A 56,226-nucleotide genomic window follows, 5' to 3' on the forward strand; every position below is an offset into this window, starting at 1 on the left:
GGTGAGTTCCTAGACAGCTCCCACCACACCGGAGGTCTTCGCCATGTTCAAGACCAGCCGAGTGTCAACAACGCTCGTGATCAATACACCTAGCCGCCTGGCCGCGCGTGCGGCCGCCTACCGTGGTCGCCCTGACCGGAGCGGTTGCCCCGGCGCACGACCGCCCGGGTCTCATCGGCGTCCGTCGGGACGGGCGTACGGCGAGACGTCACGCGTAGCCGGCGGGGTGGTCGAGGACCTCGTTCCATACGTCGCCGCCTTCGGCCCAGATCCAGAGCCAACGTCGCAGTGATGACGAATGCCGCAGGCCCTCATGCGGGTCTTCGCCCCGCGCGGGCTCCCAGCCGTCAGCGTCGTAGAGGAGCACCGGGTTGTCGATCGCGGTCAACGAGAGGTGCCACTCCATCGTGCAGCCGCCGTACGCGAGGTGGAGCCACGACGCCGGCACACCCTGTGTCCGGTTCCGTTCGTGGACGCTGACCGCGCACGGCCAGTCGTGGAGGTGCCCGGGTGGACGGTTGCCCTCGGTCAGGGAGGCGAGCCCGCTGTCGGGGCCGAAGCCGCCGTCGGCGACTTCGGTGTAGACGCGCCGCAGCAGTTCGGGGAGAGGGCGTCCGATGCGTCGCTCCGCCTGCTCCACCTCGGCCAGGGTGATCGGCGGGAACAGCGGTCCACGGGACGCGTCGGCGTAGTAGGCGGCCACCTCCTCGGCTTCCGCCTTGAGCTGGACCGTTCCGTCGCTGCCGTACGACACGATGTCGTCCCGCTCCTGGTCCAACCGCTCCCTGCCGTAGCGCTCGGTGATCCAGGCGGCAGGGACGTCTGCGGCGTCGAAGCGCCGGCCCGGGTCCCACGCGCGCGCCCGCAGCCTCTCGATCAGCAGGGTGTCGTCCCCCTCCCCAGCGCTGGGCTCGGGGAGGGGCTCGCGGCAACGCGTCACGGGGGTGTCGTGCGGGGGGTGGGTCATGCGCCTGAGCTTATGACTGGACTCTGACCGCCTGCCGGAGCCGCCGGAGGCGGATGACGCCGCGGGCGGGGGCGGGCGGACGTGCCGGCAGACCGGTGGCAGTCGCCCGGGGAGGACGATGACGCCGTCCAGGCCGCGCCGGCAGCGGCCCGGCGGCGTTCCCAGGGACCGTCAGCGTGCGCAACGGGACCCTAAGGGCGCAGGGAGCGCAGCAGGAGGTCGGCGAGGTGGTCGGCTACCTGGTGGGGGGTCAGCGGGCCGTCCGTGCGGTACCAGGTGGACAGGTGGTGGACGGAGCCGAAGTAGTAGTCCACCACCAGGTCGGCCGGCGTGGCCGTGGAGAACACCCCGGTGCGCTGCCCCTCCTCGACCAGCGCGCGGAAGCGTTCGTGGTAGCGCCGGCGCTCCGCCCGTACCTGCTTGTACTTCTCCGGGCTGAGCTGGTGCATCGACCGGAAGAAGATCATCGCGTCGTCGAGGTTCTCGATCGTGGTGACCACGACGTCGGCGGCGGCGGCCCGCAGCCGCTCGGCGACGGGGGCGTCGGATCCGGCCACGGCGTCGAGCCGCTGCTGCTGGAGGCGCAGCATGCGCGCGTACACCTCGTGCAGCAGGTCGTCCTTGGAGCCGAAGTAGTGGTACAGCGCGCCCTTGGTCACCCCGGCCGCCTCGACGATCTCCTGGACGGAGGTGCGGTCGTAGCCGCGTTCGGCGAAGAGCCTGGTGGCGACGGCCAGCAGCCGCTGCGGCACCGGGGTCTCCCGGTGTCCGTCCTCGGGGCCCTCGGTGGTCCTGGCGGCCATGGTGCTCGCCTTCCTCTCCTGATCCTGACCTGTTCCGCGCCGTACGACCGTCCGACGATTTTCAGCCGCGCTCGCGCAGTTCTCGTCGCAGGATCTTGCCACTGGTGGTCTGCGGAAGAACAGGCAGGATCTCGACCTCGCGCGGGTACTTGTACGCGGCCAGGCGCTCGGCGCAGTACGCGGCGAGTTCCGCCGGCCCGGCCGAGGCCCCCGGGCGCAGGGTCACGTACGCCTTGACGCTCTCCCCCCGGTAGGCGTCGGGGACGCCTACCACGGCCGCCTCCCGTACGGCGGGGTGGGTGTGGAGGACGTCCTCCACCTCCCGCGGCCAGACCTTGAACCCGGAGGCGATGATCACGTCCTTCTTCCGGTCGACCACGTAGAGCCAGCCGTCCTGGTCCATGAACCCGACGTCCCCGGTCCGCAGTTCGCCGTCCGGGAAGGTTTCGGCGGTGGCTTCGGGCAGTCCCCAGTAACCGGGCACGACCTGCGGCCCGCGTACGGCGATCTCCCCCGTCCGGCCGAGGGGCACCTCGCGGCCCCGCTCGTCGAGGATCCGTACGAGGGTCTGCGCGCCGGGGACCCCGACGGAGAGGGTGCCGGTGGCGGGGTCGACGGGCGCTTCGAGGTGCGCGGGGACCGAGGCGCAGGGGGCGGTGCACTCGGTGAGGCCGTAGCCGTTGCGCAGATAGAACCCGAAGGAGGCGCGGAGGCGCTCGACGAGGGCGGGCGGGAGCGGGGCGCCGCCGGAGGAGATCACCTGGAAGGAGGCGAAGTGGTCCCGGGTGGCGTCGGGGTGGGCGGCGAGGGCCGTGAAGGCGGTGGCCGGGCCGATGGTGTAGGCGGGGCGGTGTTCGAGGAAGGCGTCGAGGACGGCCCCGGGGTGGAAGCGGTGCGCGAGGACGAGGGTGCCGGCGTTGACGAAGCAGGCGGCGAGTTCGCAGACCATGCCGGTGATGTGGAAGAGCGGGGCGAGGGCGAAGTAGCCGGCGCCCTCGGCGAGGGGGTGGCCGGTGACCTGCCGGGTGGCGTTGTAGGTCACCGCGCCGTGCGGGTTCACGGCGCCCTTGGGGGTGCCGGAGGTGCCGGAGGTGTAGCTGATGAGGGCGGCGTCGGCGGTGCCGAGGCCGGGATCGGGCGGCGCGGGGAGGCCCTGCCGGGCGACGGCGAGCAGATCGGCGGGAGCGTCGGGGTCACCGGCGGGGGCTCCGGGGGCGGCGAACGCGTCGGGGGCGGCGAACGCGTCGGGGGCGGCGGCCGCGTCGGGGGCGGCGGCCGCGTCGGACGGCGGGAAGACCCGGGGGTCGTCGCGGGTCTGGAAGTCCGTGTCCCGCGCGGTCAGGACGACCCGTACCCGGCTGCCCGGCACCGCCGCGCGCAGGTGCGCCCGCCACGTGCCGCCCCCGCACACCAGAGCCGCGGCACCGGAGTCCCGCAGGACGTGCCCGGCCTCCGCGGCCTTGTACATCGGGTTGAGCGGGACGACCACCGCCCCGGCCTTCCACGCGGCGAGCACCGCGAGCACGAAGTGCGGGGTGTTCTGCAGCATGACCGCCACCCGGTCGCCCCGCCCGATCCCCCGCCCGGCCAGGTGTCCGGCGAGGGAGTCGGACAGCGCGTCGGCCTCGGCGTAGGAGATCCGGCCGTCGAAGTACGCGAGGGCCGTGCGCCCGGGGGCGCGGGCCGCGGCGGCGCGGAACGCGTGCAGGACGCTCGGCGGCGGTGCCACGGGGGCCAGCTGGGCGGGACTGAGCCGGCGCAGCCAGGGCCGGGCGGCGTAGGGGGACCCGGCGACGGGGGGCGTCACGCGCCCTCCCACTTCTGCTGGAGGCGGTTCATGGAGTGCAGCCACCGGTCGGGGCCGGTCGCGCGGGCGGCGTAGAAGTCCGCCACCTCGGGGTGCGGGAGGATCAAGAACCGGCCCTTCTCCATGCCGTCGAACAGTGCGTCGGCGACCGTCTCCGGCTCGATGGCGGTCGGTGCCAGGACGAGCTCCCCCGCCGAACCGGAGGCGGTCAGCATGTCGGTGCGCACCCCCTGCGGGCAGATGGCGTGGACCTGGACGCCGCGGTGGCGGTAGGTCAGCGAGAGCCATTCCGCGAAGGCGAGGGCACCGTGTTTGGTGACACTGTACGGGGCCGCTCCGATCATGGTCAGCAGTCCGGCGGCGGAGACGGTGGACACGAAGCGGCCGCCGCCCCGCTCCAGCCAGTCGGGCAGCAGGGTCCGGGCGGCGCGCACGTGCGCCATCACGTTGGTGTCCCAGGCCGCCTCCCAGACGGCCTCGTCGGCGAAGGCGTCGCCGCCGGAGGCGAGTCCGGCGTTGGCGCAGTACACGTCCACCGTGCCGCCGAGGGCATCCCGGGCCCGGTCGGCGACCGTGGAGGCGTCGCCGGGGACGGCGACCGCCCGGGGGCCGATGGCGTCCGCCACGGCGGCGGCCTTGGCGGGGTCGAGGTCGTTGACGGCCACGATGGCCCCTTCGGCGGCGAAGCGGTGGGCGAGTGCCGCGCCGATGCCGCCGCCGGCGCCGGTGACGACGACTCGCTGGTCCTGGTACGCGCTCACGGGGATCACCTTTCGTCGCTGCCTGCCGGACCGGCCGGATCCCGGCAGACTAACCAGTCGGTATGTGAGGGCGGAAGGGGTGCGGGGCCTAGCGTGGCGGGATGACTCTGTCGCGACGCGGGGTACTGGGACTGGCGGGGGCCGTGGGGGCGGCGGGGGCGCTCGCCCCCGCGGGCGCGGCCTCGGGAGCCGCCGCCGGGCGGGTCCGGACCGGTTTCGAGCGGCTCGCCGCCGACGGGTACGCGGAACTCGCCGGGCAGCGGATCGGGGTGGTCACCAACCCCACCGGGATCACCGCCGACGCCCGCCACCTGGTCGACGTACTGCACGCCGACGAGCGGGTGGACCTGGTCGCGGTGTTCGGGCCGGAGCACGGCTTCCGGGGGACGGCGCAGGCGGGCGGGTCCGAGGCGGCCACCCGGGACCCGGCCACCGGGCTGCCGGTGTATGACACGTACGGCAAGAGCGGGCAGGGGCTCGCGGACGTGTTCACGGCGGCGGGGATCGACACGGTCGTGTTCGACATCCAGGACGTCGGGGCGCGCTTCTACACCTACATCTGGACCCTGTACGACTGCATGCGCGCGGCCGCGCTGGCGGGGAAGGCGGTGGTGGTGCTGGACCGGCCCAATCCGGTGGGCGGCCGGCGGGCGGCCGGGCCGGTGCTCGAGCGGGCGTACGCGAGTTTCGTGGGCCGGGAGCCGATCGCGCTGGCGCACGGGATGACGGTGGCGGAGCTGGCCCTGCTGTTCGACGGCGCGTTCCCGGGCGTCGGACGGGTGCGGCTGCGGACGGTGCCGATGTCGGGGTGGCGGCGGGAGTCGTTCTTCGGGGAGACGGGGCTGCCGTGGGTGCCGCCGAGCCCGAACATGCCGACGCCGGACACGGCGCTCGTGTACGCGGGGACGTGCCTCTTCGAGGGGACCAACCTGTCCGAGGGCCGGGGTACGACCACGCCCTTCGAGGTGGTCGGCGCGGAGGGCGTGGACCGGCGGTGGGCGGAGGCCGCGAACGGCCTGGGGCTGCCCGGGGTGTGGTTCCGGGAGACCTGGTTCACGCCCGCGTTCTCGAAGCACGCCGGACGGCCCTGCGGCGGGGTCCGGCTGGTGGTGCACGACCGGGAGGCCTTCGACCCGGTGCGGGCGGGGATCGGGCTGCTGGTGACGGCGCGGCGGGTGTGGAGCGGGTTCGGCTGGCGGGCGGACCACTGGATCGACCGGCTGACCGGCTCGGACCGGGTGCGGACGATGGTGGACGCGGGCGCCGGGGTGGAGGAGGTCGCGGGCGCCTGGGAGGCCGGGCTGGCGCGGTTCTCGGCGGTGCGGGAGCGGTACCTGCTCTACCCCTGACGCGGCGGGGCGCGTCCGGGCGCACCGGTGACGTCACGGGTCTGGCCGACTCGGCCCCGCGGCGGGATGCTGCGAGCACCGGAGGCTGCGCGCGTGAGGGGGAGGCCATGGTGGACAGCGGTGGTGCGGCCGGAACGGCGATCGGGGTGGACCCGTACCGGGAGCTGACCTTCGACGCCCAGGGCGACGTGGATCCGGCCGCGAGGGCGGCGGTGGCCCGGATCGAGGCGACGGACCTGCTGGTCTTCGCCCACGGCTGGAACAGTGACCGGTCCACCTCGACCAGGCTCTTCGACCGCTTCTTCGCCCCCTTCCCGGGGCTGGTGGGAACGGGGGTGCGGCTGGGGTACGTGGGGGTGGTGTGGCCCTCGATCCGCTTCCCCGACGAGCCGATACCGGACTTCGAACCGCACGGCGCCCCGCCGGGGCCCGAGTCCGGTACGGCCCTGGACGCTGCCGCGCGCGCGGCCCTCGCGGCGTTCTGGCCGGGACGGGAGGCGGAGCTGGACCGGGTCGCCGCGCTGCTCGCGGAGCGGCCGCAGTCACCGGCGGCGTTCGCCGAGTTCGGTTCGCTGGTACGGCAGCTGGTGCACGCCGACCTGGCGGTCCCGGCGGCCGACCCCGCGCGGCCGGCCGCCGCGCCGGGGGTTCCGGCCGCCGCGCCGGGGGTTCCCGCCGTTTTCGTACGGGACACCGTGGAGGTGTGCGGGAGGCTGGCCGAGGCGCTGGCCGAGGCGGAATCCGTACCCGGATCCGCCGTCGGCGGCGGGCCGCCTTCCCTGTGGCGCGGGGCCAAGGAGTTGCTGCGCCAGGCCACGTACTACGAGATGAAGAAGCGGGCCGGGGTGGTCGGCGAACACGGGCTCGGACCGGTCCTCACCGACCTCGCGGGACGCCGGCCGGCCCTGCGCGTCCATCTGATCGGCCACAGCTTCGGCGCCCGGGTGGTGTCCTTCTCCCTGCGGGCCGTACCGGACGGCGCCCGGCACGTGAAGTCGCTGACGCTGCTCCAGGGGGCTTTTTCCCACTACGCGTTCAGCGAGCGCCTGCCCCACGACCGGGATCGCGGCGGCGCCCTGGGCGGACTCCAGCGCAGGGTGGACGGGCCCGTGGTGGCCTGCCACTCCGTCCACGACTCGGCGCTGCGGGTGTTCTATCCGCTGGCCTCGCGGATGGCGGGCGATTCGGCCGGTCTGCTCGGTCTCGACGAGCGGTGGGGCGCGGTCGGGCACGACGGGGTGCGGGCGGTGCCGGGCGCGCGGCGGCTGAGCCTGGAGGCCGCCCTGCGCGACGGGCTGCCGGAGGCCGGTTGCGTCAGTGTGGACGCGGGCGCCGTGGTCCGGCGGGGCGGGGCTCCGTCGGGGGCGCACAGCGACATCTGCCATGCGGAACTGGCCCGGATCGTGGTCGCCGCGGGACGCATGGGGCGATGATTTCCGGCCATGTGCCACCCGTACGCCTCGACCGCCCCCGCATGCGCCCACATGTCGCCGGGCATGTTGGGCACGTCGCGGGGGGTCGCTTCGTTCGACGGAGTGGCGCGGTCACGGGTATGGGCATGGCACGGCGGAGGTGAAGGTACGTTGGCAGGTTTTCGGAGTCTGGCCTATCAGGTGCGCGACGCGCGCAACGACCGGGCCCTGCGGCGCCACTCGCTGCGGCGCTGTCTGGAGCGGTTCGCGCCCTACGGGCACCGGGCGACGTGGTGGCACCTGTGCGACCGGCACGGGATAGCCCCGGAGGACCGCGGCGCGGATCCCCTGCGGCTCGTCGCGGCGCTGGAGGAGCTGGAGGAGGCGCGGGCGGTCTGGCTGGAGTACGAGCGGCAGTTCGCGGAGCGGCGCAGACGCGAGAAGCACGACGGGGTGCGGCGGCCGGAGTGGGCCTGGGGCGGCAGCGGGGACGCCGTGGTGCGCTGCGCCGATCCCGGAGTGCGGCCGGAGGGGACGCTGGGCGAGGTGCTGCGGCGGCTGGTCTCGGCGCTGGAGTCGGAGCCGGGGACGGGGTGCCCGGTCTGCGGCGAGGAGGAGTTGTTCTGGCCCGCCGGGACGGCGGGGCCGGGGTCGTGGGCCGGCGCGTGGGCGTGGGACGGGCCGGTGTGCGGGGGCTGCGGCATCGTGGTGCCCCGGCCGGCGCTGGCGGGCCCGGCCGTGGTGCACCAGGTGGCGGACGCGGCGTGAGCGGGCCGCGCGGCGCCGGTGCGGCGGTGCTCCAGGCCGCGTTGAACGGCTCGCGGGACGCGTCCGACGGGGCGGCGGTGCCGCTGTCCCCGGCGGACCTGGCCCGGTCCGCGCGGGAGGCGGTAGCCGCCGGGGCCGGCGAGGTGCTGGTGCACCCGAGGACCCCGTGCGGGCGGGAGAGCCTCTCGCCCCGGGTGGTCGGGCCCCTGCTGGAGGAGGTGCGCGGCGCGGGGGTCCGCGTACCCCTGACGGTTCCGGCGGCGGTCGCGGCCGAGCCGGACGCCGCGGGGCGGCTGGAGCGGGTGCGGTCCTGGACGGTGCTGCCGGACCGGGCGGCGGTGCCGTTCGCGGAGCCCGGGGCGCGGGAGCTGGCGGGGGCCCTGCTGGAGCGGGGGGTGGCGGTGGACGCGGTGGTTCCGCTCGGGGGCGGGGCCGGGCCGGAGCCGCTGGCCCGGTTCCTGGAGTGGGCCGCGCCGGAGCCGGGGCGGGTCCGGCTGGTGGCGGAGCTGGCGGAGGCCGACCCGGCGCTGGTGGCGGGGCTGCGCTGGCTGCCGCCGGTGCCGGTGGTGCTGTACGGGCGGGAGGCCGCCGCCTGGCCCGTGCTGCGGCTGGCCGCGCGGTGCGGCGCGGGGGCGCGGATCGGCGTGGCGCAGGTGCTGCACCTGCCGGACGGGCGGCCGGCGCGCTCGAACGCCGAACTGGTGGCGGCCGCCCTGGAGTTCCGGGGCCGGGCCGCTACTGGGACAGCCGGGAGCCGGTGAGGCGCCCGCCGAAGACGTCGTCCGGGTTGGACAGGGCGCAGTTCTTCAGCGAGAGGCAGCCGCAGCCGATGCAGTCGGACAAGTGGTCGCGCAGGCGGCTGAGTTGTTCGATCCGCTGGTCCAGCTCCGTGCGCCAGTTCTCGGACAGCCGCGCCCAGTCCGCCGGCGTGGGCGTGCGCTCCTCCGGCAGTTCGGCGAGGGCCTCGCGGATGCTGGCGAGCGGTATGCCGACGCGCTGGGCGGCGCGTACGAAGGCGACCCGGCGCAGCGCCTCACGGCTGTAGCGGCGCTGGTTGCCGGCCGTGCGGCGGCTGCTGATCAGGCCCTTGGTCTCGTAGAAGTGCAGGGCGGAGACGGCCGCCCCGCTGCGCGCGGACAGCTGGCCGACGGTCAGTTCGTGGACTTTCTCGGGAATCTGCGGCACGCGCCCGAGCCTAGCCGGAGGTCCGTTGACAGACGCACCAGGCCCCAGCATGCTGAGCAAGCGCTTGTTCGCCTGAGCGCGCGGAAGCGGAAGACAGGGGCAGGGCATGGCCGGACCGAGGATCTTCACATCCGCCGAGGAGCTGCGCGCCGGCATCGGCGAACCGCTCGGCCCGAGCGGCTGGCTGGAGGTGGACCAGAAGCGGATCGACCTCTTCGCGGACGCGACCGGGGACCACCAGTGGATCCACGTGGACCCGGAGCGCGCCGCCACCGGCCCCTTCGGTTCCACCATCGCTCACGGCTATCTGACGCTGTCGCTGCTGCCGAGCCTGGTGCCGCAGGTCATGCGGGTCGAGGGCATGCGGATGGGCATCAACTACGGCACGGACAAGGTGCGTTTCCCGGCCCCGGTGCCGGTCGGCTCGCGGCTGCGCGCCACCGCCGTCATCACGGCGGTCACCGAGGCGGGCGAGGGCGTACAGGTCGCGGCGACCGTGACCGTCGAGCGCGAGGGCGGCGAGAAGCCGGTGTGCGTCGCGGAATCGGTGTCCCGCTACTACTTCTGAGCGGCCTGAGCGGCCCCGGCGGCCGGCCGGGCACCCACCATCCGGAGCACGAGGTCGGCGTACAGCGCGCCGACCTCGTCGGGCGTGCGCGCTCCGGCGGTGCTGAACCAGCGGGCCACGTCGATGCACAGCGACAGCACGGCGAGCGTGGTGCCCGGGACGTCGGGGACGTCGAACTCCCCCGCCCGCACGCCGTCCGCCAGGATCCGGCGCACGGCCGCGTCGCTCAGCCGGCGCAGGGCGACGATCTCGGAACGGTGCTCCGGGGCGAGCGCGTCGAGCTCGTACTGGACCACGCGGGCGGTGGTGTGGTGGGCGGCGTGCCAGCGCACGAAGGACCGTACGGCCGCGTCCAGCCGGTCGGCGGCCGACCCGGGACCGGAGGCGGCGGTCTCCAGGATCTCCAGGGCCTTGTCATGGCCTATCCGGCTGATCCGGTGGAGCAGCTCTTCCTTGGTCTTGTAGTGGATGTAGAGGGCTGCGGGGCTCATGCCGGCGCGGCCGGCGATGTCGCGGGTGGTCGTCGCGTGGTACCCGCGCTCCGCGAAGGCTTCGACGGCGGCCACGAGCAGCCGCCGCGCGGCGTCCGGGGTGACCTCCGACCACGGCTGGTAGCCGCCGGTCGTCTCCGCCGCGCTGTCCATCGCTCGCCCACCCTCGTCGTCCACCGGGAAGACGCCAGCTTACCGGAGGGTGAGCAAGCGCTTAGGGCAGTGGCCGCCGCCGGGCACCGCGGGGCCGGTCCGGGGGCCGCCGCGGGGCGGGTTCGGGGGCCGCTGCGGGGCGGCTCCGGGGCTGGTTCGGGGCCGCTCCCGGCTATTTGGGCGAGAACGGGTCGTACTCCGCCATGATCTTCTCCATCCGGGCCTGGTCGACCCGGCTGACGATCCGCGTCGCCTCCTGGCGGTCGCGGACGACCTTGGCGAGGGTGAAGGCCGAGGTGGTCAGGTAGAGGACGGCGATGCCGAGGAAGGCCCGGACCCAGCCGTCGACGTCCATGGTGTAGATCCCGACGGCCACCGCCGCGAGGGCGATGCCGAAGGAGGCGACGGCCTGGCCGTAGTACGCACCCGTGTGCTGCTGCTTGACCGGTGTCTCGTTCATGCGCCCAGCATCGGACGCCGTGACCCGGCCCACATCCGTGCGGCTACTCAGACGGGTACTCAGACAGCCTCCGGGGCCCCCGCGACCGGGGGTCAGAAGGCGGAGACCCCGGTGCGGGCGCGGCCGATGAGCAGCTTCTGGATCTGGCTGGTGCCCTCGTAGAGGGTCATGACGCGGGCGTCGCGCAGCAGCTTCCCCGCCGGGTACTCGTCGACGTAGCCGTAGCCGCCGTGCACCTGGAGGGCGTTGCCCGCGGCCCGCACGGCGGCTTCGGAGGCGAAGAGCTTCGCGGTGGAGGCCTCGGTGGCGAACGGCTGCCCGCGGTCGATCAGGTCGGCGACCCGCCAGGTCAGCAGCCGGGCCGCGTCCACGTCGACCGAGATGTCGGCGATCAGCTCCTGGACCAGCTGGTGCTGGGCGATCGGCTTGCCGAACTGCTCGCGCCGGCCCGCGTACGAGACCGCCGCGTCCAGCGCGGCCTGGGCGATGCCGACGCAGCCGGCGGCCACCGACATCCTGCCCTTGGCCAGGGCCGACATGGCCACGGAAAAGCCCTTGCCCTCGGGGCCGAGCATCGCGGAGGCGGGCACGCGGACGCCGTCGAGGGTGAGTTCGGCGGTGGCCTGGCCGCGCAGGCCGAGCTTGCCGTGGACCTCGCGGCGGGTCAGCCCGGGGCTGTCGGCGGGGACGAGGAAGGCGGAGATCCCCCGGTGGCCGGGCGCGCCGGCGTCGGTGCGGGCGAAGAGGAGGACGAGATCGGCCCAGGTGCCGTTGGTGATGAACATCTTGCTGCCGGTGATGACGTACGCGTCGCCCTCGCGCACGGCCCGGGTGGTGAGCGCGGCGGCGTCGGAGCCGGTGCCGGGCTCGGTCAGGCCGAAGCAGCCGAGCGCGTCGCCGGAGCACAGCCGGGGCAGCCAGGCCCGCTTCTGCTCCTCGGTGCCCCAGGCGGCGAGGGTCTTGGCGACGAGGCCGAGGGAGACGGAGACGATGCCGCGCACGGCGGAGTCCCCGCGGCCGAGTTCCTCGGTGACCAGTACGTAGGAGAGGTGGTCACCGCCGGACCCTCCGTACTCCTCGGGCACGGTGAGGCCGAGGAAGCCGAGGCCGCCGAGTTTCCCCACGATCGAGCGGTCCACGCTCTCCGCGCGGTCCCACTCGGCGGCGTACGGGACGATCTCGCGGTCGGTGAAGGCGCGGGCGAGGCGGCGCACGGCCTCCTGCTCCTCGCTGAGCTCCAGGTTCACGGGTCCCTCCGGGGCCTGCCGGCCGCTCGCGGCTCTTAAACTAGCAGCGGTAGTTTATGTCGGGGCAGGGCCTACTATGTGGCGCATGGCCAGACCGCGCAAGCCCCTCCTCAGCAGAGACCGCATCGTCGAGGCGGCCGGCGCGCTCGTGGACGCGGAGGGGCTGGACGCGGTCTCCACGCGCCGGCTGGCGGCCGCCCTCGGGGTGAGCGGCCCCTCCCTGTACAACCACTTCCGCACCAAGGACGCGATTCTGGACGCGGTCGCGGACGCGGTGAGCGCGAAGGTCGACCTGTCGATGTTCGACGGCGGCAAGGACTGGCGGGGCGCGCTGTACGACTGGGCGCACTCGTACCGGGAGGCCCTGGCGGACCATCCGAACATCGTGCCGGTGCTGGCGCGCGGGCCGGGCCGGCGCCCGGCGGGGCTGCGGCTGGCGGACGCGGTGTTCGGCGCCATGACGGCGGCGGGATGGCCCCCGGCCCACGCGACCCGCATCGGCGCGCTGATGCGGTACTTCATCCTGGGCTCGGCGATGGCCTCCTTCGCCCGGGGTTTCGTGGACGACGAGGCGGCGTACGACCCGGCGGACTACCCGCACCTGGGCCAGGCCCACCTGCTGGCGGAACGGCAGCGGGAGGTGGACGAGGGCGCCTTCGAGACGGGCCTGACGGCCCTGCTGGACGGACTGGCCGTCCAGTACGAGGGACTGCGGGCGGGGCCGCCGCAGTCGTAGGGGGCCCGGCGGCGGGGGCCCGGCGGCCGGGCCGCGGCCACCGGGCCCTGGCGGCCGGTACCGCGCGGGTCCGCCCGGGGCCGCGCGTCGGCGCGGTCCCCGGGCGGCCGGCTAGAAGACCACGAGCGAGCGGCCGCCCTTGCCCTGGGTCATCGCCTCGAAGGCGGCCGGGATGCCGTCGAGGGTGATGCGGTCGGTGACCATGGAGCCCAGGTCGAGGCGGCCCGCCCGGACGTGCTCGGCGATGACCGGGAGGTCGCGGGCCGGATCGCTGTTGCCGTACACGCAGCCGCTGAGGGTGCGCGCGAAGTGGAAGATCTCCAGGGCGTGGAAGCTCACCTGCTGGTCCTTGCCGCCGATGCCGACGACGGTGGTGCGGCCGCCCCGGCGGGTGGACTCCCAGGCGGTGCGGATGGTCCCGGCGCGGCCCACGCATTCGACCGCGACGTCCGCGCCCTGCCCGCCCGTGAGGCCGCGGATCTGCTTGGCGGTGGTGTCGGAGGCGAGGACGAAGTCGGTGGCCCCGGCGGCGCGGGCCAGTTCCTCCTTCGCCGGGGAGACGTCCACGGCCACGATCGGCCCGGCCTGGGCGATCCGGGCGGCCTGGAGGGCCGCGAGGCCGACCCCGCCGACGCCGAACACCGCCACCGACTCGCCCGGGCGGACCTGGGCGCTGTGGTGCACGGCGCCGTAGCCGGTCAGGACGGCGCAGCCGAGCAGGGCGGCCTCGGCGAGCGGGATCCCGGCGGGTGCGGGCAGTACGCAGTTCGCCGCGACGACGGTCTCCTCGGCGAAGGCGGCGACGTTGAGCCCGGGGTGCAGCTCGGTGCCCTCGGCGTCATGGGCGTACACCGCGCCGACCCCGGCCAGGGCCTCGGCGCAGAGCCAGACCTCGCCGATCCGGCAGTGGTGGCACTCTCCGCAGGAGGGTGCCCAGTTGAGCACCACTCCGTCGCCCGGGGAGACGTGGGTGACCCCGTCGCCGACGGCGAGGACCGTCCCCGCGCCCTCGTGGCCGAGGACGGCGGGTACGGGCACCCGCATGGTGCCGTCGGTGAGGGAGAGGTCGGAGTGGCAGACCCCGGCCGCGGCGAGCCGGACCCGGACCTGCCCGGGTCCGGGATCGGGCAGCACGATCTCCCGTATCTCCAGCGGGGCTCCGACGGCGGGCAGGATGGCGGCGCGGACCATGGTCGTCGTCTCCGTGTGGTGAGGCGGCTAGGGGTGTCGGGGCTTCTGGGGCTGTTGGGGTGGGTCAGGGGGCCGGGGCCAGGGGGCCGGGGGTCAGAACTGGAGGGACTTGGTCTGGAGATACTCCCCCAGGCCGTGCGCGCCCAGCTCGCGGCCGACGCCCGACTGCTTGTAGCCACCGAAGGGCGCGAGCACGTTGAAGCGGCCGCCGTTGATGTCCACCTGACCGGTGTCCATCCGGCGGGCGAACGCCACGGCCGTCTCCTCGTCCGCCGCCCACACCGCGCCGCCCAGGCCGTAGACCGTGCCGTTGGCGATGCGCAGGGCGTCGTCCTGGTCCTCGTAGGGGAGGATCGCCAGCACCGGGCCGAAGATCTCCTCCTGGGCGATGGTCATTTCGGGGGTGACGTCCGCGAAGACGGTCGGCGCGATGAAGTACCCGCGCTCGTGGGGCGCGTCGAGTCCGCCCGCGACGAGGCGCGCGCCTTCCGCGACGCCCTTGGCGATGTAGGAGCGGACGCGGTCGCGCTGCGTGGCGTTGACGACCGGCCCGAGGCGGGTGGCCCGGTCGCGGGGGTCGCCCGAGGGGTACGCGGCGACGGCGGCGCCCGCGAGGGCGACGGCCTCCTCGTACTGGTCCCGGTGGACGAGCATGCGGGTGAGGGCGTTGCAGCTCTGGCCGGAGTTGTTCATGACGTGCCCGACACCCGCCGTGACCGCCTTGGCCAGATCGGCCCCGGGCAGGATGACGTTCGCCGACTTGCCGCCGAGCTCGAGGGCGACCCGTTTGACGGCCGCGCCGGCGATGGCGCCGATCTTCCTGCCGACGGCGGTCGAGCCGGTGAAGGAGACGAGGTCGACTCCCTCGTGCTCGGCCAGCGCCTGGCCGGCGACCGGGCCGGTGCCGGTGACCAGGTTGAACACTCCGGCCGGGACGCCCGCCTCGTGCACGGCTTCGGCGAAGAGCTGTGCGGTCAGCGGGGTGTCCTCGGCCGGCTTGAGGACGAGGGTGCAGCCGGCGGCGAGAGCGGGTGCCACCTTCGCAACGACCTGGTGCAGGGGATAGTTCCAGGGCGTGATGGCCCCGACCACGCCGACCGGCTCGAGGAAGACGGTGGAGTTGCCCACGCGCTCCTCGAAGGGGTGGGAGGCGCCGAGTTCGGCGTACGAGGAGGCCACCGCGATCGGCGCGCCGACGTGGACGGCCTCCGCGAAGCCCAGGGGGGAGCCGAGTTCGGCCGTGATGGTCTCGGCGAACTCGCCCTTGCGGGCGGCGAGCACGTCGCGCAGGGCGCCTATCAGGGCGGCCCGCTCCGCCGGAGCCGTGGCCGCCCAGCCGGGGAAGGCCGCGCGGGCCGCGCGCACGGCCGCGTCCACGTCTTCGGCGGTACCGGCCGGGACGGCGGCGATGACCTGCTCGTCGGCCGGGTTGATGACCTCGATCCGGCCGGTTCCGGCGGCGGGGCGCCATTCCCCGCCGATGTACATCCCGTCATGGGCCTTCATGGCATTCCTCCCGAGCACGTCCGAACGCGTGGACCGACTTCGCCAGCACACCCTACAAACTAGCGCCGGTAGTTTTCGGTCCGCCGGGGGGCCGGAGGTCAGATGATGCCGAAAAGCATCCCCGCGCCCAGGACCACGAGGGAGGTGAGGGCCGCCCATTTCACCGTGAACCGGGTGTGGTCGCCGAACTCGACCCTGGCCATGCCGACGAGGACGTAGACGGCCGGAACCAGCGGACTGGACATGTGCAGGGCCTGGCCGACCAGGGAGGCCCGGGCGATCTCGAGCGGGGAGACGCCGTGGGCGGCGCCCGCCTCGGCCAGCACCGGCAGGACGCCGAAGTAGAAGCCGTCGTTCGACATGAAGTAGGTGAGGGGCAGGCTCAGCAGACCGGTGACCAGGGCCATGTGCGGGCCCATGCCCTCGGGGATGGCGCCGACGAGCCAGTCGGCCATGTGCTTGACCATGCCGGTTCCGGTGAGGACGCCGGTGAAGACGGCGGCGGCGAAGACCATGCCGGCGACGTTGAGGACGTTGTCCGCGTGGGCGGCGATCCGGGCCTTCTGGTCCGGCATGTGGGGGAAGTTCACCGTGAGGGCGAGGGCCGCGCCGAGCAGGAAGAGGACCGGGATGGGCAGCAACTCCATGATCATCGCGGTGAGCAGGGCGACGGTGAGACCCGCGTTGAACCAGTAGAGGCGGGGGCGCAGGGTCGGGCGGCGCGGGTCCAGGCCCTGGAAGCCGTCGCCTCCGGGCAGGGCGGCGCCCGCGCCGGGGGCCGCCGCACCGGAGGTACGGGGGCCCGCACCGGAGGCCCCGGGGCTCACGCCGGCGGTACGGGGGCCCGCGCCGGAGTCCGGGGCGGAGCCGGCGGTACGGGTGCCCGCGGCGGACTCCCCGGCGCCGGTGCCGGCCGTCACCAGGTCCTCCTCCACCGTCTCGGCGCCCGGCATCACCAGGGTGCCGATCCGGCGGCGTTCCCTGACGCCGAGGACGTAGGACAGGACGAAGACGAACAGCAGGCCCACGGCGAGCGCCGGGATCATCGGGACGAAGACGTCCGCGGCGTCGAGCTTGAGCGCGGTGGCCGCGCGGGCGGTGGGGCCGCCCCAGGGCAGGGTGTTCATCACGCCGTTGGCGGTCGCGGCGACGCCGGTCATGACGACCAGGCTCAGGCCGAGCCGCTTGTAGAGCGGGTACATGGCCGAAACCGTGATCATGAAGGTGGTCGATCCGTCGCCGTCGAGGGAGACGATCGCGGCGAGGACGGCCGTACCGACCACCACCCGCACGGGGTCGGCCTTGCAGAAGCGCAGGATGCCCCGGACGATCGGGTCGAAGAGGCCGACGTCGATCATCACGCCGAAGTAGACGATGGCGAACATCAGCATGGCGGCGGTGGGGGCGAGCTTGCCGACGCCGTCGATGACGTAGTCCCCCAGGTGCGCGCCCTTTCCGGCGAACACGCAGAAGAGCGCGGGGATGAGGACGAGCGCCGCGATGGGCGACATTTTCTTCAGCATGATCAGGACCAGGAAGGTCGCGATCATGGCGAAGCCGAGGAAGGTCAGCATGCAGGGAAGGTAGGTGCCGCCTCCCTGCCCCAACAAGACGTCCACGCGTGAGCAATACGAGCAAAACCCCAGCTCAGAGCAGGGGTGTCAGGGTGACGGGGAAGCCGTTGAGCACCGCGGTGCCCGACAGCGGGTCGAGGCGGGAGCCGTCGAGCAGCTGGTTCACGTTGACCCCCGGGTCGGCCCCGGCCACCGTGAGCCGGGTGCCCGGCCGGTCGTGGCCCCAGCCGTGCGGGAGGCTGACCACACCCGGGCGGACGGCGTCGGTCACCTCCACCGGCACCTCCAGGCCGCCTCCGTCCGCGGTGATCCGGGCCCGGCCGCCGTCGGCCAGGCCGAGCCGGTCCGCGTCCAGGGGATGGACGTGGAGGGTGCAGCGGTTGGAACCTCCGACGAGGACCGGGACGTTGTGCAACCAGCTGTTGTTGGACCGCAGGTGGCGGCGGCCCACGAGCACCAGGGCGGCGGGGCGGGCGGCGAGCGCCCCGCGCAGCCTGGGGAGCTCGGCCGCGATCGGCTCCGGCAACAGCTCGATCCTGCCGCTGCGGGTCCGGAGCAGGCCCGGGAGCCGGGGGCGCAGCGGTCCCAGGTCGATGCCGTGCGGGTGGGCCAGCAGCCGCTCCAGGGTGAGCCCGGCCGTCTCCTCGGGCTCGCCCGCACGGGCCCGCGTACCGCTGCCGGCGTCGTTGGGGGCGGCGGGGCGGCCGGCGGCGCCGAACAGGTCGCCGTACGGGCCCAGCCGGAGCATCAGGTCGAGCCTGCGCTCCGGCCCGGTTTCGCCGGTGAGGAGAGCGGACAGGCGCTCCGGGTCCTCGCCGAACAGGGGCGACCGCCGGTCGGCCGTCTCCTTGGCGAGGGCGCCCCGGATCGCCATGTCGTCGACGGCGGACGGCTCGGCGGAGCCGTGCATGCCCGAGACGGCCAGCACGAGGCGGGCGTGGATCTCGCACTCGTCGAGCCGGTCCGCTTCGAGGGGGACGGCGGGCCGGGTGTAGCGGACCTGGTTGCGGACGGCGAACCCGTTGAAGGCGAAGTCGTGGTGCGCGCTCTGCGAGGGCGGCGGCGGGGGCAGGACGACGTCGGCGTGGCGCGAGGTCTCGTTGAGGTACGGGTCGACGCTGACCATGAAGTCGAGGCCGGCGAGGGCCGCGTCGAGCCGCCGCCCGTCGGGGGCGGACAGCACCGGATTGGCCGCGATGGCGATCACGGCGCGGATGCGGCCCTCCCCCGGCGTGTCGATCTCCTCGGCCAGGGCGGCGGTGGGCAGTTCGCTCTTGGCCTCGGGGTGCCCGCTGACCCGGCTGCGCCAGCGGCCGAGGGCGAACCCCCTGCCGGGCCCGGCGGGACGGGGCCGGGGACCGGCCGCCGGGAGCGGGAAGAGGGCCCCGCCCGGGCGGTCGAGGTTGCCGGTGAGGATGTTCAGTACGTCCACCAGCCAGCTGGCGAGCGTCCCGTACTCGACGGTGCAGCTGCCGATCCGCCCGTAGACGGCGGCGATCGGCGCGGCCGCCAGCTCCCGGGCGAGGGCGCGGATCGTGTCGGCGGGCAGATCGCAGGCGGGGGCGACCGCCTCAGGAGTGAAACTCGTGAGGGCGTCGGCGAGTTCCCGGAGCCCTTCGGTGTGTTCCGTCAGCGTTCCGGGATCCGCGAGCTTCTCGGTGAGCAGGGTGTGGGCGAGTGCGGCGAGGAGCAGCGCGTCGCTTCCCGGGCGGGGTGCGAGGTGGCGGTCGGCGAGCCGGGCGGTGCGCGTCCGGCGCGGGTCGACGACGACCAGCGTGCCGCCGCGGGCCCGCAGGGCCTTGAGCCTGCCGGGGAAGTCGGGGGCGGTGCACAGGGAGCCGTTGGACTCGACCGGGTTGGCGCCGATCAGCAGGAGGAAGTCGGTGCGGTCGAGGTCGGGCACGGGGATGGCGAAGGGGTCGCCGAACAGCAGCCCGCTGGAGACGTGCTTGGGCATCTGGTCGAGGGTGCTGGCGGTGAAGAGGTTGCGGGTGCCGAGAGCCTTGACGAGGAGCGGCGGGTAGAGGGCGCCGGCCATGGTGTGGACGTTGGGGTTGCCGAGGACGATGCCGACGGCCTGGGCGCCGTGCTCGCGGACGAGGGCGGGGACGGCCGCGGCGATGGCCTCGTAGGCCTCTTCCCAGGTGGCCTCCCGCAGCTGCCCGTCGCGGCGGACGAGGGGGGTGCGCAGCCGGTCGGGGTCGGCGTCGAGGGCTCCGAAGGCGGCGCCCTTGGGGCAGACGAAGCCGCGGCTGAACACGTCGTCGCGGTCACCGCGGGCTCCGGTGACGGTGGTGCCCTCGATGGTGAGGGTGAGGCCGCAGGTGGCTTCGCAGAGGGGGCAGATGCGCGGGGCGGTGCGGGGCATGGGCCCTCCTCGGGGCGGCGGGCCGCGGCGCGGGCGCGGACCGGTGGCCCTCCGTGCGGCGCGGACGCGTGGAGCGGAGCGTGCGGCTGCTGCCCGGGGCGGTACGTGTTCGACGGCCGCGGGCGGGCGGCACACCGAGCATACCGACCGGTAGGCATGGCGGGGAGGGGGTCGGGGCACGCGTTTCACGCCCGTCGCGGGGTCCCGTCCCTCGGGGGCCCGTACGGCGGGGCGTCAGTCCAGGACCCGTGCCAGGTAGGCGTGCATCATGGCGCGGGTCTCGGCGACGATGCCGGCGTCCCCGGCCGGATCGGCCCGGAAGGCCAGCTGGACCAGCGCGTCCGTCGCCTCGACGGCCACCAGGACCGCCCGCGCCAGTTCGGGGCCGGGGGTGAGCCCGAGGTGGGCGCACAGGAGCCCGGTCAGGCGTGCGGCGACCAGGTCGTTCGGATCGGAGGCGGGGCCTTCGGCGGGCGGGGCGGGCACCCCGAAGTCGACGAGGGCGAAGCCGGGGACGCTCCGCTTCATGGCGAGGTACTCGTCCAGCACGGCGTCCACGACGGGCCGCCAGTGGGAGGCCGGGAGCAGGGCGAGCCGCCGCTCGATGCCCTCGGCGTACTGCTCGAGGTTGCGCTGGGCCAGGGCGACGGCCATGGCCCTCTTGTTCCCGAAGAAGCGGTAGACCGAGCCGATGGGCACGCCGGCGCGCAGGGCGACGGCGCGGGTGCTGAGGTTCTCGTAGCCGGTCTCGTCGAGGAGTTCCGCGCAGGCGTCGAGGATCCGGGCGAGGCGGTCGGCGCTGCGCTGCTGGACCGGGGTCCTGCGCAGGGGGTGGGCGGGAGGCACGGGGTCCATCATGCCGCTCCTGGCTCGTGGGTCCAGCGGTCCGGGCGCGGCCGTCAGTTCAGCAGGAGGGTCAGTCCGCCGATCGTGTAGGTGATCATCAGCGCGAGCAGCGGTAGTTGGCCCGCCACCGCCCTGTCCGGCGGGAAGAGGCGTACGGAACGGTCGTGGGCGGCGATGACACCGAGTACGTGGCCCACGACGACGGCGATCACCTGGAGGGTGGCGAGTCCGCCCGGACCCAAGGGCGGACCGGGATCGGGGGCGTTGTCAGTGCCGAGTGCCATGCTTACCGTGCGTGGTCCTTCGGTGACGAGGAGGGAGAAGTAATGGGCGGTGAGATAGCCGAGGGCGATCGGCACGAGTGAGTGCGCGAAGGCGGTCAGCGGCCGCGGGTGAGGACCGCTGACGAGGCGGGTGGCCCCGGCGCACAGGCAGTACAGGGTGGCGACGAGGGCGATGGAGGCGAGGAGTCCGAGCGTGGCCGTGGGGGTGCGGCCGAGGGGGGAGGTCTGGAGGGTGTTGATCCAGGACGGGTGGTCGGAGGAGCCGTCGTAGGCGGTGGAACCGAGCAGGACGCAGACGGTGGCGACGAGTCCGGGCCGCTCGGGTGTCGCGTCGAGTCCGTGGAAGGGGTTGCGCAGGACCAGGCGGCCGTCGCAGCGACGGCCGAGGGGAGAGAGGCGGGCCAGGAGGCCGGAGTAGACCTCGAAGGCGTCGGCCTCGGCGAACCAGCTCTCGCCGAAGCGGGCGGCGAGCAGCAGGTGGGCGGCGGTGTAGGTGGTGAGGGCGCCCAGGAGGGTGGTGGTGGACGCGGGATCGGGAGCGACGAGTTCGAGCCAGGTGAAGCCGAACAGTCCTGCGGCGGCAGGCCATTGGCCGACCCGGGGCGGCAGGGGACGGCCGGCCCCGGTCGGCCGGCGCCGGGCCCGGGAGAGCAGGAGGTGCAGGGTGCGCAGCGGGTTGAGGAGGCGCCAGACGGGGCCGAGGAGAAGGGAGGCGGGCACGATCCCGACCCACAGCAGGACGTAGACGGCGCCGGGAGCGGGGTTGCGGGCGGGGTCGTCGGGACCGAGGAGGAGGTGGAGGAGTACGGCGAGGGCCGCGGCGAGACCGAGCCCGCGCAGGGCGGTGCGGGTGGCCGGCGCGTCGGCCACCCGCTGGAGCCCGGCGGGCAGGGCGAGGCCGGAGCGGTCGCCGCGGAAGCGGGAGGAGGACCACAGGAGGCCGAGTGCGAGGAAGGAGACGAAGAGCGCCGCGAAGGCTCCGGCGAAGGCGTAGAAGGGGGAGATCGGCAGATCGTGCTGGGATCCGATCCCGTGCGCGAGCAGGGCCGACGGGTCGGCCGGGTGGAGGACCACGCCCCGGCCCGGCCCGGGGCCCGGCCGCGCGGCGGACCAGGCCGGGACTCCCGCCGGCCATCCCGGGGCCCCGGCGGGCCATCCGGGGGCTCCGGCGGGCCATCCCGAAGCTGCGGCGCGGGCCGGGAGGGCGGTGGTGAGAGCCGGTCCGGCTCCGGCGGTGGCCGCGCCGAGCGGGACCAGTGCGGCCATGGGGCTCATCGCACGAGGAGCTGGGTCAGGACGAGCCGGGACTCGTGGGTCTCGACCTCGAAGAGGCCCGTGCGGTCGGCCGTCAGGACCAGGGTGGCCTCCTGGCCGGCGGGCAGGGCGAGTTCCGCGTCGTAGCCGTGGACGTGCAGGGTGTCGGCGCGGTCGCTGGTGACGCGCAGGGCGAGGCGCTCTCCTCGTTTCAGCTCGGTGCGGCCGGGGGCGGGTACCACCTTCCCGTCCCGGACGGCGAGGGTGACGGTCCGGTCGGCCGGTGGGGCCGGCCGGGTCGCCGGTGCGCCGGCCGGCGGGGACGCGGGGTGGCCGTGGGTTCCCTGGCCCGGGGGGCCCGCGGTCAGCGGCACCGCCGCCTCCACCGGTTTACCGGCCACGGCCCAGGCGGTGTGGTCGTCGGCGTACAGGCGGACGGTCAGGGTGTGCGCGCCCTCGGGCACCTGCGCCGCGGGCAGGTGGAACCAGGGGCCGTACACCCGGGCCAGTTTGCGGCCGTCGAGCTCCAGGTGGGCGTGGCCGGCGCCGGTCAGCGCGGCGCCGCCGACGCTGTCTGGGGTGAAGCGGAAGCGTGTGACGGCCAGTTGGAGGTTCCAGCCGTCCTCCGGGTCGGGGCGGGCGGTGAGCCTCACCTCGGGTGCGCCCTGGGCCGGGACCTCGCGCAGCCGGTGGCCGCCGCCGTCCTGGGCGTCGAGCAGGGTGCCGGCGCTTCCGGAGGCCTGTTCGTGGGTGGTGCCGGGTCTGTGGTGGGTGGTGGCCCGGCCTCCGCAGCTCGTCGCCGCACCGCCCGCGAGCAGCAGGAGCAGGGCCGCCAGCGCCGCCGTGCGGGCGGAGCGCCGGTGCGGGCGGGTACGGGGGACGGGCGTCGGGCACGTGTCGCACCGGGTGCGGGTCCGTGCGGGGACGGTCATTGCGGGCCTCCGGGCATGGGGCGGGCCGGCCTGGGCGGGTGCGGGGTGGTTACGCGGTGCCGCCGTCGGGGCGGGAGGAGGGGGCGGGGAGGTCGGCGGTGGTGCTCGGGGCCGGTGCGGGGCCCGCCGGGACGGGGGTGCGGTCGCCCGCCGGGCCGTCACCGGGGCCGGCGGGCCTGGCGGGCTCCGGCGGGCCCGGGCGGGCCGATGCGACGACCGCCCACAGCACCCACACCACCGCGACCAGGGCCCGCACCCAGGCGGGACTGAGCGGGATCCACGGGATCATCAGTACGGCCTTGTCGAAGGCGTCCAGCAGGGTCAGGGCGCCCAGGAGCAGGGTGAGCCGCGCCAGCCAGGGGCGTTGGGGGAGCAGCGCCAGGCCGGCACCGGTCCACCACAGGCCGAGCAGGAGCAGGGCCAGCGCCGGGACGGGGGTGGCCGTCAGGGGCATCGTGGAGCCGGCCACGTCCAGGGCCAGGCCGGCCAGTCCCAGCAGCGAGGCCACCGTGCCCGTCCGGGAGCCGCGCAGCCTGCGCCACCACAGGGTGCCGCCGACCAGCAAGAGCACCGCCGCCACCGCCACGGCGATCTGGGTCTCGACCCGTTCCAGACCACGGGCGCCGTACCAGTCGCAGCCCGCCGGGAGCTTGCGGGCCTGGACGTCGTAGTCGGCGCAGACCATCAGCTGGGTGAGCTTCACCGGTTCGCCCACCAGCCGGGCCGCGGAGCCGCTGACCCGTCCGCGTTCCTTCCCGCACTGCGGGAGCGTGCCGGGGGTGGAGCCGTCCGGGCCGTCCTGCCAGCAGTTCCCCCGGCCCTGGCCGTCCCACCACACGTCGGCGCCGTTGGGGCGGGAGGCCCCGGACCGGTCCTTGCCGAGGACGTTGCCCGCGTACCGGTTGTGGTGGGAGGTGTCGGTCTGCTTGGACCACCGCTCCTCGCCGCGGATGAAGGCAGGTACGGCGCTGAGGAAGAAGCCGGCGCGCCGGTGCCCGTACACCCAGTTGCCCTCGTAGAGGTTCCAGTTGCCCCCGGCGGTGATGACGCCCGTGCCGGGCGGCATGGAGATCTGCGGGCAGACGACCCCCTGTTCGTAGCCGCGTTCGGCGGGTGGTTTGGCGCAGGTGCCGTCGGCGACGTGGCGGTAGTAGTCGGCGTTGTTGTCGTGGATGAGGTTGCGTTCGAAGCGGGCGTGGTTCTGGGGGAGGCCGGGGTGTCCGGGGAAGGCGCTGTCCATCGAGGCGCCGCCCATGTTCTGGTCGAACTCGTTGTCGTGGACCCACACCGAGTCCCCGGCGGTGCCGGAGTAGCCGACCATGTTGTGGTGGCTGCGGCAGCCGGTGATCTCGATGGAGTAGCGGGGCACGTCGTAGCCGCGGCCGTCGTTGATGTCGGAGGCGCTGCCGGGGTAGATGCCCGAGTCGCCGTTGCCGTAGGACTCGCAGTTCTTGTAGAGGCCGTGGTCGCTGGCGAAGGTCAGGAAGCCGTACTCGTCGTTCCAGCGGGTCAGGACGTCGTCGATGACGAAGCCGTCGCCGGCGAGTACGTACAGGGCGTTGAAGGTGGTGCGCTGCGCGGTGAAGTTGCGGAAGTAGATCCCGTTGGACCGGTCGGCGCGGATGGCGTTCAGCTTCCGGTACTTGGCGTCGATGACGACGTCCGTGCGGGCGGCACCCGTGCCCTCGATCTGGAGGTTCGTCTTGCCGAGGATGGCGACGAGGTTCTGGTTGTGCCGGCACTTCTCCTGCTGCTCGTACGACAGGATCTGGTAGCCGAAGGAGGAGTTGGGGGCCTTCAGCTGCGCGCACTCCCCCGTCGGCCCGGGCAGTGACGGCTCCTCCTCGTAGAGGCCGGGCAGGATCGCGATGTTCATGCCCGGCCGGTCGACGGCGTCGACGGCCTCCTGGAGGTGGCGGTAGCCGCTCTTCTCGCAGCGTTCGTAGAGGTCGAGGTTGCGCTGCCGGAGTTCCTGCGGGAAGCCGGCCACGCGGCGTTCGAAGTCGGGCCGGCCGGTCTTGCAGACGAGCAGGTCGGGCTCGGCCGCGCGGTGGACGGGGACGGATCCGGTGCCGTCGGGGAAGGCGACGGGGCGCTCCTCGTGCGCGCGGGCGGGCGCGGCGGCGAGGAGTGACAGGAGGGCGAGGAGGGCGGCGAGGAGCGCCGCCGGCACGGCAGGGAACCTGCGGGTCCACGACATGCGCGAGAGAGTAGAGCAATGTTCATCTTTTGGGATCCCCCCGCGCACGATCCCGTGGCGCGGGCCCCGCGCACCCCTTCCCGGAGGGGATTCCGGCCGCCGGCGGCAAGACGGCGTTGACGTGGGGCGCCGCGAATCCTACTGTCGGCCATAGGATTCCTTCGACGGAGCGGGAGCAGCCCATGAGTGAGCAGGCCAGGAAGACGGCGGAGGCGCTGGAGTACCTCACCGGCTTCGGCAACGAGCACAGCTCGGAGGCCGTGCCCGGCGCACTCCCGCTCGGCCGGAACTCCCCCCAGCGCGCCGCCCTCGGCCTCTACGCCGAGCAGCTCAGCGGCAGTGCCTTCACCGAGCCGCGCCGCCGCAACCGCCGGTCGTGGCTCTACCGGATCCGCCCTTCCGCCGCGCACCCGGCCTTCACCCGGGTGGACAACGGCGCCCTGCGCACCGCGCCCTTCACCGACGCCGTCCCGGACCCCAACCGGCTGCGCTGGAACCCGCTGCCCGACCCGGCCCCCGGCACCGACTTCCTGTCCGGCCTGTGGACCCTGGGCGGCAACGGCGACGCCAGCCAGCGCACCGGCATGGCCGTCCACCTGTACTCCGCCAACGCCTCCATGACCGACCGGGTCTTCAGCGACTCGGACGGCGAGCTGCTGATCGTCCCCGAGCGCGGCGGCCTGCTGCTGCGCACCGAGTTCGGCCTGCTGAGCGCCGGCCCCGGCGAGGTGGCGCTGGTCCCGCGCGGCGTCCGCTTCCGCGTCGAGCTGCTGGACGGCGACGCCCGCGGTTACGTGTGCGAGAACTACGGGCAGCCCTTCGAGCTGCCGGACCTGGGGCCGATCGGCGCCAACGGCCTGGCCGCCGCCCGGGACTTCCGGGCCCCGGTCGCCGCGTACGAGGACAGCGAGCGCCCCACCGAGGTCGTCAACAAGTTCTGCGGCAACCTCTGGGCCGCGACGTACGACCACTCCCCGCTCGACGTGGTGGCCTGGCACGGCACGCACGTCCCGTACGTCTACGACCTGCGCCGCTTCAACGTGCTCGGGTCCATCAGCTACGACCACCCCGACCCTTCGATCTTCACGGTGCTCACCTCGCCCTCCGACACGCCGGGCCTGGCGGGCGTGGACTTCGTGGTGTTCGCCCCGCGCTGGCTGGTCGGCGAGGACACCTTCCGCCCGCCGTACTTCCACCGCAACGTGATGAGCGAGTACATGGGCCTGATCGAGGGCGCCTACGACGCCAAGGCCGAAGGGTTCGTGCCGGGCGGCGGCTCGCTGCACAACATGATGTCCGCGCACGGCCCGGACCGGGAGACCTTCGACAGGGCCAGCGCCGCCGAGCTGAAGCCGCAGAAGATCGACGACGGCCTGGCGTTCATGTTCGAGACCCGCTGGCCGATCACCGCCACCCCGCAGGCGGCGGGGGCGGAGCACCTCCAGCGCGGATACGACGGCGTATGGGAGGGTCTCCAGCGGCACTTCCGTGCCTAACATGCACCTGCCCCGCCCTCCGCACCGCCCCGGCGGCCGAGGACAGCCAGCCCCTACGGAGAACCACCCGTGACCGCCTTCGCCCCCGACTCCCTGGTGCTGAACCGGAAGCTGCCGCTCTGGTACCAGGTGTCCCAGTCCCTGCGCGCGTCGATACTGGGGCGCACGCCGGATGCCTCGCTGCGGCTGCCGACCGAGGAGCGGCTCGCCGAGCACTACGGGGTGAGCGTGCTGACCATGCGCCAGGCGCTCAAGGAGCTGGAGGGCGAGGGCCTCATCAGCCGGCACCGGCGGCGCGGCACCTTCATCGAGCCGGGTGCGACGCGCGGTGCCCCGGTGCGGCTGCTCGGCTCGGTGGACGCGATCGTGGCGCAGCAGTCGGGGGGCCGGACGACGGTGCTCGGCCATGAGCGGACGCCGGTGTCCGGGGAGCTGCTGGAGCACTTCCCGGACACGCCGGAGGTGGTCACGTACCGCAGGCTCCGGCGCGACGGCGAGAGCGGGGAACCGACGAACTGGGTGGAGAACGCGGTGCGCCCCGAGCTGGCCGGGGCCGTGGACCTGGCCGACCTCGAGCGGTGGCCGATGACGAAGGTGCTGCGCGACGTGGTCGGCGTGCGGATCAGCCGGATCACGGACACCGTCGAGGCGCGGCTCGCCGACCCCGTCACCGCCGAGCTGCTGGAGGTCCCGCTGCTGAGCCCGATCCTGCACTGCACGGGCGTGAGCTACGACGAGGACGGGCGGGTCGTCGACGTGGCCCGGATCCGCTACCGGGGCGACCGGTTCTCCTTCACGGTGACGGTCGAGGCGCCCTGACGGGCGGGGTGCCCTGACGGCCGTGGCGCCCTGACGGTGCGAGGCACGTCGTGAGGCGCCCTGACGGGCGGGGGTGCCGCGCCGCCCGCTCCGGGATCCGGGCCCGGCGCGGGCTCCGGGCCCGGCGCCCCCGGAGCGGGCGGCGCGGCACGGCCGTCACTGTCCCTTGTCGTCCTGCTCGTCCGCGGTGCGCTCGCCCTCCGCCTGGGAGGGGGTGGTGCGCGTCGTCTGCGGGTGCCGCTGGGTCTTCTCCCGCTCGTCCATGTCCTCGTCGAGCCGCTCGCCCTCGGCCTGCGAGGGCGTCGAGTACTCGTCGTACATGCTCATGGCGGACTCCTCCGTGCGACCGCGCCCGGGACCCGTGCCGTGGCCGGGCCGCGAGGTGCGGGCCGCCTATCACATACCGGGGCGGATGCGTACACAAGGAGCGTAACGCTTCGGCCGGGACACGGCCCGGCCCCCGCGGCCCGTCGCTACCATCTGCCGGGTGAGCGCTGACGTACCGCTGCTGGACGATCTGATGCCCTGGGCCGTGGGGGGCCTGCGCCTGGGCCGGGACTGGGTGGCGGCACCCGACCCCGGCACGCTCCGCGCCCGCTGGACGGCCCTGACCGGTGCCGAGGGGGCGGAGCGGGAGCGGCTCTTCCGCCCGAGCCGGGCCCGTACGCCGTCCGCCGGGGCGGCCGCCCTGCCCGGGCAGCGCTCGGTCACCGCCCGCTTCGCCGAGGCGCCCGGCCCCTTCCCCGATCCGGTACGGGTGCTCCGCGCGCCCTTCGACGAGCAGTGGCTGCTGCCCGACCAGCGGCTCATCGACTCCGCGCGCCCCGAGCTGTGGCGGGTCCGGGACGGCCGGCAGGTGTTCCTGCTGGAGGCCCCCGGCCTGCTGGCCACCGCGCACCTCCCGGCGGGCCGGCTCGGCCGGATCCGCCCGCTGCACCGGCGCCCCGGCGGGGCCGAGCCGAACCTCGCGCCGGGCCTGCTGCCACTGCTGGGCGCGCGCCTCGGCGGCCGGGTCACGGCGGAGGACGTGCTGTGCTGGATCCTGGCCGCGGGCCGGCCGGGCCCCCGGGCCTGCGAGGTCCCGCTCGCGGCCGATCCGGAGCACTGGCGGGCCGGTCTGGAGCTGGGCCGGCGGCTGCTGTCCGTCCAGCTGCGCGGGGCGCGCGGCGGGGAGGCGCCCCGGCTGCCCGGCGGCCGGCGGCCCTACGTCCGGGCGGCGGTCACCGGCTGGCCGGCGGGGCTGGGCTACGACCCGGGGACCGAGGTGCTGACGCTCGGCGACGGTGCCGTCTCCCCCGTCCCGGCGGGGGCCTGGGAGTACGAGGTCCAGGGCGTCCGGGTGCTCGAGGCGTGGTTCGCCGCCCGCTGCGCGCACCGCGATCCGCAGGCGCGGGGGCTGGAGGGGCTGGGGCCGTCCGAGTGGCCGCGGGCCTGGACCTCGGAGCTGCTCGCCCTGGTGACGACCCTGGCGCTGCTGGCGGACCTGACGCCGGAGCGGGAGGCGTTCACGCCCGGGCCGCTGCTGCCGGCCTCGGCGCTGGAGGCCGCCGGGGTGCTGCCGCCGCCGCGCTGGTCCCGGCGGCCGGCCTCGGTGCTGGACCACCAGGAGGAGGGCCCGGGCGGGCAGTTCGCGCTGCTGTGACGGGCGGGCGCCGGGGCCGGACGGGCGTCGGGCCGGCCGGGGCCGGGGCGGGCGGTTCGCTCGGCCCCGCCGGGTGGGCGTCGGGCCGGGGAACAGGACGGGCGTCGCAGGCGGACGGCACCCGCGGCGCCCACCTGCGCGCGCCCCCGGAGCAGCCCGCCGCACGGCAGGCGCCTGCCGCACGGCAACTCCTCCGCACCCCTACGAGTGTGCATCCACGGGACACCGGGGCCGGGAGCGCGGCGGCCCGCCGGGCGCCGCCCGCCCCCAGCCGGCCGGGGCCCGGACGGACACGCCGGCTCCGGCCGCCCGGGCGCATCCGGCCCGCCCCGGCCGCCCGGCCGCCCGGCGCTCCGGGCCGCCCGGCCCCGCATCCGATCCGTCAGCGCGCGTCCCACGCCGTCAGCAGACGGGACACCATGCGGTCGAACACCTCCGCCATGTCCGTCCCGGCGGCCGTCACCGGCGTGCCCTCGGTGAGGGCCGCCGCGAGCCGGGGGTACTCCCCCGTCGCCAGCCGCGAGCCGAGCCAGGCCGCGCGTGCGCCCGCTTCGGCGGCCTCGCTCCAGGGCAGTGAGCGGGCCCGTTCGGCCAGGGCCAGCTCCCCCGCCACGAAGGTGGCCACCGAGCCGTTGATGGCCGCGATCAGCTCCAGCTTCTCGCTCCCGGGCACCTCCAGGGGCTCCAGGCAGGCCATGCTGTGCTCCAGGTACCGCAGGGCGTTGGGGCTGAAGCCGTAGACCGGGCTCAGCAGCCGGGGCACCCAGGGGTGGCGGCGCATCACGTCCCGGGTCTGGCGGGCGAGGGCGAGCAGGTCGGTCCGCCAGTCGCCGCTCGGCGGGGTGAGGTCGTACTCCCCGCTGACCGCGTCGACCATCAGCTCGTACAGGTCCTCCTTGCGGGGGACGTAGTTGTACAGGGACATCGTCCCGGCACCGATCCCGGACGCCACCCGCCGCATGGAAACGGCCTCGATCCCCTCCGCGTCGGCGATCCGCACGGCTTCGGCCGCGATCGAGTCGCGGCTGTGCGCGGGCCGGGGTCCGCGGCCGGCCCGTTGCGGGCGGGCCCAGATCACTTCGGGTTCAGCGGGGCTCCGGCCGGCTGTCATCCGTCACATCACCTCGTCGTCGTCTCGGCCACCATCTTAGTTACGTACGGCGTACGTAGTGCGGTAGGGTGCGCCGCATGACAACTACGTACGCTGTACTGAGTGAGGGTCTGGAGAAGCACTACGGCGAAGTGCGCGCCCTGCGCGGCCTGGACCTCGCCGTACCGGAGGGCACCGTCTGCGGAGTGCTGGGTCCCAACGGGGCGGGGAAGACCACCGCCGTGCGGATCCTCACCACCCTCACCGCACCCACCGCCGGGCGCGCCCTGGTGGCGGGCCACGACGTCACCGCCGACCCGGCCTCCGTACGCCGCGCCATCGGGGCCACCGGCCAGTACGCCTCGGTGGACGGCGACCTGACCGGCCGTGAGAACCTCCGGCTCTTCGCCCGCCTCGCCGGACTGCGGGGGCGGGCCGCGCGGGAGCGCGCCGACGAGCTGCTCGAGCGCTTCGCCCTGGGCGAGGCCGCCGACCGGGTGGCCTCCACCTGGTCGGGCGGCATGAGGCGGCGCCTGGACCTGGCCGCCGGACTGGTCACCCGTCCCCGGGTGCTGTTCCTGGACGAGCCCACCACCGGCCTGGACCCGGCCGCCCGCGAGCAGATCTGGACGGCGGTACGCGACCTCGCCGACGGCGGCACCACCGTGCTGCTGACCACCCAGTACCTGGAGGAGGCCGACCGGCTCGCCGACGGCATCGTGGTCGTGGACCGGGGACGCGCCGTCGCCACCGGCACCCCGGCCGCCCTCAAGGCCCGGATCGGCGCCCACGCCGAGGTCACCGTCGCCGCGGCTCCCGCCCTCGCGGGCGCGGCCGTCGTCCTCGACCAGCTCACCGGCGGCCGGCCGGTCCTGGACGGGGAGCGCCTCACGGTCGGGGTGACCGTGCTGGACGGCGGACTCACCCTGCCCCGGATCATCCGGGAGCTCGACGCCGCCGGGATCCCGGTGACCGACGCGAGCCTGCGCCCGCCCACCCTCGACGAGGTGTTCCTGCGCCTCACCCGGACGTCCGCCCCCGCCGACGACAAGGAGCGCGCGGCATGACCACCCTGCTCTCGGACGGCGGCGCCGTCCTCACCCGCCAGCTCCAGAAGGCCCGGCACGCACCGGCCCTGCTGGTCCTGACCCAGACCATGCCGATCGTGATGCTGCTCTTCTTCGGCTACGTGTTCGGCAGCGCGCTCGCCCTGCCCGGGGCGGACTACCGGGAGTTCCTGGTGCCCGGGATGCTCGCCGCGACCGCCGCGAACGGCCTGATGACCGGCATGTTCACCGCCGCGCAGGACGCCCACCGGGGGGTCATGGACCGCTTCCGGACCCTGCCGATGAGCCGGACCGCGGTCCCGCTGGGGCAGACCGCCGCCGACCTGCTGACCACGGCGGTGTCGATGGTGCCGCTGATGCTGGTGGGGCTGGCGATGGGCTGGCGGGTGGAGACGGGGCTGCCGGGTGCGCTGGGGGCGCTCGGGGTGCTGCTGCTGTTCCGCTTCGCCACCGCCTGGGTGGGCACGTACATCGGCCTGGCGAGCCGCAGCGAGGAGGCCGCGGGCCAGCTGGGCAGCGCCACCTTCGTCCTGCCGATGCTGTCCAGCGCCTACCTGCCGACCGGCGGACTGCCCGGCTGGCTGCGGGCGGTCGCGGAATGGAACCCGATCAGCGCGGTCGCCACCGCCGTGCGGGAGCTGTGCGGGAACACGGGCGGCGCGGCCGCCGCCGCGGACTCGGCCTGGCCGGCCGCGCATCCGGTGGCGGCCGCGGTGCTGTGGTCGCTGCTGCTGCTGGCCCTCTTCGTACCGCCGGCCACGCGCCGGTTCGCGCGCGGCCGCGACTGAGGAGCGGTCGGGCCGGGGTGCGGGGAGGGCGTCACGGGGCCGACGGGGGCGGGCATTGCTCACAACCCGGGCATCGCGCCGGGCTCCCGGTCCGGGCACGGTGACAGAACCGGCTTCCACCCGGTAGGCAGACCCCATGGCTACCGAACCCCTCCCCCTCGCGGGCCTCACCGTCGTCGCCGTCGAACAGGCCGTCTCGGCCCCCTTCGCCACCCGCCAGCTCGCCGACCTCGGAGCCCGGGTGATCAAGGTCGAGCGGCCCGACGGCGGTGACTTCGCCCGCGGCTACGACACCGCCGCGCAGGGCCTGGCCTCCCACTTCGTCTGGGCCAACCGCGGCAAGGAGTCCCTGACGCTGGACCTGAAGGACCCGCGGGGGCTGGAGGTGCTGCACGGCCTGCTCGACGGCGCGGACGTGTTCGTGCAGAACCTCGCCCACGGGGCCGCCGCCCGGCTCGGGATCGACGCGGCCGCGCTGTGCGCCCGCTACCCGCGCCTGGTCGCCGTGGACATCTCCGGCTACGGCGCGCAGGGCCCGTACGCCCACAAGCGGGCCTACGACATGCTCGTGCAGTGCGAGGCGGGGCTGGTCTCGGTGACCGGCACCCCGGAGCGGCCGGTGAAGGCGGGGATCCCGGCGGCGGACATCGCGGCCGCCATGTACGCCTTCTCGGGGGTGCTCGCCGCCCTGCTGCGCCGTGGCACCACCGGGCGCGGCGGGCCCGTGGAGGTGTCGATGCTGGACGCGCTCGCGGAGTGGATGGGACACCCGCTGCACCACACGATGCACGGCGGGGAGCAGCCCGCGCGGACGGGCCTCGCGCACGCGGTGATCGCGCCGTACGACGCCTACGCGACGGCCGACGGGGACCGGGTGCTGCTGTCCGTGCAGAACGACCGGGAGTGGCGGCGCCTCGCCGTCCGGGTCCTGCACCGGCCGGACCTGGCCGAGGATCCGGCGTACGCGACGAACGCGGCCCGCACGCGGGGGCGGGAGAAGACCGACGCGGTGGTGGCCGGGGCGCTCGCCGTGCTCGGGGCGGACGAGGCCGTCGCACGGCTGGAGGCGGCCGGGATCGCCTGCGCGCGGCTCAGCTCGGTGGAGCGGCTCGCCGCGCACCCGCAGCTCGCGGCGCGCGACCGCTGGCGGGAGGTGGGTTCGCCGACGGGCCCGCTGCGGGCACTGCTGCCGCCGATCGGGCTGCCGGGTGGTGCGGAACCGCCCATGGGGGCGGTCCCCGCGCTCGGCGAACACACCGACGCCCTGCTGCGCGCCCTGGGGATGACGGACGCGCAGATCACGGCACTGCGCCGGGACGGTGTGATCGCCTGAGGCCGGGGTGGCGCCGGGGATTCCCGGAAAACACCGGACGCGGGGACGGGGCCGGGGTGCGGCCGGACGGGGGACCGGCTGCGCGGACGGTCAGGAGCGGCGGCTGCCGAAGAGCGTGCGCCGCAGCCTGCGCAGCGGGGCGAAGAGCGCGACGCGCGCGCTCCGGCTCCGCTGGACGTGGGTGTGGTCCCGCGAGGTCAGCTCGCGCATCAGCAGGGTCGCCTCGGCCACCTCGTGGTGCGGGGCGGCGGGACCGCCCAGCACGGCGAGGTGGCGGTCGAGGCGCGAGCTGACCGCGCTGCCGCCGCAGGTGATGGCAGGCACGCGGGGCGGCCTGCTGCGCATTGCTATCTGTTCCATGTCTCTCCCCACCCGTACGAGGGCACCCGGCCCGGGCAGGGTAACCCTATCGCCCCCGTAACGCCCGCGGGTATCCCGGTGGTGTGAATTACCCCTGTAATTACGGGTAGTTGACGGTTACTCAGCGGAGTTGCCGGTCACTCTCCGTGCCGACGGGCCGCTGTGCGGGGCGATGCTCGGCACTCGGTGACGGTGCCGTCACGACGGGGGCCGCACGGCGCGTCCTGCGCTAACTTGGAGTGATCACCCGGTGACGCAGGGGGGTTCGCGTGGTGGAGAACGGAAGCGGGGACGCCGGGCGTGTCATCGCCGGCCGGTACCGGCTGCTCGACGTGCTGGGGCGCGGCGGCATGGGCGTGGTCTGGCGGGCGCGCGACGAGGTGCTGGGCCGCGAGGTCGCCGTCAAGGAGGTGCGCGCGCCCGCCGGGCTGGACGGGGCCGAGGGCGAGCGCATGTACCGGCGGCTGGAACGGGAGGCCTGGGCCGCCGCCCGCGTCTCGCACCGCGGGGTGGTCATGGTCTACGACGTGGTGGGCGAGGACGGCCGTCCGTGGATCGTGATGGAGCTGGTGCGCGGGCTCTCGCTGGCGGAGGTGCTGGAGGGCGAGGGCCCGATGAGCCCGCAGCGCGCCGCGCACATCGGCGAGCAGGTGCTGGCCGCGCTGCGCTCCGCCCACGACGCCGGGGTGCTGCACCGGGACGTGAAGCCCGCCAACGTCCTGGTCGCCAATGACGGCCGGGTGGTGCTGACCGACTTCGGTATCGCCCGGCTGGAGGGCTCCGCCGCGCTCACGATGACCGGCGAGGTGGTCGGGTCGCCCGAATTCCTGGCTCCCGAGCGGGCACTGGGGAACGAGCCGGGGCCGGAGTCGGACCTGTGGTCGCTCGGGGTGATGCTCTACGCGGCCGTGGAGGGGGTGTCGCCCTTCCGGAAGGACACCCCGCTGGCCACGCTGCGGGCGGTGGTGGACTCGGAGTTGCCCCCGCCCCGCCGGGCCGGGCCGCTGGAGCCGGTGCTCGAGGGGCTGCTGCGCAAGGACCCGGCCGCGCGGCTGCCCGCCGCGGAGGCCGCCCGGATGCTGCGGATCGTCGGCGCGGGCGGGGCCGTACGGGACTCCGGCGGGCCGGTGTCGGGGCCGGGCGCGCCGACGGCCGCCGCGCGGGCGGGTCACGGCGCGGGGTACGGGCCGACCCCGCCGATGCCGATGCCGGTTCCCGAGACGGGGCGCGGTCCGCGGGAACGGGAGCCGGAACGCCGGGGGCGCGCCGGGCTGGTCCTGGCCCTCGGGATCGTGGTGCTGCTGGCGGTGCTGGTCCTGCTGGGGTGGCTGCTGCTGCGGAACACCGGGAGCGGGAAGGACTCCGGCGCCACCCCTCCGCCCCCGGCGCCGTCCTCGGCGTCCCCCTCGGCCCCCGCCTCCGCGTCGGCCTCCGCGTCCGCGTCCGCCACTCCCGCGCAGGGCGTCACCCTGTACGTCCACACCCTGCGCCCCTCGTACAGCGGGAGCTGCCCGCCCCCCGAGGTGGTCGCACCCGCCTTCACCGGCACCATCGAGGTGGCCCGGACCCCGGCGGTGGTGGAGTACCGCTGGGTCAGGCGCGAGGGGGGCGGGGCACCGGACGACGGCTGGCGGAGCATCACGTACGAGGAGGGCGGGGCGCGCACCCGCCAGCTGAACCACACCGAGCCGGGCGACCCGGCCGGCGCGAGCGTCCGCGACGCGGTCCGGCTGGAGGTGCGGGCACCGGCGCGGACGGTGTCGGCCTGGCTGGAGTACGCCCTGACGTGCGAGGAGGAGACCCCGACGGGCGGGGCCTCCTCCCCCGGCTCGCCGGGTTCACCGGCCGTGACACCCGGCCCGACGCCGACGCCGACGCCGACTCCGGCGCCGGGCACGGGCGTGGGCCCGTAGGCCGCGGGCCCGGGGCCCGGGACCCACGCCCTGACGGCCCGGCCTACGGGCCGTCAGGCGTGGATCCTCAGACGGTGCCCGAGAAGACGGGCAGGTAGCCGCCGGACTGCCCGGCGGCGGTCGGGTGGTACGACTCGCCGATGTTGGTCCAGTTGACGCTGTGCAGCCAGGGGCTTCCGGAGCAGATCTCGTGCCCGGTGAAGGCTCCGACGACCGAGGCGAAGGCGTAGCCGTGGTCGGCGGCGCGTTTGGCGATGGCGGCGTTGAGGTGGTCGGCCGCGCCGTTGATGGCGGTGCGTTCGACCTCGGTGAGACCGGCGACGCAAGTGCCGTTCAGCTTGTAGAAGCGGGGGTAGCCGAGGACGACGACCCTGGCGGCGGGGGCGCGGCCGCGGATGGCGCCGTAGACCTGGTCGAGCTGGCCGGGGAGGGTGGTGTCGACGTACCGCTTGGCCTCGTTGACCCGGCTGACGCAGGTGGACTCGGACTGCAGGACACAGGTCGTCATCACGTCGGAGAAACCGGCGTCGTTGCCGCCGACGGTGATGCTGACCAGGTCGGTGCCGGAGTTGAGCGGTGCGAGCTGGTTGGCGAGGACGTCACCCGTGCGAGCGCCGGAGCACGCGGTGAAGGCGAAGGTCTGCGGGGAGTGGGCGGCGGCCCACAGGGCCGGGTAGGCGCGGGTGGTGCGTTTGCAGCTGCCGCTGGAGCTGTCGTAGTTGCCGGCGCCGACGCCGGAGGAGTACGAGTCGCCGAGGGCGACGTAGCCGAAGTCGGCCTCGGCGGCGGCCGCCTGGCCGGCGCCGAACAGGGCGGCGCCCGCGGCGAGTAACAGGGAGGAGGTCAGGGCAGCGAAACGCGGCATTCTCTTGCTCATGTGGGTGCGGCTCCTTGTGGGGGGTTACTCCTGAGTCCGTGGTACTAGGAGCCGACGCTGTCTGGAAGTGTCCATGCCAAGAATGTTCGGGGTGGGATTCGCGTGGGCGCGTGGCCGGAATCTTCACGCGCGAACGGGTTTGAAGAGGGAACCCGAGCACCCGATCCGGCGAAACACGGGTGCGTGGGGGCAGTTCGTGCCGGATCATGGGCGCCATGCCAGCAGACCCGCATGACGCGCTGCCGATCCGGCTCCATGTCGACGACAGCGACTCGCCGTCGGACGTCGTCGACGCACTGTTCCTCGGCCGGTTCGCGACCGGCGAGCAGCCGTACGCGCGGAGCGTGACGATCGAGCGGGTGAGGCCGGAAGCCACCCTGCTGCCCCCGCGCGCCACCGTGCTCCGCGCGGCGCGCGACACCGACCGCAGCGCCACCCTCGCCGAGGGCGAGGGCTGGACCGTACTGGTCTCGCGCTGGAGCCGGGGTGCCGACGTGACGGTGACGGCGGTGAGCGACGAGCTCGCGGAGAAGGTCCTCGGCGAGGCCACGGAGGGGGCCCGGGACGAGCCCGAACCCCAGCCGGAGAACGTCACGATGGGCTTCTGGTACGTCTCCCCGCGCCGCGGCCCGTACCGCACGACCCGGCAGATCTCCGCGGGCACCTGGGACGAGGTGCGGCCGAACTACACGGCACCGGTGGCCACGGCGATGGACCGGCTGATGAAGGTCACCCCGGACGACATCGCGGGCCGGCTGCTCCTGCTCCACGGCCCGCCGGGGACCGGCAAGACCTCGGCGCTGCGCACGCTGGCGCGGTCGTGGCGGGACTGGTGCCAGGTCGACTGCGTGCTGGACCCGGAGCGGCTGTTCAACGACGTCGGCTACCTCATGGACATCGCCATCGGCGAGGACGAGGGCACGGCGAAGGGCCGGTGGCGGCTGCTGCTGCTGGAGGACTGCGACGAGCTGATCCGCGGCGAGGCCCGGCACACGGCGGGGCAGGCGCTGTCCCGGCTGCTGAACCTGACGGACGGTCTGCTGGGACAGGGCCGCAACGTCCTGGTCGGCGTCACGACGAACGAGGACCTCGAACGCCTGCACCCGGCGGTGGTCCGCCCGGGGCGGTGCCTGGCCCGCATCGAGGTCGGCCGGCTGACCCACGGGGAGGCGGTCGACTGGCTCGGTACGGACGAGGGCGTCTCCCGCGAGGGCGCCACCCTGGCCGAACTCTTCGCCCTGCGGCGGGGAACGGGCCCCGCCGCCGTACTGCCGGCGCAGCCCTCCTCGGAGGCCGGCCTCTACCTCTGATCCCGGGGGGCCGGCGGGTCAGGAAGCGCCGTAGCGGGCGCGGAGGGCTTCGGTGGCGGCGGCGAGGGCCTCGGTCTCGGTGAGCCCCAGACGGTGGGCCCGGTCCGCGAAGGCCTGCGCGGCGGCGGCCGCCTCCCGGGAGGAACCCTCCGCCGCCGCGACGAACGTCCCGTTGCGGCCCCGCGTCTCGATCACCCCGTCGGACTCCAGCGCACGGTAGGCCTTCGCCACGGTGTTCGCGGCCAGCCCCAGCTCCTCCGCCAGCCCCCGCACGGTCGGCAGTTTGTAGCCCGCCGGCAGTTCCCCCGACCGCGCCCGGTCGGCGATCTGCGCGCGCAGCTGTTCGTACGGGGCGGCCGAGCCGGCCGAGCCGTCGATCCTGATCCTGAGGTTGGTCGAGGTCACGCCGCCGATTGTCCCCCACGCCCGGCGCCCACCGGAAAAATCGGCGGCGCCGCGGGCGCACCGCCCGTAACGTCCGCCCCATGACCATCCACGTCCGTGACATCCGCCCCGACGACGTGCGCGACGCCGAGGCCGTCGTACGGATCCGCCGCGCGGCCCTGCCCTACCTGATCACCACCGCGGCCGGCGTGGCCCACGAAGTGGCGTCCGCGCCCCCGGGGAAGCACTGCCGCCTGCTGCTCGCCGAGACCCCGGACGGCCGTCCCGTGGGTACGGCCGAGACCGGCCTCGCGTACGACGGCCCCGGTCCGGGGCCGTCGTACGCGAACGTCTACGTCGACCCCGCGCACCGGGGGCTCGGCGCCGGGTCCGCGCTGCTGCGTACGGCCGAGGAGCACCTGGCGGGGCTGGGCGCGGAGGCCGCGTACGCCTGGGTGCTGGACGAGCCCGCCCACCGGGGTTTCGCCGAGCGCCGCGGCTACCGCCCAGGCCGCTCCGCGCACTTCCTGCGCCTCGACCTGACGGCCGGTTCCCTTCCCCCGCTGCCCCGGGAACTGCCCGCCGGGGTGGAGCTGCGGCCCGGTTCGGCCTTCGCCGCCGACCCCCGCCCGCTGTACGAGGCCGACGTCGAGGCCAGCGCCGACGAGCCGGGTGACGTACCGGCGGATCTGGACGACTATGGGGACTGGCTGGACGGCGTCTGGCGCCGGCCGACCCTCGACCACGAGCTGACGACGGTCGTCCTCGTCGACGGAGCGGTGGCGGCCTTCACCGCCGCGCGGACGGACGGCGCGACCCGCTACTCCTCGGCGATGACCGGCACCCTGCGGGCCTTCCGCGGCCGCGGGCTGGCCAGGCTGGCCAAGACCGACTCGCTGCACCGGGCCAGGGCGGCCGGGTACACCGAGGCCTTCACCGGCAACGACGCCGGGAACGACCCGATGCTCGCGGTCAACTCGCGGCTCGGGTACGAGATCTGCGCGACCGAGACGCGCCACACGAAGACACTGGGAGCGCCGCGATGACCACGTCCTGGACCGTGACCCTCACCAAGGCCGGCCGCACCAAGATCAGCTATCCGGCGGCGCAGGTGGCCGACGACGGGGACCGGATATCGGTGCGCGCCCCCTGGGCGGCCGAGGGGGTGAAGGACTTCGGGTTCGTCCGCTTCGAGCCCGGTGACGTGTTCGTGGAGCACTTCTGGCGGACGCGGTGGTACGCCGTCAAGGAGGTGTGGACCGGGGAGGGCGTCCTCAAGGGCTGGTACTGCGACGTCACCCGCCCGGCCCTGGTCCGCGGGGGCGAGATCGTGGTCGAGGACCTGGACCTGGACCTGTGGGTGCCGGCGGACGGCTCGGACGTGCTGCGCCTGGACGAGGACGAGTTCGCGGACAGCGGGCTCGCCACGAGCGACCCGGAGGCGGCGGCCCGGGCCGTGCGGGCGCTGGACGCGCTGGAGGAGCAGGCCAGGACGCCGGAGGGTCTGTCCGGGCTCCTCGTCTGACCGCGGGGCGTTCCCCTGAGGCTCCCCTGAGGCTGCCCTGAGGCCGTTTCCTGAGGGGCTTCTTACCCCTGCCTTAAGCGGATCCTAAGGATCCCTTCCGGCGGCCCGAACCCGGCGGAACCCGTGGTCCGGAGGGCTAGCTTGGCCGGGCCAGGACAGGAAGGGCCGCTGTGCGCCGCCGGGGGGCGGCGCACAGAAGCCCGATTCCGGTTCCTCCCGCGCTCCCCGCCCCGCGTCCGAAGGAGATCCCGCCCATGCCCGCACGCCCCGCCCGTACGACCGCCCGTACCGCCGTCCGTACCGTCGCCGCCGGACTGGCCCCGCTCGCGGTGGCCGCGTACGCCGCCGCGCCCGCGGCGGCCCACGGTTCGATGACGGACCCGGTCAGCCGGGTGGCGGCGTGCTACGCGGAGGGCCCGGAGGCCCCGAAGTCGGCGGCGTGCGGGGCGGCCGTCGCGGTGGCCGGGCCGCAGGCGTTCTACGACTGGAACGGGGTGAACATCGCCCATGCGGGCGGCCGGAGCAGGTCGCTGATCCCGGACGGACAGCTGTGCTCGGCGGGCAACGCCAAGTACAAGGGGCTGGACCTGGCGCGGGCGGACTGGCCGGCCACCCCGATGGCGTCCGGGGCGCACACCTTCCGCTACAAGGGGACCGCCCCCCACAAGGGCTCCTTCGAGCTGTACGTGACGAAGGACGGCTACGACCCGTCCAAGCCGCTGAAGTGGTCCGACCTGGAGCCCGCGCCGTTCGCGAAGGCCACCGATCCCGGCATGCAGAACGGCGACTACGTCTTCAGCGGCACGGTCCCGAAGAAGACCGGCCGCCACCTGATCTACAGCGTCTGGCAGCGTTCGGACAGCCCGGAGGCCTTCTACACCTGCTCGGACGTGGTCTTCGGCAAGGACGGCGGCGGTACGGCAGACCCCGCCCCCGGCACCCGGCCCGGCGGTTCGGCGGGAGCCGGCACCGGCACCGCGACCGCCACCCCCACCGCCACCGGGCCGGCCGGCCCGGCCGAGCCGCCCAAGGCGCCGACGGACCGGCAGATCTCCGACGGCGCGGGGAAGTCCACGGTCGAGCACCACGGCCACGGCGACGACGACCCGGCCACGAACGGCCGGAGCGCCCCGTCCCCGGTCACCGCCTCCCCGGCCGCCGCGGCGCCCTCACCGGCCGGCGGCACCGGCGGGGACCTCGCCGAGACCGGTGGCAGCGCCGCGACCCCGGTGATCGCGGTCGCCGGGGCCGGGGTGCTGGCCGTCGGTGCGGCCGTGCTGTTCGGTCTGGCCCGCCGCCGGGCGGCCGGGGGCGCCTCCCGGCGGTAGCCGCGAGGGCGCCGGTGCGGCCGCCCGACGGGTGCCGGGCGAGCCGCCGACGGGTGCCGGGCCGGCCGCCCGCGCCTCGGGCTCAGTCGAAGACCGAGGCGCAGGTGGTCGGTTCGGCGTGGGCGGGGTCGAGGGCGTTGAGCGCCTCGTGCCAGGCGATCCGGTCCGTCAGGCCGATGGTCACGTGCTCCGAGAGGTCCAGGGCGCACAGGTCCTGGAGCACCACGTTGCGTACGTCCGGACCGTCGAGGAAGGCGCTCCGGTACGGGGTGACCACTTGGTCGTACCGGGTGGCGATGACGGTGTACTTCACACCGGGGACGGTGTCGCCGCCCTCGTTCAGCTTCTGCTGGAAGGCGGAGCCGGCGATCTGGTCGGCGAGCCCGGGGGTGGCGGTGCTGATCAGGTGTTCGGCCCCGGGGAAGTACGGCAGGAGCTGGGTGAGCCCGGACAGGGTGGTGCCGTGGTTGTCGGGGGCGAGACCGACGAGGGCGTTGACCTTGGCGGCGCCGCCGAGGAACTTGAGGTAGTAGCGGGGCATCATGCCGCCCTGGGAGTGGCCGACCAGGTCGGCCTCGGCCGCGCCGGTGGAGGCCAGGACCTTGTCGACGAAGGCGTCGAGCTGCCCGGCGGACTCCTCGATGGGGCCGAGCCCGTTGAAGAGGGGCACGCCGGGCAGCTGGCCGTAGTCGAGGGAGTAGACGCAGTAGCCGCGGTGGACCAGGTAGGGGGCGAAGCCGAGCCAGTTGTCGACGGAGTTCCCGAAGGTGCCGTGGACGAGGACGATGGGGCGGGGATGGGCCGCGGACGGCTTGCAGGACCAGTTGTTCCAGCCGCTGCTGGGGGCGGAAGCGGCCTGGGCCGCGCCGGTGGGGGCGACGAGGGCGGCGGCGGTGAGGGTGAGGACGGCCAGCGGGCGGAGCAGGCGTCTCCAGGGCAGCATCGTGTGACCTCCGTGGGGGACCGCCCAGCGGTGACTGGGGGCGGGTCAAGGGGAAAGACGTGGGGATTCGTCCCGTGATCCGGATCACAAGGGGGGCTGCTGTGGCCAAATTACGGTCCAGTAGCGGGACTTGGAAGTTACGCGTCGGTAAAAACTGGCGCGTCGAGCCCTCCTCCAGTACCGCTCAGGGACGAGGGACGCCCCTGACCTGGACCTGAGGTGATCGCGGCCGTGCCGGCCGCTCCCGGCGCCGCCGGCCCGTCCGGCGGGCCCGCGCTCGCCCCGCACGGCCGCCCGCGCGCCGGCGGCGGCCTCCTCCTCCGGTCACCCTCGTACGAGGGGCCGGTCCTGCGCCTCGCCGAGCGCGCCGCCCGGCCGCGCGCGCAGACGGCCCGGCCGGTGCCGGGCGGCTTCTGACGGAGCGCGGGACGGGACCGAGGCGGGCCGGACCGTGCCCGGGCCGAAGCGGGCGTTGGCGCGGTCGATGGCGGCCTCCACCGTCAGCCGGGATTCACGGACCGGGTCCAGCGTGAGCTGGCGGGTCACGTCCTCGGCGCCCGTGAGGTCCTCCGCGCGCAGCACCATGCCGGTCAGCCGGGCCCGTTGCAGGCCGGCCGCGTCCATCAGGCGGTACGCGAGGGTGCGCAGGTCCTCGTCGTGGGCGGAGGGTTCCGCCAGCCGCCGGGACTTCTCCCACCGGGTGCCGCCCGCGAACTGCAGGGTCAGGGACAGGGACCGGGCCGCCTGGCGGCGTCCGCGCAGGGTGGCGCCGAGCCGGACCACGAGGCCGAGGAGCGCGGCCCGGGCGTGCGGGCCGTCCAGCTCCTGGCGGCTGAAGCCGGTCCGGACTGCGGCCGAGGAGGGCAGGTCGCGCGGGGTGACCGGGCGCGGGTCGATGCCGCGGGCGCGCTCGGCGGCGAGCCGCCCGGCCCGTTTGCCGAGGATCCGCTCGACGACCCCGGGCGGGACGTGGGTGAGCGCCCCGACGGTGTGCAGCCCGTACCGGCGCAGCGCCTCGGCCTGCCGGGGGCCGATCCCGTGGAGGGCCTCCACCGGGAGGGGGTCCAGGAAGCCGGCCACCGCCTCCTCGGGCACGGCCAGGATCCCGCCCGGTCCGGGGACGCGGGCGGAGGCCATGGCCGCCACCGCCCAGGTGGCGGCGGCCCCGATCCGGACGTCCGTGCCCAGCCGGGCCACCGCGCGCAGCCGGATCACCTCGGCGATGCGGGCGGGGCCGGCGCCGAAGTACCGCTGCGCGCCCCGGACCTGGACCAGCGCGGCCCGCGGCGGCAGGGCCTGGACCAGCGGGGAGAACTCGCGCAGCAGCTCCAGCACCTCGCGGTAGCCCTCCCCGGACAGGGCGGGGGCGCAGCGGACGTGGAGGACGCCGGCGGTGGCGCCGGTGCCGGTCATCCCGCGCTCCCCGGGCTGGAGTGCCACAGCTTGCGGCCCGTCGCGGCGCCGTCCCCGGGCGGCTGGAGGTCGGCCCAGGGGTTCATCTCGTAGCCGGTCGGGAGGTGGATCCGGCGGGCGGTTCCCGCGGTCCCCGTGGTGCCCGCACTCCCCGCGCCGCCCGCGGCGCCCGCCGCGGCCAGGGGTTCGGCGAGCCGGGCGGTGACCGCCTCCAGGCCGCTGCGGCCGCGCAGGTCCACCAGCTCGGCGAGGTCCCACGCGGCGGCGCCGACCACGCTCAGGCTCTGCGGGCCGCGCCGCTGCACGACTCCCCGTACGAGCAGCAGGAAGGAGTGGAAGACGGTGTGCGCGCAGGCCTCCTGGCTGTCGTCGAAGAAGGCCAGGTCGACCAGGCCGGTGCCGTCGTCGAGGGTGGTGAAGATGACGCGGCGGCCGGAGCGGACCGGCGGCGTCTGGGTGGCCGCCTTGGCGCCCGCGACCAGTACGGTCCGCCCGTGCCCGGTGTCCCTCAGGCGGGCGGCCGGGGTCACGCCCAGCTCGGCGAGGAAGGCGTGGTGGTCGGCCATCAGGTGGCGGGAGGCGTCCATGCCGAGGACGCCGAGTTCGGCGCTGAGCCGTTCGGCGTCGGTCAGGTCGGGCAGCCCGACGGAGGCCGTGGACCGGCCGCCGCCGAGGGGCAGTTGGGCAGCGCCGCGGATCCCGCCCCGGGCTCCGGCCGCACGCTGGGCACCGTGCAGTTCCGTCAGGTGCAGCAGCAGGTCACGGCGGTTGCTGCCGAACGCGTCCAACGCCCCGACCTGCGCCAGCCGTTCGGCGACCGGGCGGCCGGGGTGGGCGCGGTCCCAGAAGTCGCGCAGGGAGGCGTACGGCTGTCCGGCCTCGATCCGGCGGGCCTCGGCCTCGCTGATGCCGTGGACGTCGGCCAGGGCGAGCCGCAGCCCCCACCGTTCCCGCTCCGGCCGACCCGGCTCATCGGACACCAGTTCGATGCGGTGGGCGACCGCCGAGCGGTTCACGTCCAGCGGCAGCACCGGCACGCCCCGCCGCCGGGCGTCCGCCAGCAGCAGCCGCTTCGGGTACATCCCGGGGTCGTGGGTGAGCAGCCCGGCGTAGAAGGCCGCCGGGTGGTGGGCCTTGAGCCACGCCGACTGGTAGGTGGGCACGGCGAAGGCCACGGCGTGCGCCTTGCAGAAGCCGTAACTGCCGAAGGCCTCGACGATCTCCCAGGTCCGGGCGATCACCTCGGGCGCGTAGCCCCGCCCGGCGGCCGCCGCCGCGAACCAGGCCCTGATCCGGCCCTGGGAGTCCGGGTCGGAGAGCCCGCGCCGCACCCGGTCGGCCTCGTCCCGCCCGCAGCCGGTCATGACGTGCACGATCTCGATGACCTGCTCGTGGAAGACCACCACCCCGTACGTCTCGCGCAGCGCGTCGGCCAGGTCCGGGTGCGGGAAACGGACCGGGGCCCGCCCGTGCCGGGCCTCGATGAAGGGCCGCACCATGTCGGCGGCGACCGGGCCGGGCCGGAAGAGGGAGATGTCGACGACCAGGTCGTGGAAGGCGGCCGGCTGGAGCCGGCCCACCAGGTCGCGCTGTCCGGGGGACTCGATCTGGAAGCAGCCCAGCGTCTCGGCGGAGCGGATCAGTTCGTACGTCGGCCCGTCGCCCGGGGGGACCTGCGCGGGGTCGTCGAGGTCGAGCTCGAGGCCCGTCGCCCGCCGCAGCTCCGTGACCGCGTGCGCCATCGCGGACTGCATGCGCACGCCCAGCACGTCGAGTTTGAGCAGCCCGAGGTCCTCCACGTCGTCCTTGTCGAACGGGGACATGGGGAAGCCCTCGCCGCTGGTGGGCACCACCGGGGTGCGGGCGAGCAGCGAGGCGTCGGAGAGCAGCACCCCGCACGGGTGCATGGCGATCCCGCGCGGCAGCGCGTCCAGCGCCTCGACGAGGTCCCACAGCCGCCCGTGCTCCTCCTCCCGCACCTCGCGCAGTTCGGGCAGTTCGGCCAGGGCGGCCCGGGCGTCGCGGGCCCGGATGTGCGGGAAGGCCTTGGCGAGCCGGTCGACGGCGGCCGGGTCCATGGACAGGGCGGCGCCGACGTCGCGGATGGCGTGGCGGACCCGGTAGGTCTCGGGCATCGCGACGGTGGCGACGCGCTCGGCCCCGAAGCGGCCGATGATCCGGCGGTAGACCTCCAGCCGGCGGGCGGACTCCACGTCGATGTCGATGTCGGGCAGCACGCGCCGGCGCTTGGACAGGAAGCGCTCCATCAGCAGCCCGTGCTCGACGGGGTCGGCGTGCGCGATGCCGAGGAGGTGGTTGACAAGGGAGCCCGCGCCGGAGCCGCGTGCGGCCACCCGGATGCCCATGCCGCGTACGTCGTCGACGACCTGGGCGACCGTCAGGAAGTACGAGGCGTAGCCGTGGTGGGCGATGATGTCGAGTTCCTCCTCCATCCGGTCCCAGTACTCCCGCCGGCCGGCGTAACCGCGCAGCACCATGCCGGCCGAGGCGCGGGAGGCGAGCACCCGCTGGGCGGTGCGGCGGGCGGCGCCGACGAGGCGGGCCTCGGGGAAGTGCACGGAGCCGATGCCGAGGTCGTCCTCGGGGTCCACGGAGCAGGCCTCGGCGGTCTCCCGGGTCCGGGCGAGCAGCCGGCGGGCGTCGGCGGGGCGCAGCCCGGCCGCCTCGGCGATCCGTTCGGCGGTCACGGCCATGGCGGCGGGGTCCTTGAGCCACCGCTCGCCGCTGTCGAGGGTGGTGCGGGGGCCGAGGGGGACGAGCCGGCGGGCCGCGTCGAGGACGTCCGCGACGGGGCCCTGGCCCCGGTCGGCGTACCGGACGGCGTTGGTCAGCACGGCCGTGACACCCTGCTCGGCGGCGAAGCCGACGGTACGGGCGGCCAGGCGCAGCGAGCCGGGGCCGGTGCCGGTGCGGCCGTGGTGGACGGCCTCCAGGCGCAGGGCGTCGCCGTAGACCTCCCGCCACGGCGCGAGCAGCCGTGCGGCCCGGTCGGGGCGTCCGGCGGCGAGCGCCCGGCCCACCTCGGAGCCGGGGCCGAGCAGGACGAACACCCCGTCGCCGCGCAGGGCCTCCCAGGGCAGCAGGGGCTGCGGGCGCCCGGCCGGGGCGGGCACGGAGAGGCCGGAGGCACCGGCGGTGGTGTCCGCGCCGGTGAGCCCGCCCGCCACGGAGCCGGCGGCGTCCGCGCCGGAACCGGTGCCCGGCGCGGGACCGGAACCGGGGCCCGGGCCGGCGGCCCCGGCCCCCTCCTCCCGCCCGCCCGGGGCGGTGGCATGGGCGGCGGTGACCATCCGGCACAGCTCCGCCCATCCGGCGGCCCCGTCCCGGGCCAGGAAGAGCGCGCGCGGGGCGGACTCGTCCACGAAGGCCCCGCCCCTGACGGGCGTGCGCCTGCGGTACGAGATCTCCCCGGCGGCGCCGGCCGGCGGCCCGCCGGGCGCCCCCGCGGGGGACACGGCCAGGTCCACCCCGAAGACCGGGCGGATCCCGGCCCCGGCGGCCGCCTTCGCGAACCGCACCGCGCCCGCGAGGGTGTCGCGGTCGGTGAGGGCGAGGGCGTCCATGCCCCGCTCGACGGCGCGTTCCGCCAACTGCTCCGGGTGCGAAGCTCCGTACCGCATGGAGAACCCCGAAACGGTGTGCAGATGCGTGAACCCGGGCACCCGCGGCCTCCTGCTTCGCTCGACCTTCGACCTCCCCCTTCTCCACCATAGAGCAATTCGAATATCTGTGCGAAACAGTTGTTCGATCATCCATTCGGGGCCTCCCCTGCTGCGCGGAACCCCGTGCGCGACCAGCGTGGGAGCCATGACCCAGCCCGCCAAGAGCAGCCCCGAAGGACCGTCCGCCGGCTTCCTCGCCGAGATCAAGGACGCCGTGAGCGTCCGGGCAGCCCTGCTGGTCGTGGGGGTGCTGGTCCTCCAGCTGGCCTTCATCACCTCGTACGTCGGGGCCTTCCACCACCCCGAGCCCAGCCGGATCCCGATCGCGGTGGCCGCCCCCGCCGGGCCGGTCGCCGAGCAGACCGCGAAACGGCTCGACGCGCTGCCGGGCGGGCCGCTCGACCCCCGCGCCGTCAAGGACGAGGCGACGGCGCTCGCACAGATCCGGAACCGGGACGTGGACGGCGCGCTGGTCGTCGACCCGTCCGGCACCACCGACCGGCTGCTGGTCGCGAGCGGCTCCGGGGCCTCGCTCTCCCAGGCCCTGGAAGAGATCGTCGGCCGGGCCGAGAAGGCCCGGGGCCGCGCCCTCCGGATCGTCGACGTGGCCCCCGCCGACCGGGGCGACAGCCGCGGCCTGAGCTCCTTCTACCTCGTCGTCGGCTGGTGCGTGGGCGGCTATCTGTGCGCCGCGATCCTCGCGATCAGCGCCGGCGCCCGGCCCGCCAACCTCCACCGCGCGGTCATCCGGCTCGGGGCGCTGCTCCTGTACGCGGTCGCCGCCGGGCTGCTCGGCGCGGTGATCGCGGGCCCGGTGCTGGGCGCCCTGCCCGGCTCGCTCCCGGCCCTGTGGGGGCTGGGCACCCTGGTCGTCCTCGCGGTCGGTGCGCTCACCCTGGCCCTCCAGGGGGTGGCCGGCGTGATCGGCATCGGCCTGGCCATCCTGGTGGTCGTGGTCCTCGGCAACCCGAGCGCGGGCGGCGCCTACCCGTATCCGCTGCTGCCGCCGTTCTGGCGGGCCATCGGCCCGGCCCTGCCGCCGGGTGCCGGTACGTACGCCGCGCGCTCCTTCGCGTACTTCAGGGGCAACGGCGCGGCCGCCCCCATGCTGGTGCTGGCCGCGTGGGCGGTGGCCGGCTCCGTGATCACCATGGCCTGCGCGGTCATGCGCCGCGGCCGCCCGGGAGCCGCCGTGGGCAGCGGTCTGCCCGACGACTCCCCGTCCGTCCCCCGCTTCGCGGGCGGGGCCGCGGAGCCCGCCGAACGCCCCCGGCCCTGACCGCCCGCCCCTCGCCGCGACGCCGCGAGCCCTCCTCGACGGCTCGCACGGGAATTCCCCTCCGAGTGCGCCCTACCGCACTCCCCCACCGGGGAGCACAATCGGCCTGACCACCCGCGTCGGACGTGAGGGAGGGAGCGCGTGCGCAAAGTGGTGCGCACCGCGGACGGCCGCGCCCTGATGGCGGAACGCTGGGGCGACCCGGACGGCAAGCCCGTCCTCCTGCTCCACGGCATGCCCGGCAGCAGGCTCGGCCCGGCACCCCGCGGCATGGTGCTCTACCAGCGGCGGATGCAGCTCATCGCCTACGACCGGCCCGGCTACGGCGGATCCGAACGGCACCCGGGCCGCAGCGTCGCCGACGTGGCCCAGGACGTGGCCGCCGTCGCCGACGCCTTCGGGCTGGACACCTTCGCCGTGGCCGGCCGCTCGGGCGGCGCCCCCGGCGCCCTGGCCTGCGCCGCCCTGCTGCCGGAGCGGGTCACGCGGACCGCCGCCCTGGTCCCGATCGCCCCCAGGGACGCGGAGGACCTGGACTGGTTCGCCGGCATGGCCGCCTCGAACGTACGCGAGTACACCACCGCCACCGACGACCCCGAGGAGCTGGCGGCCCGGCTGATCCCGCGCGCCGCCGGTATCGCCCGGGACCCCGGCCGGCTCCTGGACGAACTGCGCCGGGACCTGACCGCCAGCGACCGCATGATCGTCTCGGACGCCGGTCTGCGGTCGATGCTGCTGCGCAACTACCGCGAAGGCGTGCGCACTTCGGCGTACGGCTGGATCGACGACATCCTCGCCTTCAGCAGCCCCTGGGGCTTCGACCCGGCCGGCATCCGCTGCCCCGTACTGCTCTGGCACGGGGAGCTCGACGTCTTCTCCCCCGTGGGCCACTCCCGCTGGCTGGCCCGCCGCATCCCCGGCGCCACCACCGCCATCGACCCGTCCGCCGCCCACTTCGCGGCCCTGCGCGCCCTGCCCGGCGTACTCAACTGGCTCCTGCGCGAACCCCTGGGGGAACAGCAGCCCGCCTAGGCCCTCCAGCCCGCCGCGCCCGGGGAAAACCGGCTTGCGGCAAACGGCCGAATGCGGTCCTCGATAAATGCGCCACCCTTTCTATAGAACGCGTGGCCAGGCGTCATGCCTCGGTTGCCAATGGGGTGGGGGCGAGTAAAGTCCACGCTTGACGGCCGGCAGCGCGCCGGCGTCTTTCCGCCCCTTTCAGATGGCCTCCCCGAGGACGGTGTCGTGAACACTTCCGCAACCCCCCCGACCAGCGCGGTCAAGGACCGTCGCGTCCCGCTCGCGAAGATCGACGTCCGCGCCGCTTCCGCGGCCGCGGCGCTCGAGCGGGTACTTCCCTCGGAATCCGGTCGTCGCGTCCAGGCACCGATCTTCAACTCCGCGCTCTGAACACGAGTTGAGCTCTAGACTGGTGGAATGACCCGCACGATCGCTTTCCGCGAGATCGTCCTGAAGGTTCACAGCAGATGCGATCTCGCTTGTGATCATTGCTACGTCTACGAACACGCAGATCAGAGCTGGCGAGCCCGGCCCAAGGTGATCTCCCCCGGGGTCGTTTCCCGGACCGCGTCGCGGCTCGCCGAACATGCCCGTGACCATGCGCTCCCCTCCGTCACGGTGATCTTCCACGGAGGGGAACCCCTCCTGGCCGGCCCGGACCGACTGCGCCTCGTGTGCGAGGAGTTCACCCACGCGCTCGCCGGCACCGCCGACCTCGATCTGCGGATCCACACCAACGGGCTCCAGCTCAGCCGCCGTTACCTGGACCTCTTCGCCGAGTACGGCGTCCGGGTCGGCGTCTCCCTCGACGGGGACCGCGCGGCCAACGACCGCCACCGCCGCTTCGCCGACGGCCGCTCCAGCCACCCGCTGGTGCTGGCCGCCCTGGACCTGCTGCGTTCGGCGCCCTACCGGCACCTCTACCTGGGTCTGCTGTGCACCGTGGACGTGGCCAACGACCCCGTCGCCGTGCTGGACGCGCTCGTGGCGCTGGAGCCGCCCCGGGTGGACTTCCTGCTCCCGCACGCCACCTGGGCGGCCCCGCCTGAGCGGCCCGGCGGCGCACCGGACGCGTACGCGCGCTGGCTGCTGCGGGCCTTCGACCGCTGGGAGGCCCTGGAACGGCCGGTGCCCGTACGGCTCTTCGAGTCCCTGCTGTCCACGCTGCGCGGCGGGCCCAGCCTGACGGAGTCCCTGGGGCTGGCCCCCGCCGACCTCGTCGTGGTGGAGACCGACGGGACGCTGGAACAGGCCGACTCCCTCAAGAGCGCCTTCGACGGGGCCGCGGCCACCGGGTTCAACGTCTTCGACCACGCCTTCGACGAGGTCGCCGCGCATCCCGGGGTCCGGGCCCGGCAGCTGGGGCTGGCGGGGGTCAGCGGCACGTGCCGCCGCTGCCCTGTCGTACGTTCGTGCGGAGGCGGCCTCTACACGCACCGCTACCGCGAGGACAACGGCTTCGACAACCCCTCCGTCTACTGCTCCGACCTGCGCGAGCTGGTGGACGGGGTCGAGGGGCGCAGCGCCGCCCGCGAGACCGCCCCCGAGCTCGCCGACCCGGCCGAACTGGCCCGGTCCCAGGAAGAGCTGACCCGGATCCTGCTGGCCCGGCTGCACGGTGACCTCGCGGGGGATCCCGGCTGGGCGCGGGCCTGGGAGCTGCTGGCCGGGGTGGAGGGTGCCGGGGAGGCGGGCGCGGGGGCACTGGACGCCGTTCTGGGCCACCCCTTCACCCGGACCTGGGTGCTGGAGGCCCTGGACGCGGTGCGGGAGGGGCGCCCGGACGGCCCGGGCACGGCCCGCAGGCTCGCCGCGCTGGCGGCCGCGGCCGTGCTGCGGGGCGGGCTGGAGCTGCCGGCCGAGGTGTCCTACCGGGACGGGGAGGTGTACCTGCCGACGCTGGGGCTGCTGCGGCTCGGGGAGCCCGGCACCCGGGGGCGGGCCGTGCTGCACACCACCGGCGAGGGGTACGCCGTCGTCCGGGCGGGGCGCACCGAGCACCGCTTCGGCCCGGCGGCGGGGGACGCGCGCTGGCTGCCCGTACGGTCCTGGTCGCCCCGTCCCGGAGGGCCGGCGGTGGCGCTGGAGGACCTGGACCCGTACCGCAACTGCTTCGCCCGTCCGCCCCGGCTGCGGCTCGGCGCCGGGGAGGCCGACGCGTGGCGGGGCCGCCTCGACGCGGCCCTGGCGCTGCTGCACCGCACCGTTCCCGGGTTCGCGCGGGCGGCCGCCGCCGGGCTGGGCACCCTGACGCCGCTCGCCGGCGGCCCGCGGGCCGGGGGCTGGGGCGAGGCCGGGCGGCACGGGCCGGGCGCGCTCGGGGTGCCGTACGGCGCCGGGGTCAGGGAGACGGCCCTGGCCCTGCTGACCGGCCGGCGACGGGCCCGGCTGCGCGAGCTGACCGAGGTGGCGGACCTGTACGCGCTGGACGGGGCCTGGCAGCACCCCTCGCCCTGGCGGACCCGCCCGGTGCCGGTGTCGCGGCTGCTGGCCGACGTGCACGAGCGGGTCGCGGTGGAGGCGTACCGCCGGGCCACGGGCACGCAGGAGCCGGGCGGCACGGACCGGATCCACCGGGCGCTGGACCGGCTGACGGAGGCGGCGGAGCTGACGGTGACGGGCAAGCGGCTGGTGGAGGAACTGCGCTGGGAACTGAAGGCGGTCGACGCATGACCCCCGCCGCCCCACCCGGCACGCCAGCCCCACCCGGCACGCCCACCCCACCCGCACCCCACCGGCTGGCCTCCCAGCTGCGGCAGCTCGGCGTCCGGCCCGGACAGCGCCTGCTGGTGCACGCCGCCCTCGGCGGCACCGGGCTGCGCGCCGAGGCCCTGCGCGACGCCCTCCTCGCGGCCCTCGGCCCCCGGGGCACGCTGCTGGTCCCCGCCTTCACCGCGGAGAACTCCCTCACCTCCACCGCCCACCTGGCCCGTATCGCCGGCCTGGACGAGGCGGAGGTGGCGGCCTTCCGGGCGCGGATGCCGCCCTTCGACCCGGAGCTCACCCCGAGCCAGGGCGTGGGCGCCTTCGCCGAGGTGGTCCGCACCACCCCCGGCGGCGCCCGCAGCGGCCACCCGCAGACCTCCTTCGCCGCGCTCGGCGCGGACGCGCACCGGCTGTGCGCCGGTCACCGCACCGAAAGCCACCTGGGCGAGGAGTCCCCCCTGGGAAAACTGTGCGGGGAGGGGGGGCGGGTACTCATGATCAACGTGGGGTTTTCGGCCTGTACGGCATTCCATCTCGCGGAGTACCGAATTCCGAAACCCCCCTTGCGCATGTACGACTGCGTGGTGAAGGTGAACCATCCGGAGGGGCGGCGAGGGCCCTCCCGGGAAGGGGAGTGGACGACGTACGAGGACGTCGCGCTGGACGACGGCGATTTCGAGGAGATCGGCCGGGCGTTTCCGGATTCGCTGGTGCGCAGGGGGCGGGTGGGAGGGACATCCGCCGTGTCCTTCTCGATTCCGCGTGCCGTGGACCACGCCCAGGCCTGGATGACCGAAAACAGACGCTGATTGACTGAACGATGAGGGGATGTGGCGAAGCAGCTCCGGAATGATGTTTCTTCGCTCGCAGCTTCGGGACGGGGGTCGTGTGCCCGCATCAGTGCAGCCGTACTTTTTTCTCAGTTATGCGCATACACCGAGGTTCGGGCCGGGAGGACCCGATCCCGACATGTGGGTGGAGCGACTCTTCCGCGACCTGTGCGGTCACATCATGGCCCTCACGGACCTGCCCGCCGGATCCGAGGCGGGCTTCATGGACCGGGAGATACGCAGCGGCGAGGGCTGGTCGGAGCGGCTCGGGGCGGCGCTCGCCACCTGCCGGGTCTTCGTCCCCCTGTTCTCGCCGCGCTACTTCGCCAGCGAGATGTGCGGGAAGGAGTGGTTCGCCTTCGCCCAGCGCACCATCCAGCACGGGGCGGTCAGCAACCAGCCGGCCGCGGAGGCCATCGTCCCGGCCCTGTGGGTGCCGGTGCCCCCCTCCCAGCTGCCGGGCCCGGCGGAGCGGTTGCAGTTCAACCACAACACCTTCGGCGAGCGCTACGTCACCGACGGGCTGTACGGGCTGATCAAACTGCGCGGGTACGCCGACCAGTACGAGCAGGCCGTGTACGAACTGGCCCGGCGGATCGTCCGGGTCGCGGAGACCGTGCGCCTGCACCCGGTGCGCCCCCTGGACTACCGGGTGGTGCCCAGCGCCTTCGGGAACGGCGGCGGTCAGGGCGGCGGTCCCGGCTCCGGGCCCGCCCGCACCCTCCACGTGACCGTGGCCGCCGCCTCCCGGCACGACCTGCCGGACGGCCGCAGCCCCGAGTACTACGGGGAGAGCGCGACGGACTGGAACCCGTACCACCCCGTCTCCCAGCGGCCCGTCGCCTACGTCGCCGAGGAACTGGTCAGGAACCTCAACTACCAGACGACGATGTCCTCCTTCGACGACGAGGCGGGGCACTTCGACAGCAAGCAGCCGCCGACCCGCCCCGAGATCCTGATCGTCGACCGGTGGGCGGTGGAGGACGAGCAGCGCCGCCGGCGGCTGGCCGCGTTCGACCAGGAGCACCGCCCGTGGATCAACGTGGTCGTGCCGTGGAACCGGTACGACCACCAGAGCCGGGTCAGGGAGGCCGAGCTGGCGCGCCGGCTGGAGGAGACCCTGCCGGTCAAGATGGGCCAGGGCCGGGCCGCCTGCCGGGCCGCGGCCAACGGCGTGGCCAGCCTGGAGACGCTCGGGCAGATCCTTCCCCAGGTGGTCGAGGCGGCCGCCCAGCAGTACCTCAGACACGCCCAGGTGTACCTGCCGGCGGGGAACACCTCCACCGAACGGCCGAGGCTGCTGGGGCCGATGGGAATGGGCGGGTTACCGGCGCCGCCACCGCCGGCCCCCTTCCCCTCCGCCCGGCGGCACGACGGCACGGACGACCCGCCCGGCGGCACCGACGAGCACGGCGAGTACGGCGAGGACACCGACACAGACCCGGGGGGACGCGGATGACAGCCAGTCGTGACAGCCGAGACGGACGCATCGTCACCTTCTACTCGTACAAGGGCGGTACGGGCCGCACGATGGCCCTGGCCAACACCGCCTGGATCCTCGCGGCCAACGGCAAGCGGGTCCTCGCCGTGGACTGGGACCTGGAGGCGCCGGGCCTGCACCGCTTCTTCCACCCCTTCCTCGACCCCTCCACCCTGGGGGCGACCACCGGCGTCATCGACCTGATCAGCGAGTACGCCTGGGCCGCCACCAGCCCGGTGCAGCGCCCGGCCGACTGGCACAAGGACTACGCGCGCGTCCAGCCGCACGCCGTCTCCCTCACCCCCGAGAACCACGGCTGGGAGTTCCCGGACGGCGGCACCCTCGACTTCGTCTCGGCGGGCCGGCAGAACCGCGAGTACTCCGCGACCGTGTCCACCTTCGACTGGGACAACTTCTACGACCGGCTCGGCGGCGGCCTCTTCTTCGACGCCCTGCGGGCCGACATGAAGGCGAACTACGACTACGTCCTCATCGACAGCCGCACCGGCCTCTCCGACATCGCCGACATCTGCACCGTCCACCTCCCCGACGTCCTGGTCGACTGCTTCACCCTGTCCGACCAGTCCATCGACGGAGCGGCCTCGGTGGCCCGGCAGATCGACGAGCGCTTCAACGACCGCGGGATCACGATCTACCCGGTGCCCATGCGCATCGACGAGGGCGAGAAGGAGAAGGCCGACGCGGGCCGCGCCCTGGCCCGGCTCAAGTTCGACCGCTTCCCCAACGGGCTCGCCGGCGAGGAGCTGACCTCGTACTGGGGCGCGGTGGAGATCCCGTACCGCCCCTACTACGCCTACGAGGAGACCCTGGCCACCTTCGGCGACGAGGCCGGGCTCACCAACTCCCTCCTCTCCGCCTTCGAACGGCTCACCACGGTCATCACCGGCGGGGAGATCACCTCCATGCCGGCCATCGGCGAGGAGGTGCGGCTGCGGATCCGGGACGCCTTCACGCGGCGCCGCCCGGCGCTGCCCGCCGACCTGTTCCTCTCCTACGTCGCCGAGAACCGGATGTGGGCGGACTGGATCGAGTCGGTGCTCACCCGGGCCGGGTTCCGGGTCGTCCCCAAGGACGTCTCCGCCGAGCGCGCTCCCGACGCCTCCCCCGGCGACACCCTGGGCGGGTCGGGGCTCAGCGTGGACACCGCCGCCCGGACCGTGGTGCTGCTCTCCAGCGCCTACCTGAAGTCCGCGCGCGCGGTGGACGTGTGGAACCGGGCCGCCGCCGAGGACCCGACCGGGGGCCGTCGCCACCTGGTGCCGCTGCGGGTGGGCGACGTACGCCTGGCCACGCCCTACATCGACCGCAACCCGGTGGACCTGTTCCGGCTCGACGAGATCCACGCGACCGCCGCCCTGCTGCGCGCGGTGGAACGGCCGGCGGCGCTGCCGGACACCGTCGCCGGCGCCTCCCAGCCCGGTCCCCGCTTCCCGGGCACGGTCCCGAAGATCTGGAACGCGCCGCCCCGCAACCCCGGGTTCACCGGCCGGTCCATCGTGCTGGAGCGGATGCGCGACCAGCTCGGCGGCGGCATGGCCGTGGTGCTGCCGCAGCCGCAGACCCTGTACGGACTCGGCGGTGTCGGCAAGACCCAGGTGGCGCTGGAGTACGTGCACCGGTTCATGGCCGACTACGACCTGGTCTGGTGGATCTCCGCGGAGCAGACGGACGGCGTGGTCGCGGCCCTCGCCGAGCTGGCCGTACGGCTGGGCGCGCAGACCGGCGAGGACATGTCGGCCGCGTCCCAGGAGGCGATCGACCTGCTGCGGCGCGGGGTGCCCTCGTCGCGCTGGCTGCTGGTCTTCGACAACGCCGACGACCCGGAGACGCTCAAGCGGTTCTTCCCGCCCGGCGGCCCGGGGCACGTGCTGGTGACCTCGCGCAACCAGTCGTGGTCCCAGTACGGGGACGCGCTGCCGGTGGACGTGTTCCTGCGCGAGGAGTCCATCGAGCACCTCCAGCGGCGGGCGCCCGGGCTGGCCGAGCAGGACGCCGAGCAGGTGGCCGTGGCCGTGGGCGACCTGCCGCTGGCCGTGGAGCAGGCGGGCGCCTGGATC

Annotated in this window: 48 protein-coding genes (1 of these 48 only partly in view); 24 read left to right on the forward strand and 24 right to left on the reverse strand. The window is 74.8% G+C overall.

Annotation, left to right across the window (positions count from 1 at the left end):
- Positions 1-208: 208 nt before the first annotated feature.
- The 4 genes from ACZ514_RS27925 to ACZ514_RS27940 all read right to left on the reverse strand — a co-directional run bounded on the left by ACZ514_RS27925 (position 209) and on the right by ACZ514_RS27940 (position 4,344).
- On the reverse strand, positions 209-967 hold the full coding sequence (locus tag ACZ514_RS27925) for an SMI1/KNR4 family protein (RefSeq protein WP_469125962.1): 759 nt from the start codon (positions 965-967) through the stop codon (positions 209-211).
- Positions 968-1,158: 191 nt separating this feature from the next.
- Positions 1,159-1,770, reverse strand: a complete 612-nt coding sequence (locus ACZ514_RS27930; protein ID WP_468173187.1) for a TetR/AcrR family transcriptional regulator — start codon at positions 1,768-1,770, stop codon at positions 1,159-1,161.
- A gap of 61 nt (positions 1,771-1,831) precedes the next feature.
- On the reverse strand, positions 1,832-3,577 hold the full coding sequence (locus tag ACZ514_RS27935; RefSeq protein WP_469125963.1) for a class I adenylate-forming enzyme family protein: 1,746 nt from the start codon (positions 3,575-3,577) through the stop codon (positions 1,832-1,834).
- Positions 3,574-4,344 carry an SDR family oxidoreductase gene (locus ACZ514_RS27940; protein WP_469125994.1) on the reverse strand — a complete coding sequence of 257 codons (771 nt, stop codon included), beginning with the start codon at positions 4,342-4,344 and terminating at the stop codon, positions 3,574-3,576. The genes ACZ514_RS27935 and ACZ514_RS27940 overlap by 4 nt, the downstream gene beginning before the upstream one ends.
- Positions 4,345-4,439: 95 nt before the next feature.
- On the opposite strand from ACZ514_RS27940, the gene ACZ514_RS27945 reads away from it, so the two are divergent.
- The 4 genes from ACZ514_RS27945 (at position 4,440) to ACZ514_RS27960 (ending at position 8,628) form a co-directional block, all read left to right on the forward strand.
- Positions 4,440-5,687 carry an exo-beta-N-acetylmuramidase NamZ family protein gene (locus ACZ514_RS27945; protein ID WP_469125964.1) on the forward strand — a complete coding sequence of 416 codons (1,248 nt, stop codon included), beginning with the start codon at positions 4,440-4,442 and terminating at the stop codon, positions 5,685-5,687.
- Positions 5,688-5,794: 107 nt separating this feature from the next.
- On the forward strand, positions 5,795-7,120 hold the full coding sequence (locus tag ACZ514_RS27950) for a serine-threonine protein kinase (RefSeq protein ID WP_469125965.1): 1,326 nt from the start codon (positions 5,795-5,797) through the stop codon (positions 7,118-7,120).
- A 150-nt stretch (positions 7,121-7,270) separates the two neighbouring features.
- A complete protein-coding gene (locus ACZ514_RS27955; RefSeq protein WP_468173194.1) occupies positions 7,271-7,867 on the forward strand; it encodes a hypothetical protein in 597 nt (198 codons plus the stop codon).
- Positions 7,864-8,628: a 3-keto-5-aminohexanoate cleavage protein gene (locus ACZ514_RS27960; RefSeq protein ID WP_468700120.1), complete on the forward strand. Its 765-nt coding sequence runs from the start codon at positions 7,864-7,866 to the stop codon at positions 8,626-8,628. Before ACZ514_RS27955 ends, ACZ514_RS27960 begins: the two co-directional genes overlap by 4 nt.
- Here ACZ514_RS27960 and soxR read toward each other — a convergent pair.
- A complete protein-coding gene (soxR, locus tag ACZ514_RS27965; protein WP_388943488.1) occupies positions 8,603-9,052 on the reverse strand; it encodes a redox-sensitive transcriptional activator SoxR in 450 nt (149 codons plus the stop codon). The two genes, ACZ514_RS27960 and soxR, sit on opposite strands and share 26 nt — an antisense overlap.
- 106 nt (positions 9,053-9,158) lie before the next feature.
- Here soxR and ACZ514_RS27970 point away from each other — a divergent pair, with 106 nt between their 5' ends.
- Positions 9,159-9,620, forward strand: a complete 462-nt coding sequence (locus ACZ514_RS27970) for a MaoC family dehydratase (protein ID WP_468173199.1) — start codon at positions 9,159-9,161, stop codon at positions 9,618-9,620.
- Here the strand turns inward: ACZ514_RS27970 and ACZ514_RS27975 are convergent.
- The 3 genes from ACZ514_RS27975 to ACZ514_RS27985 all read right to left on the reverse strand — a co-directional run bounded on the left by ACZ514_RS27975 (position 9,611) and on the right by ACZ514_RS27985 (position 11,971).
- Positions 9,611-10,264 carry a TetR/AcrR family transcriptional regulator gene (locus tag ACZ514_RS27975; protein ID WP_469125966.1) on the reverse strand — a complete coding sequence of 218 codons (654 nt, stop codon included), beginning with the start codon at positions 10,262-10,264 and terminating at the stop codon, positions 9,611-9,613. The two genes, ACZ514_RS27970 and ACZ514_RS27975, sit on opposite strands and share 10 nt — an antisense overlap.
- 172 nt (positions 10,265-10,436) lie before the next feature.
- Positions 10,437-10,724 carry a YiaA/YiaB family inner membrane protein gene (locus tag ACZ514_RS27980; protein ID WP_468173203.1) on the reverse strand — a complete coding sequence of 96 codons (288 nt, stop codon included), beginning with the start codon at positions 10,722-10,724 and terminating at the stop codon, positions 10,437-10,439.
- 92 nt (positions 10,725-10,816) lie between these two features.
- Positions 10,817-11,971: an acyl-CoA dehydrogenase family protein gene (locus ACZ514_RS27985; RefSeq protein ID WP_469125967.1), complete on the reverse strand. Its 1,155-nt coding sequence runs from the start codon at positions 11,969-11,971 to the stop codon at positions 10,817-10,819.
- 85 nt (positions 11,972-12,056) lie between these two features.
- Between ACZ514_RS27985 and ACZ514_RS27990 the strand changes: the two genes are divergently transcribed.
- Complete coding sequence (locus ACZ514_RS27990) at positions 12,057-12,707, forward strand: TetR/AcrR family transcriptional regulator (protein WP_468173207.1); 651 nt, start codon at positions 12,057-12,059, stop codon at positions 12,705-12,707.
- Between the two features lie 111 nt (positions 12,708-12,818).
- Here the strand turns inward: ACZ514_RS27990 and ACZ514_RS27995 are convergent, their stop codons facing one another.
- The 8 genes from ACZ514_RS27995 to ACZ514_RS28030 form a co-directional block, all read right to left on the reverse strand.
- Positions 12,819-13,898 carry a Zn-dependent alcohol dehydrogenase gene (locus ACZ514_RS27995; RefSeq protein WP_468173209.1) on the reverse strand — a complete coding sequence of 360 codons (1,080 nt, stop codon included), beginning with the start codon at positions 13,896-13,898 and terminating at the stop codon, positions 12,819-12,821.
- A 93-nt stretch (positions 13,899-13,991) separates the two neighbouring features.
- Positions 13,992-15,404: an aldehyde dehydrogenase family protein gene (locus tag ACZ514_RS28000; RefSeq protein WP_469125968.1), complete on the reverse strand. Its 1,413-nt coding sequence runs from the start codon at positions 15,402-15,404 to the stop codon at positions 13,992-13,994.
- Positions 15,405-15,502: 98 nt separating this feature from the next.
- A complete protein-coding gene (locus ACZ514_RS28005) occupies positions 15,503-16,978 on the reverse strand; it encodes a CitMHS family transporter (protein ID WP_469125969.1) in 1,476 nt (491 codons plus the stop codon).
- Positions 16,979-17,051: 73 nt separating this feature from the next.
- Positions 17,052-19,346, reverse strand: coding sequence for a molybdopterin oxidoreductase family protein (locus ACZ514_RS28010; protein WP_469125970.1), 2,295 nt, complete (start codon positions 19,344-19,346; stop codon positions 17,052-17,054).
- 234 nt (positions 19,347-19,580) lie between these two features.
- Positions 19,581-20,201 carry a TetR/AcrR family transcriptional regulator gene (locus tag ACZ514_RS28015; RefSeq protein WP_468173217.1) on the reverse strand — a complete coding sequence of 207 codons (621 nt, stop codon included), beginning with the start codon at positions 20,199-20,201 and terminating at the stop codon, positions 19,581-19,583.
- A 44-nt stretch (positions 20,202-20,245) separates the two neighbouring features.
- A complete protein-coding gene (locus ACZ514_RS28020) occupies positions 20,246-21,550 on the reverse strand; it encodes a hypothetical protein (protein WP_469125995.1) in 1,305 nt (434 codons plus the stop codon).
- A 197-nt stretch (positions 21,551-21,747) separates the two neighbouring features.
- Entirely contained in the window at positions 21,748-22,662 is a 915-nt protein-coding gene (locus ACZ514_RS28025) for a cupredoxin domain-containing protein (RefSeq protein ID WP_469125971.1), read from the reverse strand.
- 49 nt (positions 22,663-22,711) lie between these two features.
- Positions 22,712-24,862, reverse strand: coding sequence for a right-handed parallel beta-helix repeat-containing protein (locus ACZ514_RS28030; protein WP_469125972.1), 2,151 nt, complete (start codon positions 24,860-24,862; stop codon positions 22,712-22,714).
- 182 nt (positions 24,863-25,044) lie between these two features.
- Here ACZ514_RS28030 and hmgA point away from each other — a divergent pair, with 182 nt between their 5' ends.
- Both hmgA and ACZ514_RS28040 read left to right on the forward strand, forming a co-directional pair.
- Entirely contained in the window at positions 25,045-26,358 is a 1,314-nt protein-coding gene (gene hmgA, locus ACZ514_RS28035; protein WP_468173223.1) for a homogentisate 1,2-dioxygenase, read from the forward strand.
- A gap of 69 nt (positions 26,359-26,427) precedes the next feature.
- The gene (locus ACZ514_RS28040) at positions 26,428-27,177 is read left to right on the forward strand and encodes a GntR family transcriptional regulator (protein WP_468173225.1); all 750 of its coding nucleotides are present in this window, start codon (positions 26,428-26,430) and stop codon (positions 27,175-27,177) included.
- Positions 27,178-27,333: 156 nt separating this feature from the next.
- Here ACZ514_RS28040 and ACZ514_RS28045 read toward each other — a convergent pair whose 3' ends face one another.
- Positions 27,334-27,504, reverse strand: coding sequence for a hypothetical protein (locus ACZ514_RS28045; protein ID WP_468173227.1), 171 nt, complete (start codon positions 27,502-27,504; stop codon positions 27,334-27,336).
- A 193-nt stretch (positions 27,505-27,697) separates the two neighbouring features.
- Here ACZ514_RS28045 and ACZ514_RS28050 point away from each other — a divergent pair, with 193 nt between their 5' ends.
- Positions 27,698-28,819 (forward strand): type ISP restriction/modification enzyme, encoded by a 1,122-nt coding sequence (locus ACZ514_RS28050; RefSeq protein WP_469125996.1) that lies wholly within the window; start codon positions 27,698-27,700, stop codon positions 28,817-28,819.
- A 382-nt stretch (positions 28,820-29,201) separates the two neighbouring features.
- Here ACZ514_RS28050 and ACZ514_RS28055 read toward each other — a convergent pair whose 3' ends face one another.
- Entirely contained in the window at positions 29,202-29,930 is a 729-nt protein-coding gene (locus ACZ514_RS28055; protein WP_469125973.1) for a TetR/AcrR family transcriptional regulator, read from the reverse strand.
- Positions 29,931-30,007: 77 nt separating this feature from the next.
- On the opposite strand from ACZ514_RS28055, the gene ACZ514_RS28060 reads away from it, so the two are divergent.
- The 3 genes from ACZ514_RS28060 (at position 30,008) to ACZ514_RS28070 (ending at position 33,097) form a co-directional block, all read left to right on the forward strand.
- Positions 30,008-30,976 (forward strand): ATP-binding cassette domain-containing protein, encoded by a 969-nt coding sequence (locus ACZ514_RS28060; RefSeq protein WP_469125974.1) that lies wholly within the window; start codon positions 30,008-30,010, stop codon positions 30,974-30,976.
- Positions 30,973-31,764 (forward strand): ABC transporter permease, encoded by a 792-nt coding sequence (locus tag ACZ514_RS28065; protein ID WP_468173233.1) that lies wholly within the window; start codon positions 30,973-30,975, stop codon positions 31,762-31,764. The genes ACZ514_RS28060 and ACZ514_RS28065 overlap by 4 nt, the downstream gene beginning before the upstream one ends.
- 136 nt (positions 31,765-31,900) lie before the next feature.
- A complete protein-coding gene (locus ACZ514_RS28070) occupies positions 31,901-33,097 on the forward strand; it encodes a CaiB/BaiF CoA transferase family protein (RefSeq protein WP_469125975.1) in 1,197 nt (398 codons plus the stop codon).
- 90 nt (positions 33,098-33,187) lie between these two features.
- Here ACZ514_RS28070 and ACZ514_RS28075 read toward each other — a convergent pair whose 3' ends face one another.
- Complete coding sequence (locus tag ACZ514_RS28075) at positions 33,188-33,457, reverse strand: hypothetical protein (protein WP_468173237.1); 270 nt, start codon at positions 33,455-33,457, stop codon at positions 33,188-33,190.
- A gap of 350 nt (positions 33,458-33,807) precedes the next feature.
- Here ACZ514_RS28075 and ACZ514_RS28080 point away from each other — a divergent pair, with 350 nt between their 5' ends.
- Positions 33,808-35,370 (forward strand): serine/threonine-protein kinase, encoded by a 1,563-nt coding sequence (locus tag ACZ514_RS28080; RefSeq protein ID WP_469125997.1) that lies wholly within the window; start codon positions 33,808-33,810, stop codon positions 35,368-35,370.
- Between the two features lie 67 nt (positions 35,371-35,437).
- Here ACZ514_RS28080 and ACZ514_RS28085 read toward each other — a convergent pair whose 3' ends face one another.
- Positions 35,438-36,247: an SGNH/GDSL hydrolase family protein gene (locus ACZ514_RS28085; protein WP_468173239.1), complete on the reverse strand. Its 810-nt coding sequence runs from the start codon at positions 36,245-36,247 to the stop codon at positions 35,438-35,440.
- 215 nt (positions 36,248-36,462) lie between these two features.
- On the opposite strand from ACZ514_RS28085, the gene ACZ514_RS28090 reads away from it, so the two are divergent.
- On the forward strand, positions 36,463-37,557 hold the full coding sequence (locus tag ACZ514_RS28090) for a DUF5925 domain-containing protein (RefSeq protein ID WP_468173241.1): 1,095 nt from the start codon (positions 36,463-36,465) through the stop codon (positions 37,555-37,557).
- A gap of 18 nt (positions 37,558-37,575) precedes the next feature.
- On the opposite strand, the gene ACZ514_RS28095 is transcribed toward ACZ514_RS28090, so the two are convergent.
- Positions 37,576-37,962, reverse strand: a complete 387-nt coding sequence (locus ACZ514_RS28095; protein ID WP_468173243.1) for a GntR family transcriptional regulator — start codon at positions 37,960-37,962, stop codon at positions 37,576-37,578.
- 80 nt (positions 37,963-38,042) lie between these two features.
- Between ACZ514_RS28095 and ACZ514_RS28100 the strand changes: the two genes are divergently transcribed.
- The 3 genes from ACZ514_RS28100 to ACZ514_RS28110 all read left to right on the forward strand — a co-directional run bounded on the left by ACZ514_RS28100 (position 38,043) and on the right by ACZ514_RS28110 (position 40,794).
- Complete coding sequence (locus ACZ514_RS28100; RefSeq protein WP_468173245.1) at positions 38,043-38,987, forward strand: GNAT family N-acetyltransferase; 945 nt, start codon at positions 38,043-38,045, stop codon at positions 38,985-38,987.
- Positions 38,984-39,466, forward strand: coding sequence for a ribonuclease FAU-1 family protein (locus ACZ514_RS28105; protein WP_468173247.1), 483 nt, complete (start codon positions 38,984-38,986; stop codon positions 39,464-39,466). The genes ACZ514_RS28100 and ACZ514_RS28105 overlap by 4 nt, the downstream gene beginning before the upstream one ends.
- Before the next feature lie 254 nt (positions 39,467-39,720).
- Entirely contained in the window at positions 39,721-40,794 is a 1,074-nt protein-coding gene (locus ACZ514_RS28110; RefSeq protein WP_469125976.1) for a lytic polysaccharide monooxygenase, read from the forward strand.
- 82 nt (positions 40,795-40,876) lie between these two features.
- On the opposite strand, the gene ACZ514_RS28115 is transcribed toward ACZ514_RS28110, so the two are convergent.
- From ACZ514_RS28115 to ACZ514_RS28125, 3 genes are all read right to left on the reverse strand, one after another.
- On the reverse strand, positions 40,877-41,737 hold the full coding sequence (locus ACZ514_RS28115) for an esterase/lipase family protein (protein WP_469125977.1): 861 nt from the start codon (positions 41,735-41,737) through the stop codon (positions 40,877-40,879).
- 324 nt (positions 41,738-42,061) lie between these two features.
- Positions 42,062-43,150, reverse strand: a complete 1,089-nt coding sequence (locus tag ACZ514_RS28120; protein ID WP_468173253.1) for a DNA polymerase Y family protein — start codon at positions 43,148-43,150, stop codon at positions 42,062-42,064.
- Positions 43,147-46,833, reverse strand: a complete 3,687-nt coding sequence (locus ACZ514_RS28125; RefSeq protein ID WP_469125978.1) for a DNA polymerase III subunit alpha — start codon at positions 46,831-46,833, stop codon at positions 43,147-43,149. Before ACZ514_RS28125 ends, ACZ514_RS28120 begins: the two co-directional genes overlap by 4 nt.
- A gap of 145 nt (positions 46,834-46,978) precedes the next feature.
- Between ACZ514_RS28125 and ACZ514_RS28130 the strand changes: the two genes are divergently transcribed.
- The 7 genes from ACZ514_RS28130 to fxsT form a co-directional block, all read left to right on the forward strand.
- Positions 46,979-48,112 (forward strand): DUF3533 domain-containing protein, encoded by a 1,134-nt coding sequence (locus tag ACZ514_RS28130; RefSeq protein WP_468173257.1) that lies wholly within the window; start codon positions 46,979-46,981, stop codon positions 48,110-48,112.
- A gap of 180 nt (positions 48,113-48,292) precedes the next feature.
- Complete coding sequence (locus ACZ514_RS28135; RefSeq protein WP_468173362.1) at positions 48,293-49,144, forward strand: alpha/beta fold hydrolase; 852 nt, start codon at positions 48,293-48,295, stop codon at positions 49,142-49,144.
- Between the two features lie 213 nt (positions 49,145-49,357).
- Positions 49,358-49,522 (forward strand): FxSxx-COOH cyclophane-containing RiPP peptide, encoded by a 165-nt coding sequence (gene fxsA, locus ACZ514_RS28140; protein ID WP_388943403.1) that lies wholly within the window; start codon positions 49,358-49,360, stop codon positions 49,520-49,522.
- Positions 49,523-49,549: 27 nt separating this feature from the next.
- The gene (fxsBH, locus tag ACZ514_RS28145) at positions 49,550-51,805 is read left to right on the forward strand and encodes a radical SAM/SPASM protein FxsBH, inactivated beta-hydroxylase extension form (RefSeq protein ID WP_468173259.1); all 2,256 of its coding nucleotides are present in this window, start codon (positions 49,550-49,552) and stop codon (positions 51,803-51,805) included.
- The gene (locus ACZ514_RS28150; RefSeq protein WP_469125979.1) at positions 51,802-52,647 is read left to right on the forward strand and encodes an AAC(3) family N-acetyltransferase; all 846 of its coding nucleotides are present in this window, start codon (positions 51,802-51,804) and stop codon (positions 52,645-52,647) included. The genes fxsBH and ACZ514_RS28150 overlap by 4 nt, the downstream gene beginning before the upstream one ends.
- 43 nt (positions 52,648-52,690) lie before the next feature.
- The gene (locus ACZ514_RS28155; protein WP_469125998.1) at positions 52,691-54,127 is read left to right on the forward strand and encodes a TIR-like protein FxsC; all 1,437 of its coding nucleotides are present in this window, start codon (positions 52,691-52,693) and stop codon (positions 54,125-54,127) included.
- A protein-coding gene (gene fxsT / locus ACZ514_RS28160) for an FxSxx-COOH system tetratricopeptide repeat protein (RefSeq protein WP_469125980.1) crosses the window boundary here: on the forward strand, positions 54,124-56,226 show its 5' portion. It continues 1,875 nt past the right edge of the window; only the first 2,103 of its 3,978 coding nucleotides appear in the window; it begins with the start codon at positions 54,124-54,126; its stop codon lies beyond the right edge, outside the window. The genes ACZ514_RS28155 and fxsT overlap by 4 nt, the downstream gene beginning before the upstream one ends.

The sequence above is a fragment of the Streptomyces sp. NPDC034086 genome (assembly GCF_055575515.1).

What these genes read in the sequence shown, in the direction of transcription:
- ACZ514_RS28015 (WP_468173217.1), bottom strand. Translation starts at nt 20,201, where the DNA reads ATGGACCCCGTGCCTCCCGCCCACCCCCTGCGCAGGACCCCGGTCCAG.
- ACZ514_RS27980 (WP_468173203.1), bottom strand. Translation starts at nt 10,724, where the DNA reads ATGAACGAGACACCGGTCAAGCAGCAGCACACGGGTGCGTACTACGGC.
- ACZ514_RS27930 (WP_468173187.1), bottom strand. Translation starts at nt 1,770, where the DNA reads ATGGCCGCCAGGACCACCGAGGGCCCCGAGGACGGACACCGGGAGACC.
- ACZ514_RS27995 (WP_468173209.1), bottom strand. Translation starts at nt 13,898, where the DNA reads ATGGTCCGCGCCGCCATCCTGCCCGCCGTCGGAGCCCCGCTGGAGATA.
- ACZ514_RS28050 (WP_469125996.1), top strand. Translation starts at nt 27,698, where the DNA reads ATGCCCTGGGCCGTGGGGGGCCTGCGCCTGGGCCGGGACTGGGTGGCG.
- ACZ514_RS27970 (WP_468173199.1), top strand. Translation starts at nt 9,159, where the DNA reads ATGGCCGGACCGAGGATCTTCACATCCGCCGAGGAGCTGCGCGCCGGC.
- ACZ514_RS28150 (WP_469125979.1), top strand. Translation starts at nt 51,802, where the DNA reads ATGACCCCCGCCGCCCCACCCGGCACGCCAGCCCCACCCGGCACGCCC.
- ACZ514_RS28100 (WP_468173245.1), top strand. Translation starts at nt 38,043, where the DNA reads ATGACCATCCACGTCCGTGACATCCGCCCCGACGACGTGCGCGACGCC.
- ACZ514_RS28120 (WP_468173253.1), bottom strand. Translation starts at nt 43,150, where the DNA reads ATGACCGGCACCGGCGCCACCGCCGGCGTCCTCCACGTCCGCTGCGCC.
- ACZ514_RS28060 (WP_469125974.1), top strand. Translation starts at nt 30,008, where the DNA reads ATGACAACTACGTACGCTGTACTGAGTGAGGGTCTGGAGAAGCACTAC.
- ACZ514_RS28130 (WP_468173257.1), top strand. Translation starts at nt 46,979, where the DNA reads ATGACCCAGCCCGCCAAGAGCAGCCCCGAAGGACCGTCCGCCGGCTTC.
- ACZ514_RS28005 (WP_469125969.1), bottom strand. Translation starts at nt 16,978, where the DNA reads ATGCTGACCTTCCTCGGCTTCGCCATGATCGCGACCTTCCTGGTCCTG.
- ACZ514_RS28080 (WP_469125997.1), top strand. Translation starts at nt 33,808, where the DNA reads ATGGGCGTGGTCTGGCGGGCGCGCGACGAGGTGCTGGGCCGCGAGGTC.
- ACZ514_RS28105 (WP_468173247.1), top strand. Translation starts at nt 38,984, where the DNA reads ATGACCACGTCCTGGACCGTGACCCTCACCAAGGCCGGCCGCACCAAG.
- ACZ514_RS28155 (WP_469125998.1), top strand. Translation starts at nt 52,691, where the DNA reads ATGTTTCTTCGCTCGCAGCTTCGGGACGGGGGTCGTGTGCCCGCATCA.
- ACZ514_RS28085 (WP_468173239.1), bottom strand. Translation starts at nt 36,247, where the DNA reads ATGAGCAAGAGAATGCCGCGTTTCGCTGCCCTGACCTCCTCCCTGTTA.
- ACZ514_RS27950 (WP_469125965.1), top strand. Translation starts at nt 5,795, where the DNA reads ATGGTGGACAGCGGTGGTGCGGCCGGAACGGCGATCGGGGTGGACCCG.
- ACZ514_RS28075 (WP_468173237.1), bottom strand. Translation starts at nt 33,457, where the DNA reads ATGGAACAGATAGCAATGCGCAGCAGGCCGCCCCGCGTGCCTGCCATC.
- ACZ514_RS27975 (WP_469125966.1), bottom strand. Translation starts at nt 10,264, where the DNA reads ATGGACAGCGCGGCGGAGACGACCGGCGGCTACCAGCCGTGGTCGGAG.
- ACZ514_RS28135 (WP_468173362.1), top strand. Translation starts at nt 48,293, where the DNA reads ATGGCGGAACGCTGGGGCGACCCGGACGGCAAGCCCGTCCTCCTGCTC.
- ACZ514_RS28025 (WP_469125971.1), bottom strand. Translation starts at nt 22,662, where the DNA reads ATGACCGTCCCCGCACGGACCCGCACCCGGTGCGACACGTGCCCGACG.
- ACZ514_RS28030 (WP_469125972.1), bottom strand. Translation starts at nt 24,862, where the DNA reads ATGTCGTGGACCCGCAGGTTCCCTGCCGTGCCGGCGGCGCTCCTCGCC.
- ACZ514_RS28070 (WP_469125975.1), top strand. Translation starts at nt 31,901, where the DNA reads ATGGCTACCGAACCCCTCCCCCTCGCGGGCCTCACCGTCGTCGCCGTC.
- ACZ514_RS28090 (WP_468173241.1), top strand. Translation starts at nt 36,463, where the DNA reads ATGCCAGCAGACCCGCATGACGCGCTGCCGATCCGGCTCCATGTCGAC.
- ACZ514_RS27945 (WP_469125964.1), top strand. Translation starts at nt 4,440, where the DNA reads ATGACTCTGTCGCGACGCGGGGTACTGGGACTGGCGGGGGCCGTGGGG.
- fxsBH (WP_468173259.1), top strand. Translation starts at nt 49,550, where the DNA reads ATGACCCGCACGATCGCTTTCCGCGAGATCGTCCTGAAGGTTCACAGC.
- hmgA (WP_468173223.1), top strand. Translation starts at nt 25,045, where the DNA reads ATGAGTGAGCAGGCCAGGAAGACGGCGGAGGCGCTGGAGTACCTCACC.
- ACZ514_RS28055 (WP_469125973.1), bottom strand. Translation starts at nt 29,930, where the DNA reads ATGACAGCCGGCCGGAGCCCCGCTGAACCCGAAGTGATCTGGGCCCGC.
- ACZ514_RS28115 (WP_469125977.1), bottom strand. Translation starts at nt 41,737, where the DNA reads ATGCTGCCCTGGAGACGCCTGCTCCGCCCGCTGGCCGTCCTCACCCTC.
- ACZ514_RS27925 (WP_469125962.1), bottom strand. Translation starts at nt 967, where the DNA reads ATGACCCACCCCCCGCACGACACCCCCGTGACGCGTTGCCGCGAGCCC.
- ACZ514_RS28065 (WP_468173233.1), top strand. Translation starts at nt 30,973, where the DNA reads ATGACCACCCTGCTCTCGGACGGCGGCGCCGTCCTCACCCGCCAGCTC.
- ACZ514_RS28045 (WP_468173227.1), bottom strand. Translation starts at nt 27,504, where the DNA reads ATGAGCATGTACGACGAGTACTCGACGCCCTCGCAGGCCGAGGGCGAG.
- ACZ514_RS28000 (WP_469125968.1), bottom strand. Translation starts at nt 15,404, where the DNA reads ATGAAGGCCCATGACGGGATGTACATCGGCGGGGAATGGCGCCCCGCC.
- ACZ514_RS28010 (WP_469125970.1), bottom strand. Translation starts at nt 19,346, where the DNA reads ATGCCCCGCACCGCCCCGCGCATCTGCCCCCTCTGCGAAGCCACCTGC.
- ACZ514_RS27990 (WP_468173207.1), top strand. Translation starts at nt 12,057, where the DNA reads ATGGCCAGACCGCGCAAGCCCCTCCTCAGCAGAGACCGCATCGTCGAG.
- ACZ514_RS28110 (WP_469125976.1), top strand. Translation starts at nt 39,721, where the DNA reads ATGCCCGCACGCCCCGCCCGTACGACCGCCCGTACCGCCGTCCGTACC.